The 55,323-nt window shown below is 62.3% G+C and carries 59 protein-coding genes and 1 tRNA gene (2 of these 60 running past the window's edge); 31 read left to right on the forward strand and 29 right to left on the reverse strand.

The window, feature by feature from the left end; translation table 11 throughout:
- From J2858_RS06120 to J2858_RS06145, 6 genes are all read right to left on the reverse strand, one after another.
- Positions 1-661, reverse strand: partial view of a sugar phosphate isomerase/epimerase family protein gene (locus tag J2858_RS06120; protein WP_210103811.1) — the 5' portion only. The gene continues 101 nt to the left of window position 1, outside the view; 661 of the gene's 762 nt are visible here — the first part of the coding sequence; it begins with the start codon at positions 659-661; the stop codon falls past the left edge of the window.
- Between the two features lie 42 nt (positions 662-703).
- The gene (locus J2858_RS06125) at positions 704-3,142 is read right to left on the reverse strand and encodes a beta-mannosidase (protein WP_210103812.1); all 2,439 of its coding nucleotides are present in this window, start codon (positions 3,140-3,142) and stop codon (positions 704-706) included.
- A gap of 241 nt (positions 3,143-3,383) precedes the next feature.
- Entirely contained in the window at positions 3,384-4,472 is a 1,089-nt protein-coding gene (locus J2858_RS06130; protein ID WP_210103813.1) for an ABC transporter ATP-binding protein, read from the reverse strand.
- 5 nt (positions 4,473-4,477) lie between these two features.
- Positions 4,478-5,422, reverse strand: coding sequence for a carbohydrate ABC transporter permease (locus tag J2858_RS06135; protein WP_210103814.1), 945 nt, complete (start codon positions 5,420-5,422; stop codon positions 4,478-4,480).
- Positions 5,415-6,383: a carbohydrate ABC transporter permease gene (locus J2858_RS06140; protein ID WP_245365551.1), complete on the reverse strand. Its 969-nt coding sequence runs from the start codon at positions 6,381-6,383 to the stop codon at positions 5,415-5,417. The genes J2858_RS06135 and J2858_RS06140 overlap by 8 nt, the downstream gene beginning before the upstream one ends.
- Positions 6,384-6,581: 198 nt before the next feature.
- Entirely contained in the window at positions 6,582-7,817 is a 1,236-nt protein-coding gene (locus tag J2858_RS06145; RefSeq protein ID WP_210103815.1) for an ABC transporter substrate-binding protein, read from the reverse strand.
- Positions 7,818-8,230: 413 nt separating this feature from the next.
- Here J2858_RS06145 and J2858_RS06150 point away from each other — a divergent pair, with 413 nt between their 5' ends.
- The gene (locus tag J2858_RS06150; protein ID WP_210103816.1) at positions 8,231-9,277 is read left to right on the forward strand and encodes a LacI family transcriptional regulator; all 1,047 of its coding nucleotides are present in this window, start codon (positions 8,231-8,233) and stop codon (positions 9,275-9,277) included.
- A gap of 44 nt (positions 9,278-9,321) precedes the next feature.
- Here J2858_RS06150 and J2858_RS06155 read toward each other — a convergent pair whose 3' ends face one another.
- The gene (locus J2858_RS06155) at positions 9,322-9,489 is read right to left on the reverse strand and encodes a hypothetical protein (RefSeq protein ID WP_210103817.1); all 168 of its coding nucleotides are present in this window, start codon (positions 9,487-9,489) and stop codon (positions 9,322-9,324) included.
- A 166-nt stretch (positions 9,490-9,655) separates the two neighbouring features.
- Between J2858_RS06155 and J2858_RS06160 the strand changes: the two genes are divergently transcribed.
- From J2858_RS06160 to J2858_RS06175, 4 genes are all read left to right on the forward strand, one after another.
- Positions 9,656-10,006, forward strand: coding sequence for an ArsC family reductase (locus J2858_RS06160; protein ID WP_210103818.1), 351 nt, complete (start codon positions 9,656-9,658; stop codon positions 10,004-10,006).
- A gap of 30 nt (positions 10,007-10,036) precedes the next feature.
- Positions 10,037-10,516, forward strand: coding sequence for a Cys-tRNA(Pro) deacylase (gene ybaK, locus J2858_RS06165; protein WP_210103819.1), 480 nt, complete (start codon positions 10,037-10,039; stop codon positions 10,514-10,516).
- 59 nt (positions 10,517-10,575) lie between these two features.
- Positions 10,576-11,829: an aminopeptidase gene (locus J2858_RS06170; protein WP_210103820.1), complete on the forward strand. Its 1,254-nt coding sequence runs from the start codon at positions 10,576-10,578 to the stop codon at positions 11,827-11,829.
- 499 nt (positions 11,830-12,328) lie between these two features.
- Entirely contained in the window at positions 12,329-12,817 is a 489-nt protein-coding gene (locus J2858_RS06175; RefSeq protein WP_210103821.1) for a hypothetical protein, read from the forward strand.
- Between the two features lie 322 nt (positions 12,818-13,139).
- On the opposite strand, the gene xseA is transcribed toward J2858_RS06175, so the two are convergent.
- Entirely contained in the window at positions 13,140-14,756 is a 1,617-nt protein-coding gene (gene xseA, locus J2858_RS06180; RefSeq protein ID WP_210103822.1) for an exodeoxyribonuclease VII large subunit, read from the reverse strand.
- A gap of 231 nt (positions 14,757-14,987) precedes the next feature.
- Between xseA and J2858_RS06185 the strand changes: the two genes are divergently transcribed.
- Entirely contained in the window at positions 14,988-15,221 is a 234-nt protein-coding gene (locus tag J2858_RS06185) for a hypothetical protein (protein ID WP_210103823.1), read from the forward strand.
- Positions 15,222-15,277: 56 nt separating this feature from the next.
- Here J2858_RS06185 and J2858_RS06190 read toward each other — a convergent pair whose 3' ends face one another.
- Positions 15,278-17,143 (reverse strand): hypothetical protein, encoded by a 1,866-nt coding sequence (locus J2858_RS06190; protein WP_245365552.1) that lies wholly within the window; start codon positions 17,141-17,143, stop codon positions 15,278-15,280.
- 179 nt (positions 17,144-17,322) lie between these two features.
- Here J2858_RS06190 and J2858_RS06195 point away from each other — a divergent pair, with 179 nt between their 5' ends.
- Both J2858_RS06195 and J2858_RS06200 read left to right on the forward strand, forming a co-directional pair.
- Entirely contained in the window at positions 17,323-18,330 is a 1,008-nt protein-coding gene (locus J2858_RS06195; protein WP_210103824.1) for a glycosyltransferase, read from the forward strand.
- Positions 18,327-18,725 (forward strand): GtrA family protein, encoded by a 399-nt coding sequence (locus J2858_RS06200; protein WP_210103825.1) that lies wholly within the window; start codon positions 18,327-18,329, stop codon positions 18,723-18,725. The genes J2858_RS06195 and J2858_RS06200 overlap by 4 nt, the downstream gene beginning before the upstream one ends.
- Positions 18,726-18,878: 153 nt before the next feature.
- On the opposite strand, the gene J2858_RS06205 is transcribed toward J2858_RS06200, so the two are convergent.
- Positions 18,879-19,865, reverse strand: coding sequence for a Gfo/Idh/MocA family protein (locus tag J2858_RS06205; protein WP_210103826.1), 987 nt, complete (start codon positions 19,863-19,865; stop codon positions 18,879-18,881).
- A gap of 261 nt (positions 19,866-20,126) precedes the next feature.
- On the opposite strand from J2858_RS06205, the gene J2858_RS06210 reads away from it, so the two are divergent.
- The 4 genes from J2858_RS06210 to J2858_RS06225 all read left to right on the forward strand — a co-directional run bounded on the left by J2858_RS06210 (position 20,127) and on the right by J2858_RS06225 (position 23,158).
- Positions 20,127-20,681 (forward strand): isochorismatase family protein, encoded by a 555-nt coding sequence (locus tag J2858_RS06210; RefSeq protein WP_210103827.1) that lies wholly within the window; start codon positions 20,127-20,129, stop codon positions 20,679-20,681.
- Positions 20,678-21,664: a GlxA family transcriptional regulator gene (locus tag J2858_RS06215; RefSeq protein ID WP_210103828.1), complete on the forward strand. Its 987-nt coding sequence runs from the start codon at positions 20,678-20,680 to the stop codon at positions 21,662-21,664. The genes J2858_RS06210 and J2858_RS06215 overlap by 4 nt, the downstream gene beginning before the upstream one ends.
- Before the next feature lie 97 nt (positions 21,665-21,761).
- Positions 21,762-22,712 (forward strand): aldo/keto reductase, encoded by a 951-nt coding sequence (locus tag J2858_RS06220; RefSeq protein WP_210103829.1) that lies wholly within the window; start codon positions 21,762-21,764, stop codon positions 22,710-22,712.
- Positions 22,709-23,158, forward strand: coding sequence for a GNAT family N-acetyltransferase (locus J2858_RS06225; protein WP_210103830.1), 450 nt, complete (start codon positions 22,709-22,711; stop codon positions 23,156-23,158). Before J2858_RS06220 ends, J2858_RS06225 begins: the two co-directional genes overlap by 4 nt.
- A gap of 9 nt (positions 23,159-23,167) precedes the next feature.
- On the opposite strand, the gene J2858_RS06230 is transcribed toward J2858_RS06225, so the two are convergent.
- Positions 23,168-24,058, reverse strand: a complete 891-nt coding sequence (locus tag J2858_RS06230) for a LysR family transcriptional regulator (protein WP_210103831.1) — start codon at positions 24,056-24,058, stop codon at positions 23,168-23,170.
- A 131-nt stretch (positions 24,059-24,189) separates the two neighbouring features.
- Here J2858_RS06230 and J2858_RS06235 point away from each other — a divergent pair, with 131 nt between their 5' ends.
- Entirely contained in the window at positions 24,190-25,185 is a 996-nt protein-coding gene (locus J2858_RS06235; RefSeq protein WP_210103832.1) for an aldo/keto reductase, read from the forward strand.
- 407 nt (positions 25,186-25,592) lie between these two features.
- Here the strand turns inward: J2858_RS06235 and J2858_RS06240 are convergent, their stop codons facing one another.
- Both J2858_RS06240 and J2858_RS06245 read right to left on the reverse strand, forming a co-directional pair.
- Complete coding sequence (locus tag J2858_RS06240; protein WP_432443276.1) at positions 25,593-26,159, reverse strand: transglutaminase-like cysteine peptidase; 567 nt, start codon at positions 26,157-26,159, stop codon at positions 25,593-25,595.
- 235 nt (positions 26,160-26,394) lie between these two features.
- A complete protein-coding gene (locus tag J2858_RS06245; RefSeq protein ID WP_210103834.1) occupies positions 26,395-27,192 on the reverse strand; it encodes an alpha/beta hydrolase in 798 nt (265 codons plus the stop codon).
- Positions 27,193-27,375: 183 nt separating this feature from the next.
- Here J2858_RS06245 and infC point away from each other — a divergent pair, with 183 nt between their 5' ends.
- From infC to J2858_RS24230, 8 genes are all read left to right on the forward strand, one after another.
- Entirely contained in the window at positions 27,376-27,912 is a 537-nt protein-coding gene (gene infC, locus J2858_RS06250) for a translation initiation factor IF-3 (RefSeq protein WP_210104159.1), read from the forward strand.
- A 238-nt stretch (positions 27,913-28,150) separates the two neighbouring features.
- On the forward strand, positions 28,151-28,354 hold the full coding sequence (rpmI, locus tag J2858_RS06255) for a 50S ribosomal protein L35 (RefSeq protein ID WP_037079683.1): 204 nt from the start codon (positions 28,151-28,153) through the stop codon (positions 28,352-28,354).
- A 39-nt stretch (positions 28,355-28,393) separates the two neighbouring features.
- Positions 28,394-28,798: a 50S ribosomal protein L20 gene (gene rplT, locus J2858_RS06260; protein WP_210103835.1), complete on the forward strand. Its 405-nt coding sequence runs from the start codon at positions 28,394-28,396 to the stop codon at positions 28,796-28,798.
- Between the two features lie 142 nt (positions 28,799-28,940).
- Positions 28,941-30,026 (forward strand): phenylalanine--tRNA ligase subunit alpha, encoded by a 1,086-nt coding sequence (pheS, locus tag J2858_RS06265; RefSeq protein ID WP_210103836.1) that lies wholly within the window; start codon positions 28,941-28,943, stop codon positions 30,024-30,026.
- 5 nt (positions 30,027-30,031) lie between these two features.
- The gene (locus J2858_RS06270) at positions 30,032-30,274 is read left to right on the forward strand and encodes a DUF4160 domain-containing protein (RefSeq protein WP_210103837.1); all 243 of its coding nucleotides are present in this window, start codon (positions 30,032-30,034) and stop codon (positions 30,272-30,274) included.
- Positions 30,249-30,524: a DUF2442 domain-containing protein gene (locus J2858_RS06275; RefSeq protein ID WP_210103838.1), complete on the forward strand. Its 276-nt coding sequence runs from the start codon at positions 30,249-30,251 to the stop codon at positions 30,522-30,524. Before J2858_RS06270 ends, J2858_RS06275 begins: the two co-directional genes overlap by 26 nt.
- Positions 30,525-30,763: 239 nt before the next feature.
- Positions 30,764-33,190 carry a phenylalanine--tRNA ligase subunit beta gene (gene pheT, locus J2858_RS06280; RefSeq protein ID WP_210103839.1) on the forward strand — a complete coding sequence of 809 codons (2,427 nt, stop codon included), beginning with the start codon at positions 30,764-30,766 and terminating at the stop codon, positions 33,188-33,190.
- A gap of 801 nt (positions 33,191-33,991) precedes the next feature.
- On the forward strand, positions 33,992-34,117 hold the full coding sequence (locus J2858_RS24230; RefSeq protein ID WP_281067715.1) for a hypothetical protein: 126 nt from the start codon (positions 33,992-33,994) through the stop codon (positions 34,115-34,117).
- A gap of 91 nt (positions 34,118-34,208) precedes the next feature.
- Here the strand turns inward: J2858_RS24230 and J2858_RS06285 are convergent, their stop codons facing one another.
- The 5 genes from J2858_RS06285 to mbfA all read right to left on the reverse strand — a co-directional run bounded on the left by J2858_RS06285 (position 34,209) and on the right by mbfA (position 37,760).
- Complete coding sequence (locus J2858_RS06285; RefSeq protein WP_210103840.1) at positions 34,209-34,490, reverse strand: helix-turn-helix domain-containing protein; 282 nt, start codon at positions 34,488-34,490, stop codon at positions 34,209-34,211.
- A complete protein-coding gene (locus tag J2858_RS06290) occupies positions 34,487-34,810 on the reverse strand; it encodes a type II toxin-antitoxin system RelE/ParE family toxin (protein ID WP_210103841.1) in 324 nt (107 codons plus the stop codon). Before J2858_RS06290 ends, J2858_RS06285 begins: the two co-directional genes overlap by 4 nt.
- Positions 34,811-34,973: 163 nt before the next feature.
- Entirely contained in the window at positions 34,974-35,126 is a 153-nt protein-coding gene (locus tag J2858_RS06295; protein ID WP_210103842.1) for a hypothetical protein, read from the reverse strand.
- Between the two features lie 161 nt (positions 35,127-35,287).
- Complete coding sequence (gene rsgA, locus J2858_RS06300; RefSeq protein ID WP_210103843.1) at positions 35,288-36,310, reverse strand: ribosome small subunit-dependent GTPase A; 1,023 nt, start codon at positions 36,308-36,310, stop codon at positions 35,288-35,290.
- 466 nt (positions 36,311-36,776) lie between these two features.
- Complete coding sequence (gene mbfA, locus J2858_RS06305; protein ID WP_210103844.1) at positions 36,777-37,760, reverse strand: iron exporter MbfA; 984 nt, start codon at positions 37,758-37,760, stop codon at positions 36,777-36,779.
- A gap of 229 nt (positions 37,761-37,989) precedes the next feature.
- Between mbfA and J2858_RS06310 the strand changes: the two genes are divergently transcribed.
- Together J2858_RS06310 and J2858_RS06315 are read left to right on the forward strand one after the other, a co-directional pair.
- Positions 37,990-39,087, forward strand: a complete 1,098-nt coding sequence (locus J2858_RS06310) for a TRAP transporter substrate-binding protein (protein WP_210103845.1) — start codon at positions 37,990-37,992, stop codon at positions 39,085-39,087.
- Between the two features lie 175 nt (positions 39,088-39,262).
- Positions 39,263-39,595: a hypothetical protein gene (locus J2858_RS06315; RefSeq protein ID WP_210103846.1), complete on the forward strand. Its 333-nt coding sequence runs from the start codon at positions 39,263-39,265 to the stop codon at positions 39,593-39,595.
- Between the two features lie 42 nt (positions 39,596-39,637).
- Here the strand turns inward: J2858_RS06315 and J2858_RS06320 are convergent, their stop codons facing one another.
- The 3 genes from J2858_RS06320 to J2858_RS06330 all read right to left on the reverse strand — a co-directional run bounded on the left by J2858_RS06320 (position 39,638) and on the right by J2858_RS06330 (position 41,046).
- A complete protein-coding gene (locus J2858_RS06320) occupies positions 39,638-39,811 on the reverse strand; it encodes a hypothetical protein (protein ID WP_210103847.1) in 174 nt (57 codons plus the stop codon).
- 85 nt (positions 39,812-39,896) lie between these two features.
- On the reverse strand, positions 39,897-40,415 hold the full coding sequence (locus J2858_RS06325) for a GNAT family N-acetyltransferase (protein WP_210103848.1): 519 nt from the start codon (positions 40,413-40,415) through the stop codon (positions 39,897-39,899).
- A gap of 43 nt (positions 40,416-40,458) precedes the next feature.
- The gene (locus tag J2858_RS06330; protein WP_210103849.1) at positions 40,459-41,046 is read right to left on the reverse strand and encodes a helix-turn-helix domain-containing protein; all 588 of its coding nucleotides are present in this window, start codon (positions 41,044-41,046) and stop codon (positions 40,459-40,461) included.
- Between the two features lie 202 nt (positions 41,047-41,248).
- Here J2858_RS06330 and J2858_RS06335 point away from each other — a divergent pair, with 202 nt between their 5' ends.
- From J2858_RS06335 to J2858_RS06350, 4 genes are all read left to right on the forward strand, one after another.
- Positions 41,249-42,505 (forward strand): MFS transporter, encoded by a 1,257-nt coding sequence (locus tag J2858_RS06335; RefSeq protein WP_210103850.1) that lies wholly within the window; start codon positions 41,249-41,251, stop codon positions 42,503-42,505.
- 157 nt (positions 42,506-42,662) lie between these two features.
- Entirely contained in the window at positions 42,663-44,483 is a 1,821-nt protein-coding gene (gene lepA, locus J2858_RS06340) for a translation elongation factor 4 (RefSeq protein ID WP_210103851.1), read from the forward strand.
- A 60-nt stretch (positions 44,484-44,543) separates the two neighbouring features.
- Positions 44,544-44,798, forward strand: a complete 255-nt coding sequence (locus J2858_RS06345; RefSeq protein WP_210103852.1) for a type II toxin-antitoxin system CcdA family antitoxin — start codon at positions 44,544-44,546, stop codon at positions 44,796-44,798.
- A gap of 1 nt (position 44,799) precedes the next feature.
- Entirely contained in the window at positions 44,800-45,099 is a 300-nt protein-coding gene (locus J2858_RS06350) for a CcdB family protein (protein ID WP_210103853.1), read from the forward strand.
- 66 nt (positions 45,100-45,165) lie between these two features.
- Here J2858_RS06350 and J2858_RS06355 read toward each other — a convergent pair whose 3' ends face one another.
- Positions 45,166-45,888 carry a PRC-barrel domain-containing protein gene (locus J2858_RS06355; RefSeq protein ID WP_210103854.1) on the reverse strand — a complete coding sequence of 241 codons (723 nt, stop codon included), beginning with the start codon at positions 45,886-45,888 and terminating at the stop codon, positions 45,166-45,168.
- 188 nt (positions 45,889-46,076) lie between these two features.
- On the opposite strand from J2858_RS06355, the gene J2858_RS06360 reads away from it, so the two are divergent.
- The 3 genes from J2858_RS06360 to J2858_RS06370 all read left to right on the forward strand — a co-directional run bounded on the left by J2858_RS06360 (position 46,077) and on the right by J2858_RS06370 (position 47,542).
- Positions 46,077-47,015 carry an NAD(P)-dependent oxidoreductase gene (locus tag J2858_RS06360; RefSeq protein ID WP_281067716.1) on the forward strand — a complete coding sequence of 313 codons (939 nt, stop codon included), beginning with the start codon at positions 46,077-46,079 and terminating at the stop codon, positions 47,013-47,015.
- Between the two features lie 4 nt (positions 47,016-47,019).
- Complete coding sequence (locus J2858_RS06365; RefSeq protein ID WP_210103856.1) at positions 47,020-47,337, forward strand: SelT/SelW/SelH family protein; 318 nt, start codon at positions 47,020-47,022, stop codon at positions 47,335-47,337.
- A 118-nt stretch (positions 47,338-47,455) separates the two neighbouring features.
- Positions 47,456-47,542 (forward strand) — tRNA-Leu (locus tag J2858_RS06370).
- A 410-nt stretch (positions 47,543-47,952) separates the two neighbouring features.
- Here the strand turns inward: J2858_RS06370 and J2858_RS06375 are convergent.
- The 4 genes from J2858_RS06375 to J2858_RS06390 form a co-directional block, all read right to left on the reverse strand.
- Entirely contained in the window at positions 47,953-48,339 is a 387-nt protein-coding gene (locus tag J2858_RS06375; RefSeq protein WP_210103857.1) for a hypothetical protein, read from the reverse strand.
- 112 nt (positions 48,340-48,451) lie between these two features.
- The gene (locus J2858_RS06380) at positions 48,452-49,318 is read right to left on the reverse strand and encodes an NlpC/P60 family protein (RefSeq protein WP_210103858.1); all 867 of its coding nucleotides are present in this window, start codon (positions 49,316-49,318) and stop codon (positions 48,452-48,454) included.
- Positions 49,319-49,330: 12 nt separating this feature from the next.
- Positions 49,331-49,681, reverse strand: coding sequence for a MarR family transcriptional regulator (locus J2858_RS06385; RefSeq protein WP_210103859.1), 351 nt, complete (start codon positions 49,679-49,681; stop codon positions 49,331-49,333).
- 80 nt (positions 49,682-49,761) lie between these two features.
- Positions 49,762-51,165 carry a leucyl aminopeptidase family protein gene (locus J2858_RS06390; RefSeq protein ID WP_210103860.1) on the reverse strand — a complete coding sequence of 468 codons (1,404 nt, stop codon included), beginning with the start codon at positions 51,163-51,165 and terminating at the stop codon, positions 49,762-49,764.
- 139 nt (positions 51,166-51,304) lie between these two features.
- Here J2858_RS06390 and J2858_RS06395 point away from each other — a divergent pair, with 139 nt between their 5' ends.
- Positions 51,305-52,153, forward strand: a complete 849-nt coding sequence (locus tag J2858_RS06395; RefSeq protein ID WP_210103861.1) for a tetratricopeptide repeat protein — start codon at positions 51,305-51,307, stop codon at positions 52,151-52,153.
- 67 nt (positions 52,154-52,220) lie between these two features.
- On the opposite strand, the gene J2858_RS06400 is transcribed toward J2858_RS06395, so the two are convergent.
- The 3 genes from J2858_RS06400 to J2858_RS06410 all read right to left on the reverse strand — a co-directional run.
- Positions 52,221-53,201, reverse strand: a complete 981-nt coding sequence (locus J2858_RS06400) for a type II secretion system F family protein (RefSeq protein WP_210103862.1) — start codon at positions 53,199-53,201, stop codon at positions 52,221-52,223.
- Positions 53,202-53,214: 13 nt separating this feature from the next.
- Entirely contained in the window at positions 53,215-54,228 is a 1,014-nt protein-coding gene (locus J2858_RS06405) for a type II secretion system F family protein (RefSeq protein ID WP_210103863.1), read from the reverse strand.
- A gap of 112 nt (positions 54,229-54,340) precedes the next feature.
- On the reverse strand, positions 54,341-55,323 hold the 3' portion of the coding sequence (locus J2858_RS06410) for a CpaF family protein (RefSeq protein WP_210103864.1). The gene runs 499 nt beyond the window's last position; only the last 983 of its 1,482 coding nucleotides appear in the window; its start codon lies beyond the right edge, outside the window; the stop codon is at positions 54,341-54,343.

Genomic DNA, 55,323 nt, shown 5'->3' on the forward strand with positions numbered 1-55,323 from the left:
GCGCCGCGACCAGATCCTTCCACGCCACCGTGCCATGGCCGACATCGGCCCAGCCGTCCTCGTCGGTGTTCTCGCCGGCCGGCGCGATGTCCTTGACATGAACGGCGCTGATGCGCTTGCCATAGCTTTCGATCCAGGCGAAGGGATCGGCCCCGCCGCGCACCACCCAGGCAATATCGGCCTCCCAGGACAGTTCCGGCCCGCCAGCCAGGATCTGCTCCTGCGGCGTCGAGCCGTCGGACAACGTCTTGAACTCGAAATCGTGGTTATGCCAGCCGAACACATAGCCCGCATCGCGGAAGGGTTTTCCAGCCTCCTGCAGGCGCTGGCCGAAGGCGAACCAGCCGCTGGCATCGGAGGGGCGCAGGTCCGGCAGCAGATAGGGGCAATAGATGGCCTTGATTCCCAGCGTTTCGGCCACTTTCAGCGCCCGCCGTGTTTCCTTTTCCAGCATGTCGAGGCCGAAATGGCCGGTCGGCATGGTAAGCCCCGCCGTATCGAGATCGGCCCGCAGCGCCTTCAGCGCCGCATCGTCCATCGTCGCATAGATGCCGCCATAACCTTCTACATGGGCATAGCCTGCCGCCGAAAGCTTCGAGAGCGTTTCGCTGAGCGGTGGAAAGTTGCGGGCACTATAGAGCTGGAAGCCGAGTTTGGTCATGTCATCCTCCCGGGCCGGACGGCCCTTTTCTTGACGTATGGTTCAGCCTGCGACCGATGAAGAGGCAAGGTCGTAGATGCGAAATTGCGGAGCCTCCGACAGCGGTTCGCCGGCGGCGGGCAGATAGGTGATCCGCCGGCTTTCGCCTGCTGCCAGATCAAAGGCATTGTCGGAAAAGCGCCCGGGCGTATCGGTCTCGATCATCACAAAGAGCGCCAGACCGTCGGACTGCACCAGAATGTCGAACCCACCCGCAGGCGCCGGTGACACGGTGGTGGTGAGCCGCGCCGGTTGAAGATCCAGCCCCTTGTAGGTGCCGGGCACGAAATGTCCCTCGCCGCCCATGCCGTTCGAGGCCGAAAAGTGCCAGGCGAGCAGGCAATCGGGCGGGATGTCCGCCGCCGGAATAGTGATCGCCGTCACCGCCGCATCCGGCGCGACAAGCGAATCGATCGACAGCACGTCGCGCCGTTCACCCGACAGCGTCAGCAGCGACACGGCAAGGCTCACCGTCACGTCCGACAGCGTATCATTGACCAGCGACATCCGGATCTCGGACCCGTCTTCGGAGCGGATGGCGGCCACGGCAACCGGCTGAAAAAACCGCCGCGCGAGATAATGCAGCACTTTCCAGCTGCCGCCGTAATCGAGGCTCGACCAGGACGCCACCGGCCAGGTGTCGTTCAGCTGCCAATAGAGCGTGCCCATGCAATGGGGTTTGAGCGAACGCCAGTAATCGACCGCGGTGCGGATGGCGAGCGCCTGCTGCACCTGGGACAGATAGACGAAATTGGCAAAGCCTTCCGGAAAGCGGAAATACCGGAACATCGTTGCCGCGATCCGCTCATTGCCGCCGGCATTCTTCTGGTGCCATTCCATCACCGGCGAGGCGATGTTCATATCCCGGTCGCCGGCATAGGTCCTGATCACTGGCAGCGAGGTATAGGACTGGAAGCCGAATTCCGAGCAGAAGCGCGGCTTCACCGCACGGTAATCGGCAAACGGCTTGTTCTCGTGCCAGACCGACCAGTAATGCATGTCGCCGGAGCCATCGGCATGCCAGGCATCGCCATAGTCCATGTAGCCGGTGGAAGGGCTCGACGGCCACCAGATCGCCTCCGGCACGGCTTTGCCCAGCGCCTGCTCGATCGTCCGGTTCAGCCGGTCGTAAGAAACGAGATAGCGGTCGCGGTTCTCGACGGATTCCTTGAACCAGGTGAGCGCGCCGACCAGCTCATTGTCGCCGCACCAGAGCACGATGGACGGATGCGAGGAGAGCCGGCGCACCTGGTAATCCACCTCGGCTGTGACACTGTCGAGAAAATCCGGCGTCGAAGGATAGAGGTTGCAGGAAAACTGAAAATCCTGCCAGACCATCAGCCCCAGTTCGTCACAGAGGTCGTAGAACCAGTCGGCCTCGTAGAAACCGCCGCCCCAGACGCGGATCATGTTCATGTTGGCGTCGACCGCCGATTGCAGAAGGTCGCGCGTCTTGTCGCGAGATGTCAACGAAAACAGCGCATCGGCGGGGATCCAGTTCGCGCCCCGGCAAAAGATCTCGCGGCCATTGATGGCGAAGGCAAACCGGCTGCCCGCCTCGTCCGGGTCGGTGATGAGTTTTACTGTGCGAAGACCGATCTGGCGGATGACGGTCTCATCGGGCAGGTCCACCGTCAGCCTGTAGAGCGCCTGCTCGCCGTTGCCGGATGGCCACCAGAGGCGCGGCTGATGAATGCGAAACACATAACTGACGTTTGTCTCGCCGGGCTTTACCCCGCAATCAAGCTTGACGCGCTCCTCGCCCAGTTCCAGCGCAAGCGCCACGTAGCCTTGTGCTTCGGCATGCAGCGTCACCGTCACCGTCACGTCGACACCGGTCTCGTCATGCGCCTGATGGGTGACGACATGCTCGATGCGGGCCGTTTCCAGCTTCTTCAGGGCAATCGTGCCGTAGAGCCCGAGCGGTGCCAGCGCGATATTCCAGTCCCAGCCGAAATGGCATTGCGGCTTGCGCAGCATGTTTCCGTTGGGGATCGGCGAATTGGCGGTGGAATAGGGAATGTAGAAGGGCTGGCGGGCCTGCCGCGCGGCCCCTTCGCGGATGCTGGAGGAAAAGACAATGCGGATGCGGTTGTCGCCCGCCTTCAGCGCCTGTGTCACATCCGGCCGGTAGCGGCGAAAGGCATTGTCGGCGGCAAGCACCACCTGCCCGTTGATCTCGATCGTCGCCACCGTATCGAGATCGGTCACGTCGAGATACCAGTCGCCACCACTATCCTCGAGCCAGAAATCCTGCTCGATCTGCCAGTCGGTCTCGGCCACCCAGCGAAGATCCAGTTCATTGCGCTCGACATAGGGATCGGGGATCAGGCCGGCATTCTTCAGCGCGGTATGCACATCGCCGGGCACCGGCATCAGGGCTGCGGTTTCCTCGTCAAGCGAGGACAGGCGCCAGGTGCCGGCAAGATCGATCATGGTCATGGCGATTTTCCTTCGGCAGCGCTTTGGGGCGTGGCGGACGCGAGGAGAAAAACCCCCTCTGGCCTGCCGGCCATCTCCCCCACAAGGGGGGAGACAGATCCCCGAAAGCGCACCGTTTCCTTCGGCTCATGCCGGCAAAGGGTCATAGAAAGAACTGGGCGGCAGCCCCATCGGTTCTCCCCCCTTGTGGGGGAGATGGCCGGCAGGCCAGAGGGGGCCTTCTGTCTGCACGCCACAGCCATCAGATGCGGTCTTCCGTCTCGGCATCGAACAGCGAGGCCATGCTCATGTCGAAGGCCATGCGCACGCGGCTTCCCGGCGCATAACGGCGCGCCCCGCCGATGCGCACCGACATCAGGTGGCCGGCATGTTTCAGCCACAAAAGATTGTCGGCGCCCATCGGCTCTTCGATGTCGACCACCGCCTCATGCGCCTCACCGCCCATGACATCGCTGTCAATGGCGATGTGTTCCGGGCGTGCGCCGAGCACCACCTTGCGCCCGGCCGAGAGCGGTTCCGATGCCTGATAGCCTGCAAGCGAGAAATTGACGCCATGGGTGGTAAACACCGGGCGGCCGTCCACCTCGCTGATTTCGCCGCGCAAAAAGTTCATCGAGGGTGAACCGATGAAGCCAGCGACGAAGAGGTTTTTCGGGCGGTTGTAAATGACGATCGGATCGTCCAGCTGCTGGATGACGCCGCTTTTCATGATGGCGATGCGGTCGGCGAGCGTCAGCGCCTCGATCTGGTCATGGGTCACGTAGATCATGGTGTTCTTCAACTGCTGGTGCAGCCGCTTGATTTCCACGCGCAGTTCCGAGCGCAGCTTGGCATCGAGGTTGGAGAGCGGCTCGTCGAACAGGAAGACGTCGACATCGCGCACCAGCGCCCGGCCGATGGCCACGCGCTGGCGCTGGCCGCCGGAGAGTTCCGCCGGCTTGCGCTTCAAAAGCGGCCCGATCTGCAGGATTTCGGAGGCGCGGGCGACGCGTTTGTCGATATCCGGCTTCGGCATCTTGGCGACCTGCAGGCCGAAGGAGAGGTTTTTCTCCACCGTCATCTGCGGATAAAGCGCGTAGGACTGGAACACCATGCCGATGCCGCGATCCTTGGGTTCTTCCCAGGTGACGTTGCGGTCCTTGATGTAGATCTGCCCTTCGGTCGGCTCCAGCAGGCCCGCAATGCAGTTCAGAAGTGTCGACTTGCCGCAGCCGGACGAGCCGAGCAGCACGAGGAATTCCCCGTCATGGATGTCGAGGTTCAGGTCCTTCAGCACTGTCACGGCGCCGAAGGAGAGCGAGAGATCGCGGATGGATACGCTGTTGGCCATGAAGTTCAGCCCTTTACTGCGCCGGCGGCAATGCCGCGGACGAACAATCTGCCGGAGACGAAATAGACGATCAGGGGCACGGCGCCGGTCAGAAGCGTGGCGGCCATGTTGACGTTGTATTCCTTCACCCCCTGCACGGAGTTGACGATATTGTTGAGCTGCACGGTCATCGGATAGCTGTCCGGCCGGGTGAACACGACGCCGAACAGGAAGTCGTTCCAGATGCCGGTTACCTGCAGGATCATGGCGACGACGAAGATCGGCAGCGACATGGGCAGCATGATGCGCAGAAAGATCTGCCAGAAACCGGCGCCATCGATACGCGCCGCCTTGAACAGTTCCTCCGGCAGCGAGGTGAAATAGTTGCGGAAGAGCAGCGTCAGGATCGGCATGCCGAAAATCGTATGGACGATGATAAGGCCGGTCAGCGTGCCGTAGATGCCGAGTTCCCGGAGCAGGATGACGATCGGATAGATCATCACCTGATAGGGAATGAAGGCGCCGACGATGAGGATGGAAAAGAACACGTCCGAGCCCTTGAAGCGCCAGTTGGCGAGCGCATAGCCGCTGACGGAGGCAACCGCGATCGATACGACGACGGAGGGAACGAGGATGCGCACGGAATTCCAGAAGCCGCGCGACAGCCCGTCGCAGTTGAGACCGGTGCAGGCGCTCGCCCAGGCCTTCGCCCAGGGCTCGAAGGTAATTTCCATGGGCGGCGAGAAAATGTTGCCAAGCCGGATTTCCGGCATGCCCTTCATCGAGGTGACGATCATCACATAGAGCGGCAGGAGGTAGTAAAGGGCGGCAACGATCAGCAGTCCGTAGAGGATGATATTGCGCTGCGACAGCACCTTGCGGGGCCTTGCGCCGCTCGGCCCGGAACCGAGCCGGCCGGACACGGCATCAAGGCCGGCCGCGGTGGTGTTGAGGGTGGAAATATTAGCCACGCTTCTTTCCTCCGAATTCCAGATAGGCCCAGGGGACGACGATGATGGCGACGGTCAGGAGCATCATGGTGGAGGCGGCAAAGCCCTGGCCGAGATTCTGCGCCTGGAACATGTAGTCGTAGACGTATTTGGCCGGCACTTCCGATGCGATGCCCGGCCCGCCGCTCGTCTGCGCCACGACGAGATCGTAGACCTTGACGATGCCGCTTGCGATGATGACGAGCGTGGTGATGAAGACCGGCCGCATCATCGGAATGACGATGAAGAGATAGGTGCGCCACATCGGGATACCGTCGACGCGCGAGGCCTTCCAGATGTCTTCGTCGATGCCGCGAAGCCCCGCCAGCATCAGGCACATCACGAGCCCCGTTCCCTGCCAGAGGCCGGCAATCAGGACGCCGTAGATGACGATGCTGGAATCATAGAGCGGATCGAAGGTGAAGGTGGACCAGCCGAGGCTGCGCACAATCGACTGCACGCCATATTCCGGGTTGAGGATCCACTGCCAGACGAGGCCGGTGACGATGAAGGAGAGCGCAAAGGGATAAAGAAAGATCGTGCGGAAGGTATTTTCGAAGCGGATCTTCTGGTCCATGAGGGCGGCCAGCAGAAAGCCGATGGCGAGGCTGAAGATCAGCGACAGCACGCCGTAGATGGCGAGATTCTGGATCGAGATCACCCAGCGCGGCGCATCCCACAGGCGGTAATACTGGTCGAGCCCGACAAAACTGGAGCGCGGCAGAAGCTTGGAATTGGTAAACGAATAGACCACCGTCCACAGCGTGCCGCCGAGGAACACGCAGACCGCGACGAGGATCATCGGGATCGAGGCGATCTTGGAATTCAGGTTTCGAAAGAGCTGGTTCGGCCGGCGGGTTGCGGCACGGCTTCCGGAGCTGGAACTTGAACCGGAGCCGGCACCGATGCCGGGCTGGGCGCTGGCGGTCGCGCGGGTGCTCATGCGGGCATCCTCCTCAATGGCTGCCTCGGGCGGCAAACCCTTACCTATGTCAGGCAAGGCTTTGCCGTCAGGCGGTCGCGCAAGCGGCCGCCGGTCAAGGCTGTCTGACGTCTTCGGGATAAGCCTTCCGGGCAACGGATTGGCCCGCGCCCGGAAGAAGTCGTGCCGGCCTCACGCAAAGAACCGGCACGATGCTGATCAGTCGGCCGCGGCAATGATCTCGGCAAACCGCTTCTGGGCGGCATCCGGGGTCATGGCGGGCTTGGCGAAGAATTCCGAGAACAGATCCTCCAGCTGCTTCTGGCTGTCGGCCGACATCAGCTGGTTGGTGGAGCGCACCACATTGCCCTTGGCCAGGATTTCCAGACCCTTCTTCATGCAGTCATTGGCGGCGGCAAGATCGATATCGCCGCGGATTGGCAGCGAGCCCTTCTTCAGGTTGAACGCCACCTGCACGCCGGGGCTGACGATGGTAGACGCCAGCACTTCCTGTGCCTTGGACTTTTCCGCATCCTTCAGAAGCGGGAAGTAGAAGGCATCGCCATCGGTGGAAATGACTTCGTTGACACCGAGGCCCGGCAGGCAGGTGTAATCGACGCCGGCCTTCTGGTTGGCGAGCGCAAATTCGCCCTGCGCCCAGTCACCCATGATCTGGCCGCCGGCCTTGCCGGTGATGACCATGTTGGTGGCCTGGTTCCAGTCCTGGACATTGCTGCCCTTGGACATGCGGCGCGCATCGTCGGCTGCCTTGAAGACCTTGGCGATCTCAGGACCGGCCGCCACCTTGGCGTCCTTGTCGGCAAACACCTTCTGGAACACGTCCTTGCCGCTGATGGCAATCATCAGAACGTTGAAGGCGCCCGTCGATTGCCAGGGCTGTCCGCCGATGGCAAGCGGAATGATGCCGGCCTTTTCGAGCGCCGGCGCGGCTGCGACGAATTCGTTCCAGTTCTTCGGCACGGCGACGCCGGCCGTCTTGAAGGCGGCGTTGGACAGCCACAGCCACTGCCAGGAATGGATGTTGACCGGGGCGCAATAGATCTTGCCGTTGATCGTGCAGCTGTCGAGCAGGCTTGCAGGCTTGATGATGTCCTTCCACTTTTCCTTTTCGGCAACCGCCGTCAGATCGCGCATCAGGCCGGATTGCGCCAGTTCCTCGGCCTGGCGGCCGTGGTTGAACTGAGTGGCGCCCATCGGGTCGCCGCCGGTAATGCGGGAGATCATGATCGGGCGGGCGGTGCCGCCGGATCCGGCGATCGCGCCGTCGATCCATTTGTTGCCGGTGGCGTCAAAGGCCTTGGCCAGCTCCTTGACGGCTGCGGCCTCCCCTCCGGAGGTCCACCAATGAGTCACTTCCAGGTCCGCCGCCCCTGCATAGGTTGCGGGTAACATCGCGCTTGCCACGAGAATGGCCTTCAATGCACGCATATTCATGAGTCTCCTCCCTCACTGAAACGTTGCCGTAAAAAAACCTATGCCAAAGTCAGATCGCATGCAACCGGCCTGAGACGGATTTTTTACCAAGCAGCGCTCCATCAACCTGAACGGGCGAAGATAGCCGTTACGATCGGAACCCATTGTTTGCCTAAACTTTTGATTTTAATTTATAATTTTACGCTTTAAACCGGCTGAAAGAATTCACACCTTCGCAGGTGCAAAATTTATTCCGCGCATGCGTTGTACAACCATCGGGGCATGAATTGCGGAGCAAGGCACATTTAGCCCTCGACATTTCGACTGTAACGTTACAGTTTGTCGATCCGGAAAAATCCGGAAGGCGAGGAGGCATTCGTATTCAGGGACGAAGAAGGCGGCTATAGTGCCGCGCCTGAACCGGATGGATGTGCATGGACGACAGCAGCATTTTAAAGATCCCCGAGCGCACCGGCAGCGCGCGCCCGACCTTGAAGACGATCGCCTATATGACCGGGCTTGGCATCACCACCGTCTCGCGGGCGTTGAAGGATGCACCCGATATCGGTGCCGACACGAAAGAGCGTGTGCGTCTGGTGGCAGCCCAGCTCGGCTACCAGCCGAACCGCGCCGGCGTGCGCCTGAGGACCGGCAAGACCAATGTCATCGCGCTTGTTCTGAGCATCGAAGAAGAGCTGATGGGTTTTACCAGCCAGATGATGTTCGGGATTTCAGAGGTTCTGGCCGGCACGCAATATCATCTCGTGCTGACGCCGCATGCCCATCAGAAGGATCCGATGGCGCCGGTGCGTTACATCTTGGACACCGGCTCGGCCGATGGCGTGATCATCTCGCGCACTTTACCCGACGATCCGCGCGTTGCCCTGATGACGGAGCGCAATTTCCCCTTCGCCACCCATGGCCGCACCGATATGGGCGTCTGCCATCCGTTTCATGATTTTGACAATGAAAGCTTTGCCTATCAGGCGGTGGAAAAGCTGGCATCGCGGGGAAGACGCCGCATCGCGCTTCTCGCCCCGCCGGCCAAGCTGTCCTATTACCTGCACACCCGCATCGGCTTCGAGCGCGGCCTGAAGGCCTTCGGCGCCACGGAAGTTGCGATGGGCCGCCTCACCAGCGAGGCGTCTCTGGATACGATCCGCACCCATATGCAGGGGCTGATGTCCTCTTCGGAGCCGCCGGATGGCATCATCTCGATCAGCGGCAGTTCGGCAATTGCGCTGGTGGCCGGGCTTGAGGCGGCCGGCGCCCGCCTCGGCGACGGCATCGACATGGTGTCGAAGCAATCGGCGGAGTTCCTCAACTGGATCCGCCCGGAGGTTCACGCCATCAACGAGGACGTGCGCCAGGCCGGCCGGGAACTGGCCAAGGCCGTCATCGCCCGCATCGATGGCGTGGCACCGGAGCTCCTGCAAAGCGTCAGCAAACCGGTCTGGTCGGACATGACGCCGAAGGACTAGCGGCCGATTGAGGCTGCCTTGTCCTTGGATAGACCGGCCGCAGATCAGGCGATGGTGTCGAAGGCCTTGGGATCGATACCGAGCGTCACGAGGTCGCGCTTCAAGGGCTTGCGGCCACCTTCAACGGCAGCAGACGCAGCAGCAGCGGCACCGAAAACAGCGATGGCACGACCAATGAAGCCACCGCGCATCCTGCTCAAATTCGTAGACATGTTCATCTCCTTTGTGATGCTTGAGATATGGGAGCGCAGGGCATCGATCGCAACGCACAAGAGAGGATGGGAGCCATGCAGCGCCCGCATGTCGCAGGCCGCAAGGCTTTACCATTTGGCAATTTTATAGACAGTGGCGGGCCGACTGACCCGAAGGGAGACACGCATGATCACGCTTTACGGCATCAAGGCCTGCGACACGATGAAGAAGGCCCGCAGCTTTCTGGACGCGCAGGGCGTTGCCTATCGCTTCCACGACTACAAGACCGATGGCATCGATCGCGCCCATCTGGAGGAATGGACGGACAAGCTCGGCGTCGACACGATCCTCAACCGGGCCGGCACGACGTTTCGCAAGCTCGACGAGGCCGACAAGGCCGTACTCACCCGCGAAAAGGCCATCGAGCTGATGCTGGCGCAGCCCTCGATGATCAAGCGGCCGGTGCTGGAGACCGAAGGCGGCTTGACGGTCGGCTTCAAGCCTGAAACCTATGAGGCCCTGTTCTCCAAATCCTGATCCCGCCTTCTGAAAACCAGCGTTTCCACCATGTCGAAAACCACCCGCGCCACGCAGGCGCTTGCCAAAGCCGGCGTTGCCTTTACCATCCACACCTATGATTACGATCCGAATGCCGAACGCATCGGCCTTCAGGCGGCTGAGGCGATCGGCGAGGAACCGCACCGCGTCTTGAAAACGCTGATGGCGGAAGTGGATGGGAAGCCGGTCTGCGTCGTCGTGCCCTCGGATCGCGAGGTGTCGATGAAGAAGCTCGCCGCAGCCTTTGGCGGCAAGTCGGCGGCGATGATGAAGCCGGCCAATGCCGAAAAGGCAACCGGTTATGTCGTCGGCGGCATCAGCCCGTTTGGCCAGAAGAAGACGGTGCCGACCGCCATCGAGGCGGCCGCCATGGATGAGCCGCTCGTCTACATGAACGGCGGCCAGCGCGGACTTCAGGTGCGCCTTTCGCCATCGGATGCGAAAACGGTGCTGGCGGCGATCGTCGCCAGCGTCGTTGCAGAGGCCTAGCCCACGACCTATCTCCCCGTCACACCCGTTCTGAAACTTTGCAAGGAAGCAGGCCGCCCATGACCCAATCCCACGATCAGACCAGCGCCATCGATCCCGTCAAGCTGGAGAAGCTGGCGGAAGTGGCCGTGAAGGTTGGCCTGCAGCTGCAGAAGAACCAGGACCTCATCATCACCGCGCCGATTGCCGCTTTGCCGCTCGTGCGCTTCATCACGCGCCATGCCTACCGCGCCGGCGCCGGCCTCGTCACCACCTTCTATTCGGACGAGGAAACCACGCTTGCACGCTATGCCGAAGCGCCGGACGAAAGCTTCGACAAAGCCTCCGGCTGGCTCTACGAGGGCATGGCGAAAGCCTATGCCGGCGGTGCGGCCCGCCTTGCCATTTCAGGCGACAATCCGATGATGCTGGCCGCCCAGGATCCGGAAAAGGTAGCGCGCGCCAACAAGGCCAACTCCATCGCCTACAAACCGGCGCTCGAAAAGATCTCCAATTTCGACATCAACTGGCACATCTGCTCCTATCCGAACCCGGCCTGGGCGCGGCAGGTGTTTCCGGATATGGCTGAAGACGATGCCGTGCGGGCGCTTGCCGAAGCGATCTTTTCCGCCTCGCGCATCAATACGCCGGACCCGATTGCCGCCTGGGCAGACCACAATGCCAACCTGAAGAAGCGTTCGAGCTTCCTCAATAGCGAACGCTTTGCCGCGCTGCATTTTTCAGGCCCCGGCACGGACCTGACGGTTGGCCTTGCCGATGGCCACGAATGGCATGGCGGCGCATCGAAAGCAAAGAACGGCGTCACCTGCAACCCGAATATCCCGACGGAAGAAGTCTTCACCACGCCGCATGCGCTGAAAGTGGAAGGCCATGTCTCCTCGACCAAGCCGCTGTCGCACCAGGGAACGCTGATCGACAACATACAGGTGCGGTTCGAGGCGGGCCGTATCGTCGAAGCGAAAGCGTCGAAGGGCGAAGAGGTGCTGAACAAGGTTCTGGATACCGATGAAGGCGCCCGTCGCCTCGGCGAAGTGGCGCTCGTGCCGCATTCCTCGCCGATTTCCGCCTCCGGCGTGCTCTTCTACAACACACTGTTTGATGAAAATGCCTCCTGCCACATCGCACTTGGCCAGTGCTATTCAAAATGCTTCCTCGACGGCGCATCGCTGACGCAAGAGCAGATCAAGGCGCAGGGCGGCAATTCCTCGCTCATCCACATCGACTGGATGATCGGCTCGGACAAGGTCGATATCGATGGTGTCCGCGCCGATGGCACGAAGGTTCCGGTCATGCGGCAGGGCGAGTGGGCGTAAGCCTTGGCTGAAGTACCTCTCTCAGAAAAGAACGCCGGAGCTGTACTCCGACGTTCAGGCACCGCTATAGACGGATTACGCCGTCGAGCAGAAGCATAGGCGATAGGCAGCCTTACAGGCAGCAACGCCAGTGGCCACACACATACTCTCGACGCCCGAAGCGAACGCGAGTGTACGGTGAGACCCAATGACATGCGCGAAGCGACATGCATGGTCCTCTATGGTCTGAGGACTCTTGAATGTCAGACGGACTTGGGGTATAAGCCCCTGCGAGGGAGACTTATCCATAGTATCCATCTTATCCCGCTTGCGAGTCGAGAAATGCTCAGCGGGACCGGAACCGGCCCTACTCTGGCGCTGCAACGCCTTGTAGGGCCGTTTTCATTTCCGGCATTCATGATTTACCTATACAGGCAAAATTCAGGCGCCACAAGCCCACCGCCTTGTATGAATGTGCAAATTCGCATACAGTGGACTCGAAATCCATGGAGGATACAGCATGTCTGACCAAGCCCTACTGAACGCTGAAAACAGGAAAAAACAGCTGCAAAACAGACGCTTATCTTTGAATGCTGAAATTTTACAGCTGGATCGAGAAATAGGCGAAATTGATACATTCATTAAAACATGGCACCTCTTCGCTGATGCTGTATCAACGCCTACCAAAGATGTGGAAGCAGAAACAAAAACGGAACAATCCAGCACTCATAAGAACCAGAATCGGAAAAATTCCACGAAAGAAGAAGTTGCCGCTGCCGCACGTGAAGCGATTCGCCGCGCTCAACGCCCAATGACGAGGCAAGAACTGTATGACACTTTGGTAGGTGATGGCTTAATAATCGAAGGCAAGGAGCCGCTTGCCGTCCTCACAACGATGCTGTGGCGCATGAAAGACGAGATTCGTAAGCTCCCAGAGGGCAGGTATGACATTGCAGGCGGAGATGAAAGTGCTTCTCTGCACGACGATTTTCCCGACCTTCTAGGATAAAATATATTTAAAAACAATACCTTATCGTCAGTATCCTGTTCTACGCGCCATCTGCCTCCTCAAAGACGGGTAAGCCAGCGTGCGTAACCTACAGGTCGAAGCAGGTAGTTTTGTAAGTCTTACGCCACCAATCTCAGGTCTGAACGATAGGACCAAATAGTGCTATGGCTTTTCCGGTAAGATATCGCGCTGCATTCGAAGGGTAGGGATCCGCAAGGCTCAAGATGGCGCCAATGCTGCACACGCGGCCGTTACCCAGCCCTTACGTCCCGTGCAACCGAGCGTCCATTACCAGCGATTTCAACCCTACATATCCTAGGCATCAAAACAGGCTCCCCTGCTCCGTTCCGTCCGGCGCGGGTTTTGGCGCCTTTTTCTTCGGTGCGGGCGAAGCGGCCGGGGGCGGGGATGCGGGGGAGACGGCGGTCGCCGCCGTGTCGCCGGCGGTTGCCGACACCGCACCATCGGCAAACTGGATGGCGAGCGCCTGTCCGCTTGCCACCTCGGCCGCGCGCGTTAACAGTTTGCCCTCGGCCGTCTGGATCACGGCATAACCGCGCTTCAGCACGTTCTTGTAGGAGAGTGATTGCAGCACGCGGTCCTGCGCCATGACGGCCGCCTTGCGCCGTCCCATGGCATTTTGAAGCGCGCTATCGGCATGGCGCATCAGGGAGGCCAGCTGCAGGCGTTCGCGGCCGATATGGGTGAGCAGCCGGCCCGGAAGCCCGGACAGAGCCACCTGTGCCCGTTCGATGCGGCCGCGCTCGCGCAAGACCTGCCGTTCCACGCAGCGGTCTGCGCGCAAACCCTGCTCCACCAGATGGCGGCGGCGCTCGGCAAGTCGCACGGTGAGAAGATCGAGCCTCAGGCCCGCACTTGCCCGCTCCAGGCTGCGGCGCTTGGCAATCGCGGTTTTTTCCAGGCCCCGCCCCAGGCCCGTTGCCGCCTCGTCGAAACGCCGGCGGGGCAGCGCCAGCAGCTGGTCGAGCGACGGCAGTGCCCGCACCAGCGCGCGAAGCCCCTGGCGGCGGTTGTCCATCTGGCGCGATGTCGATCCCTGCAGGCGCGCGCCAAGATTGGCAAGCTGCGCCTGCAGCTCAGCCTTTACGGGCACTGCCATTTCGGCGGCCCCCGTCGGCGTCGGCGCCCGCACATCGGCGGCATAATCAATGAGCGTCCAGTCGGTCTCGTGGCCGACGGCCGAGATCAGCGGGATGTCGCTCGCCGCTGCCGCCCGCACCACCGCCTCGTCGTTGAAACTCCAGAGATCCTCGAGACTGCCGCCACCGCGGGCCACGATCAGCAGGTCCGGGCGCCGGATCGGCCCGCCGGGCAAAAGTGCATTGAAGCCGCGGATGGCGTTCGCCACCTCGTCGCCCGACCCCTCGCCCTGCACCTTCACCGGCCAGACGATGACATGCACCGGAAAGCGGTCGGCAATGCGGTGCAGAATATCGCGGATGACAGCCCCGGTCGGCGATGTGACGACGCCGATCACCTGCGGCAGAAAGGGCAGCAGCTGCTTTGCCGCCGGATCGAACAGGCCCTCGGCGGAAAGCTTTCGCTTACGCTCCTCGATCAGCGCCATCAGCGCGCCGGCACCGGCCGGCTCCAGGTTCTCGATGACGATCTGGTATTTCGATGACCCCGGGAAGGTCGTCACCTTGCCGGTGGCAATCACCTCCATGCCCTCTTCCGGGCGGAAGCGCAGTTTCGAGAACGACCCCTTCCAGATGACGGCGTCGATGCGCGCCTTGTCGTCCTTCAGCGAAAAATAGGCGTGGCCGGAGGAATGCGGGCCGCGATAGCCGGAAATCTCGCCGCGCACCCGCACGTGATCGAATGCGGTTTCCACCGTCCGCTTGATCGAGCCCGAAAGCTCCGAGACAGTTTGCTCTGCAAGATTGGTATGGGGGTCGGAGGAGGACAGCCTGTTCATGCCGGGGTTTTAGCGCAGATCGGGTGCCATTTCACCTGTCTTGGCGCGAAAAACGGCTCTTCTTTGCCGATGCTACAAGAAACCAATGACTACAATTCGAGTTATCCGCTTTAAGGCCCGTTAAAGCTAGGAACGATCATTTAGGGCCAAGGCGGCCTGGAGCCGGACTCTGTTAGCGTTTTTCCGTCTAATCGTGGACGCAACGCCCAGAGAGACAAAAGGAGACCGAGCGTGCTCTTACTGACGGCTACCTGCATCGGCTTTACAACGGGCGCCCTGCGCTCGATGTTTTCCATCGCCTTCGTCGCAGCGATGATTCTGGTCATCTTCGCCGTGGCCGCGTTCGTGTCGCCCGCACCGGTTTCGTTCTGGAATCTGGCCATCGCCATTGCCGGCTACAATCTCGGCATCATCGGCCTGATGGGCGCCATCTTCGTCACCGAAGGCCGCAGCCAGACCGCCTGAGCCAGACCGGCCGATCGCCGCAGGTCCTGTCGGTAAGCGGTCGGCAAATGCATGCGTCAGCGTGGACGCACCACGTAAAGCTGAAAACCCGTCATCGCGGCCGCCACCGGCCGCAGGTAATCCGGCAGATCCCCGCGTGCCAGATGCGCATAGAGCCCGTCCGGCTTCAGCCGGATCAAATCGCGCGTCTGCGGATCCGCCGGGCAGAATGCGATGATCGCCACATTCGCCCCATCGAGGAAGGCCTTGGCCTCCGCAGGCGTCGCAAGCCCGATATGCAGTTCCGTCAGCATGCCCGCCTGGTTGCGATGGTAAGGCGCCGACAGCACCCGGTGATGCGTGAAGCGCAGGATGGCCGCACCGCTGTCGGAGGGGGCCGCCACCGTGCGGGCCGGCAGACGCTTCAACAGCGCCATGTCTGCCTCGCTCCGGCAGCCGTTTTCCGCCTGCATCGGTGTGGCTGCCTGCGTCAGCGCATTCATGCTGAGCGAAGCCTCAAGGCCGCGCGCTCCGACAATACCGGCAAAGAACCACACCACCGGCACCGAGGCGAGCACGGTAACGATATAGGCAAAGCCGGCATTCATGTTTTCCGGCTCGGCATGGGACATCCGGCGCAAATCGTTGATGAGGAGGGACAGCGGCAGGATGGCCAGCGCATTGGAGAAATAGGCGCCTCGCACCTGGATCAGCGCCACGGCAAGAGCTGCCACAAGGAGTGCGCCGAGAAGCATGTGCTGCTCCACGCGGGCGGCATCCTCGCCGCGAAAATCCAGCGCGCGAAAAATGCAGACGGCAATGGCAAACAGGCCGACGGCATAAAAGCCGCCCGCCGCCTCAGGCGCCAGGCGGATCTGCGACAGAACCGGCTGCGCCTCGCTGACCTTGCTCAGCCAGAGCTCCTGCAGCATCGGATCAAGGCCGGCAAGCGGGCTTGCCAGGCAGTCGGGCGCAATCAACATGGCCGTACCGAGAACTATGAGGGCAAGCAGGCCAAGCAGCAGCACGCGGCCGAACACCCCGGCGCGTTCCCCGAAACGGGCCAGAAGAAACAGCCCGCCGCCGCCGACGGCTGCCAGCGCGTAGAAGCCGAGAGACAGGTTATCGCAGGTGACCACCCGATAGGTCGAAGGCGGCACGGTCGCGAAAAAGAAGAGGCTGATCGAGATCGCCAGCGACAGGCCGAACTGCCCGGCCTTTCGGGAAAACGCCGTCCCGTGAACCGCCCATTGTACGGCAACGCAGGCACAGGCGACTGCCACCAGCGGCAGTGTCTCGGCGCCGATGGCCATGGCGAGCGCCGCAAGACAGCCGGCAATCGCATGGCTTGGCCCTTCGCGCCGCTCCACCAGCGAGGCCGTCAGAAACATCATCACCACCATCTGGATATTGTGGTGGTCGATCGCGCCGGGATGGAATTTGAGCGAGGTAAAGACCGAGAGCGCCGCAAGCCCGAAGGCGATATGCATGGTGGCGGCCCCGCCGAGCCTGCGCCCGCCAAGCCCCGCCGCCACCATGAACAGCACAGCCATTAAAAGCGGCCAAACGGCAAGCGCCAGCGCCTCGGCGCGCTCCTGCGTCTCACCCGCGATCTGGAACAGCCGGACAAGGCCCGCAATGGCCAAGTCCACAAGCCGCGACCAGTGCATCAGCGTGCCGCCGTCAAGCCCAAGCCGGTATTGCTTGAGATCGAACCAGCCTTGGCCGGCCAGAAAATCCCGCACCTCGACAAGACGCATCACATCGTCATTGTCCGGCCCGACATAATCGGCGCCGCTGCCCATAACCGCGATGGCGGCAACCACCACCACGGCATAGGCCATCAGCGAGGGAAAGAACTGCTGCCAGGGGCCGGACTGCCCGGTACCGGTGCCGGCATGTTTGCGGGCCTCTGTCATGCCGCCGCGCGTGGTCTTCGTCATCTGTCTCATCCCGCTGGCGGCCGCGCGAGGCCTTTTTGAGCAGAGGCATAACGCCGCCCTGAGGGGCTTTCGCCGGATTGCCCGTTGCGGCGAAACCTAGCCTTAACCTTATCAAGAAATAGTAAAGTCAGGCGTGCCGGCACCGCGCTCAAGGATTGATGTGTCGCCGAGTGACATCCATGGACAGTTTTGCCGCCGGCCATCGCAGGATTGCCGTGCTTCTTCCCTGCTATAACGAGGCGCCGTCGATTGCAGCGGTGGTGCGCGGCTTCCGTTCGGCCCTGCCGGAGGCGCGCATCTACGTCTATGACAACAATTCCACCGATGGCACGGCACTTCTGGCCATGCTTGCCGGCGCCGAGGTGCTGCGCGAACGCCGCCAGGGCAAGGGCCATGTGGTGCGCCGCATGTTTGCCGATATCGATGCCGATATCTACCTGATGGCCGATGGTGACGGCACCTATGGGCCTGACGATGCGGAAGACCTTATCCGCACCCTGATTACCGAACGCGCCGACATGGTCGTCGGCACCCGCCGGGACCTGTCCGACACGGCCGGACGCCACGGCCACGCCCTTGGCAACCGCCTGTTCAACCATCTTTACCGGCGCCTGTTCGCAGACGGTTTCACCGATATCTTTTCCGGCTACCGCGCCTTTTCCCGCCGCTTCGTCAAAAGCTTTCCTGCCGTCTCCGACGGGTTCGAAGTGGAGACGGAAATGTCGGTGCACGCCTTTCGCCTGAAAATGCCGGTCTGCGAACTGCCGCTCGATTATGGACGGCGGCTGGAGGGATCTGCCTCGAAACTATCGACGCTTGGCGATGGCGCGCGCATCCTTCTTATGTTTGCCATGCTGCTCAAGGAAACCCGCCCCTTTGCGCTGTTCGGCGGCCTGGCGCTTCTCCTGATGCTGGCAGGCCTTGCGCTCGCCGTGCCGGTTCTCGCCGATTATCTTCAGACGGGCCTCGTGCCGCGCCTGCCGACCTGGGTTCTGTCGCTTGCGTTTGCCGGCGTCTCGGCCATGTCTCTGACGGCCGGCGTGGTGCTGGACAGCGTGGCGCGTGGACGCAACGAATTGCTGCGCCTGCATTATCTGAGTGCGCCCCACCTTACCTTTGACATGAACCCGCCAGCGGCTGCCGACCTCCCGCCCGCCATCGCGCTCAAACGAAAGCGGCGTGCGTGAAAAGGCCTGTTAGGTTCCTGGTGGCCGGCGGCTTTGGCTTCGTCATCGACGCGGGCCTTACCCATCTGCTGATTGCCGGTGCAGGCTTCAGTCCCTTTGCGGCGCGCATGCCGGCGATTGCCGCCGCCCTCTCCTTCACCTGGGTGTTCAACCGCACCTTCACCTTTGGCCGCTCGCCGCATTCGCTGGCGGCAGAAGGTTTTCGCTACTGGGCCGTCGGCGCAACGTCTGCCGTTCTGAATTACGGGATCTATGCGGCGCTTATCCACCGCCTGCCGATGATCCAGCCCGTGGCGGCGGTGGTGCTGTCGTCCGCCGCCGCCACGCTCTATTCCTTCTTCGGCTATTCCCGCTTCGTCTTTCGCCACCGCAACGGGACCGCGAAAGAGGATTAAGCCTTGAAAGGCTGTTCAAGAATTCTGTCTGGCGCGGCGAAAATGGTGATTTCGAGAATCGGAGCGGAGCGTATTGAAAGGTAGGTGAGTACCGGACAAGCAGAAATTGCCATTTGCAGCCCGCCAGAGAGAATTATGGGATAGACTTTGTCATCAGACGGTTTCCCACCCATCCTTCTCGCTTGCCCGGTAGATGGCATCGATGAAGCGCTGGTTCGCGGCCGAGCTTTCAAGCGACACGACCTCGGCATCCCCGCCCAACGCCTTTTTCGCAAAGGCTTCCGCCTGGCGCCGATACTGGCGGCTGTCGGGAAAGCGGAAGATTTCCGAACGGCCATGCTTCTGGTCGGTAAGTTCCACCTCCTCAGCCCCCCAGCGGTCGGCATTGAACGGCGATTTCACCTCGATAAAGCCATCGGTGCCGTGGAACACCATCAGCTGGCGCGCCGCAAGCTGGGTGGAGATGTAGAAGGTGAGGTCGAAATCGCCGAAATCGGCCTTTACGGTCGAATAGATGTCGGTGCCGAATTCCTTGTCGCGCTCCGTCGTCGCCTGCACCCGGATCGGCTCGCGGCCCGTGGAGAAGCGCGTGGTAATCGTCGGGTAGACGCCGATATCCGGCAGGCCGCCGCCACCAAGTTCTGGAATGTTGCGCATATTGGACGGATCGCGGTTGAAATAGGTGAACGCGCCCTGCACGTGGCGCAGCCGGCCGATGGCGCCGGAGGCCAAAAGCTCGCGCACCTTCAGCCACACCGGTGCATAGGTCACCATGAAGGCTTCGGCAATCAGCACGCCATGGCGGTCGCGCGCCGCGATCAGTTGGTCGATCTCGTCGGCCTTCAGCGAAATCGGCTTTTCGCACAGCACATGCTTGCCGGCCGCGGCCGCCTTCAGCGACCATTCCACATGCTGGCTGGTCGGCAGCGGAATATAGACCGCATCGATCACGTCGGACGCCAGCATCTCCTCGTAGGAGCCAAAGGCATGCGGCACCGAAAACCGATCCGCCATTTCGCGTGCGCGGGAAAAATCGCGGCTGGCAATGGCGCTCACCACGCAGTTTTCCGCATCCTGAATGGCCGGCACCACGGCATCGCGACCGATCTTGGCGGTGGAAAGAATACCAAAACGCAACATGAGTTCCTCCTGATCATTGTGCGGCGGCACCCTAGCGCATGTCCCTTTCGTCTGCGCAGCAAATTTATCGGAGTTTTTGCAGGCGGAGCGTTTTCGACCCCTCAATGCCAGGCGCTTTTCCGGCTCGCGCCATCGCCTCGGCACCAGCACCGGGCGTCACCATGAATGGCCGAAAATGTCCGCTCTTCGTCCGAAGGCTTGCTTTTGCCTTTTGGTCAAACGGCTATCTTCGTGCTATCTTCACAAACCGGAGAACAGAAAATGTCCGATACCGCCCTTCTCGTCATCGACGTGCAGCAATCCTTCCCGCATCGCCCTTACTGGGATGCGGCCGATGTGCCGCGTTATCTGGAGCGCCAGCAGGCGCTGATCGACGGAGCCACGGCCCGCGGCATCCCCGTGCTGCAGATCTTTCACCTTGCAGACAGCGGCGACTTTTCGAAGGAAAGCGGCCATGTGCGCACGCTGGACGGCGTCACCATCGCGCCGACCCGGATCTTTGAAAAGCATCGCCATTCCGCCATGGTCGGCACTGGCCTCGACGTCTGGCTGACAGAACACGGCATCCGCAATCTCATTGTCTCCGGCATCCGCACCGAACAATGCTGCGAAACCACCACCCGCCATGCCTCCGATCTCGGCTTTGCCGTCACCTATGTGGCAGAGGCAACGCTGACCTTCCCGATGACCGATGACGCCGGAAACGTCCATTCGCCGGAGGATATCCGCCGCCACACGGCCATGGTGCTGAAGGACCGCTTTGCCCGCATCGCAACCGTCGAAGAAGCCCTCTTGGGCGACGGGGCCCGCGCATGAGCCTTGCCGGCACTGCCTCGCCCCAAAATGTTCCGGTGGTGATCGTGGTGCCGCCGCAGGCGCTGCTTCTGGATATCGCAGGGCCGATGGAGGTCCTGCGATATGCCAACCAGCACCAGAACGGCATCCGCTTCGACTGCCGCTACGTCTCGGCGAGCCCGCGCCAGACAACCTCGATCGGCCTCATGCTCGATGGTCTGGAACCGCTGCCGCAGACGCTGGAAGCCGATACGCTCCTGGTGGTCTCGGGCGCAACAGAAGGGGAGGAAAAGCTGGCGATGGCGGCGGAGCGCGCAAGACTGGCGCGCTGGATGCGCGATGCCGTGCGCCCCGACACCCGCATTGCCAGCATCTGTTCCGGCGCCCTTCTGGTGGCAGAGGCGGGGCTAATGGAAGGGCGCCACTGCACCACCCATGCCGATTGCATTGCCGAACTTCGCCGCCTGGCACCCACCGCGCAGGTGCTGGAAAACCGGCTTTACGTCGAGGATGGCCGCTGCTTTTCCAGCGCCGGCATTGCAACCGGCATCGATCTGATGCTGCATATCGTGGCGAAGATGACGTCTGCACCGGTGGCACTGGCGGCCGCCCGCAAGATGGTGATCTACCTGCGCCGGAACGGGAGCGATCCGCAGATTTCGCCCTGGCTTTCGGGCCGCAACCATGTCCACCCGGCCATTCATCAGGTGCAGGATGCCATCATGGCCGATCCCGCCGCCGACTGGCCGGTTGCCCGCCTGACGGCTGTCGCGCATCTGAGCGAGCGGCACCTGTCGCGGCTGTTTCGCGAGCATGCCGGCCTGTCGCTGATCGATTACGTCAACCAGATGCGGGTGGCGCTGGCGCGCGATCTCATTTCCCAGACACGGCTCGATCTTGAAAATGTCGCAGCCCGCTGCGGCTTTTCCTCCGCACGGCACCTGCGCCGTGTCTGGCGCCAGCACCATGCCGATCCGCCGAGCCTCCACCGCGCAGCCTGCTGATCGACCCATCACGGAATTTGAATGGCGCAAGCCTTCCCGGGACCCTAGGTTAACCCCATATCGAGGTCACCCATCCCCTTAACCCACGAGGTCTCCCATGCAGTTGCGCCCGCTCGGCCGAACCGGCCTTACCATCGCCCCCGTCGTCTTCGGCGGCAATGTCTTCGGCTGGACGGCGGACGAAAAGACCTCGTTCGACCTGCTCGATGCCTTCTTCGACGCCGGCTACAACACGATCGATACGGCCGACGTTTATTCCGCCTGGGTGGACAGCCATGTCGGCGGCGAAAGCGAAACCATCATCGGCAAGTGGCTGAAACGCGGCAGCGTTTCGCGTGACAAGGCGGTCATCGTCACCAAGGTCGGCTTCGACAACAAGGGCCAGAAGACCGGCCTGTCGAAAGGCTGGATCGCAGAAGCGGTAGAGGCCTCGCTGAAGCGTCTCGACACCGATTACATCGACCTTTACCTCGCCCACAAGCCGGACACGGCAACGCCTGTCGAGGAAACGCTGGAAGCCTTTTCCAAGCTGAAGGATGCCGGAAAGATCCGCGCCATCGGCTGCTCCAACTATGACGCGGGCCAGCTGAAGGCCTCTCTCGATGCCGCCGAAAAATCCGGCCTGCCGCGGTTCGATGTGCTGCAGCCGGAATATAATCTCTACACCCGCCAGAAGTTCGAAGGCCCGATCGCCGATCTCTGCATCGCGGAAAACATCGGCGTCATCAGCTATTATGCGCTGGCCGCCGGCTTCCTCACCGGCAAGTACCGCAAGGTGGAAGATGCCGCCGGCAAAGCGCGCGGCGGGCGCGTCGGCGATTATCTTAATCCGCGCGGGGAAAGCGTGCTTGCAGCACTCGACGAGGTGGCCCGCGAAACCGGCACCAGCATGGCAACCGTTGCCATCGCCTGGGTCGCCGCCCGCCCCGGCATCACCGCCCCGATCGCCTCGGCCACCAGCCTCGAGCAGCTGACGGCGATGACCGCCGCCGGCACGCTTACCCTGTCCGACGCGCAGATGGCCCGCCTCACCGAGGCCGGCGCATGAGCACACCGGTTGTGGTGCGCGACGCAACCGCGCAAGACGAAGCCGCCTGGAGAAAACTCTGGGCGGATTATCTCGCCTTCTACAAGGTGACGCTCGCCGATGACGTGACCGATTACACCTGGTCGCGCATTCTCGATCCCGCCTCGCGTGTTGCCATGCGCGTGGCGGAGGTGGAGGGGCAGCTTGCCGGCTTCGCCATCCACCACTTTCACGATTCCACCTGGGTGAAGGCCCCGGATTGCTATCTCGAAGACCTGTTCCTCGACGCGACATTTCGCGGCCGTGGCATCGGCCGCGCGCTGATGGAGGATCTGGTGGCGATCTGCCGCAAACACGGCTGGGCGCGCCTCTACTGGCACACCGACGAGGGCAATGTCACCGCGCGCAAGCTTTATGACAGCTTCGTCGCCTCCGATGGACATGTGCGTTACCGGATCAAGCTCTGAGCCCGACCATCAGCCCCGAAAGCGGAAGAAATCGATGAAGGCGCGCAGCGACGGGCGCATCTGCCGGCGCGAGGGATAGTAGATGTAGAACCCGTCGAAGGGCGGGCACCACGCTTCAAGCACCCGCACCAGCCGTCCCTCGGCAATATCGGTCTCGACGGCCGGATCAAACAGGAAGGCCAGCCCGACGCCGTCGCAGGCGGCGCGGCGCATCAACCGCTGGTCCGGCAGGATCAGCGGACCATCCACGTTCACCACCACCGGCTTGCCATCCTTTTCCAGCTCCCAGCGATAGACGCGGCCGCTGGCAAACCGGCGCCGGATGCAGCGGTGGTCAACGAGATCGCGCGGATGCTGCGGCACCGGATGCTGTTCGAAATAACCCGGCGACCCGACGATGACGCCCTGCCAGGGGCCGCTTGCGCGCACGGCAATCATGTCTGCCTGCAGATGCTCGCCGAGCCGCAGGCCTGCATCGCATTCCTGCTGGACGATGTCCTCGAAACGGTCGTCGGTGCGTATCTCCAGCTCGATGTCCGGATAAAGCGCCAGAAACGCGCCGATCCGCGGCGCCACGATCTCGTCAGCCGCCAGCATCGGCATGGTGATCTTCAGCGGCCCGGCCGGCCGTTCGCTGCGCTCAGACAGGGCCCGCATCGCCGCATCGATATCCGAAAGCGCCGGCGAAAGGGCTGCGATCAAAAGCCGCCCTTCCTGGGTTGGCGCAACAGACCGTGTCGTGCGCTGCAACAGGCGCACGCCAAGGCTTTCTTCCAGCGCCGAGACCGCATGACTGACGGCGGACGGCGCAATGCCAAGATCGGCCGCCGCCTTGCGAAAGCTCTGGGCTTCGGCAACGGCTGCGAAAACGGCCATTTGAGACAACTGGATACGGTTCATTGTTCTATCCTATAGAACAGCCCGCGCCCAATTGCAGCGGTTTTCACCGATGCCCGAACGCCCTAGATTGATCTCTACGACGGCGCCTTCGCCGCGCCGCGCCTGTCTCAATGACCCCTCAAGGAGATCCCATGCACACCCGCACACTTGGAACGCTCAATGTTTCCGCCCTTGGCCTTGGCTGCATGGGCATGACCCATGCCTATAGCCCGGTGGCCGATGAAACCGGCGCGCTCGCCACGCTTGCCCGCGCCGTCGAACTGGGCGTCACGCTGTTTGATACGGCCGAAGTCTACGGCCCCTATACGAATGAAATTCTCGTCGGCAAGGGGCTGAAATCCTACCGCGACCGGGTGCAGATCGCCACCAAGTTCGGCTTCACCATCGGTGACGACGCCAAGGCCGCCCGCCCCTCCGGCACCGACAGCCGGCCGGAAAATGTCCGCGCCGTTGCCGAAGCCTCCCTGAAACGCCTCGGCGTCGAGGTGATCGATCTCTTCTACCAGCACCGCGTCGATCCCGATGTGGCGATTGAAGAAACCGTCGGCGCCATGGCCGATCTCGTCAAGGCCGGCAAGGTGCGGGCACTCGGCCTGTCTGAAGCCAGCGCCGAAACCCTTCGCCGCGCCCATGCCACCCACCCGATTGCCGCCATCCAGAGCGAATATTCACTGTGGACGCGCGATCCGGAGGAAAACGGCGTGCTGGCCACCTGCCGCGAGCTAGGCATCGGCTTTGTCCCCTTCTCGCCGCTCGGCCGCGGCGCCCTCACCGGGGCGCTGAAAAACCTCGACGGCCTCTCCGATACGGATTTCCGCCGCGGCCTGCCGCGTTTTCAGGCGGAAAACTTTGATGCCAACCTGGCGCTTGTCTCGGCGCTGGAACAGATGGCCGCGGACAAGAACACCACGGCCGGCCAGCTGGCGCTCGCCTGGGTTCTGGCGCAGGGCGATTTCATCGTGCCCATCCCCGGCACCACCAAGATCGCCAATCTCGAAAAGAACGTCGCCGCCGCCGATATCAAGCTCTCGCCGGACGAGGTGAAGCAGCTCGGCGATCTCCTGTCGCCCGACAAGGTCAAAGGCGCGCGCTACCCGGAATCGATGGCGAAAATGGCCAACCGGTAGAATGAGGCGGGAGGACGTGGCCAGTAGGCCGTAGAAGCGGTGCGGCATGTTATGGCCTTCCCTTGTGAGGAGGATCAGACTGCTGACAAGCCTTCCTCACTTTAAGCTTTGGCGTGATGGGTGGCCGCGAAGGCCCTTCGCCCCGTTTCAACGGGGAGAAGGTCGCGGCAGCGGGATGAGGGGCTGATTTGCCCAGCTTTCAATGGTGTATCGACCCTCACCCCAGCCCTCTCCCCGCTTGGCGGGGAGAGGGGGAAAAGGCGAAGAGGATCCTGCTCTTGTCTACGTCTTGACTTTGTGAGCAGCCCGAGCTTTTGCCGCGTTCTCTGCTCCGACAACCCCTTGCAGCCCAACGAAAATGGCCGGCATCACGCCGGCCATGTCGTCTCAGGTATCGGGTGGAAAATTCAGCGGACGGCGCCGACCACGATTTCGCGGCCGTCCTCGATGGTGACCCAGCGGCCCGTGTTGAACGAGGCCTGACGCTTCAGGTAGGTATAGGGCGTCTGGGTCCAGATCTTCACGTCGTCCGTCAGGTTGTCGAGGATGAAGTCGCCTTCGGAGGTGCGCACCGTCAGTACCGCATGACCTTCGCCATCGGGCTTGCGTACGACGGTGATCAGCAGGTCGGCGAGCGAAAAGCCGCGCTCGGACAGTTCCTTGCGCTTCTGCAGGACATAATCCTCGCAGTCGCCGGCATCGACCGGATAGGCCCACACTTCTTCCCGGCCATAGACTTCCATGTCGGTGCGGGCGGTGATGCGGGAATTAACCGAGCTGTTGACCTCGTGGATCATCTGCCAGCCATAGTCGGTGACTTTCGGCGGTGGCGAGGAGGCAAAGCGGATGTTGCACTCGTCCTTGTGCAGCTGACAGAATTCGTAATGGCCGATCGGCTGCGAGGTGATGTTGCCCGTCACCATATGCAAGGTGGGCTGCGGCGCCGGAACGGCTGCGGTCGCCGGCGCAAACATGGCAATGAGCAGCAGCGCAATGTGGCGCGCTTTCAGGGCATTCATCATGGACCCGTCCCTCTAAATCCTAACAAAAGGTTAAGGCCGGGAAGGCGGGGGTGTCAATTATGAACAGAGTCTTAACAGCGGGGCTCTGCGTTTATGGTTAAGATTGCGGCTTTTCAGTCGCAGCTTATGGACGAGCGACGGCGCGGCGAACCGCACCGCCCTCCTCTGCATGTTAAGCTTGAAGGTCTCAGACCAGCGCCTTGATGGCGGCGCGCATCCGCTCGATATCCTGCGGGCGTGACAGGCGGTGGTCGCCGTCGCGCACCAGCGTCAGCACCACGTCGTCGGCAGGCAGGTGTTCAACCAGCGTCAGTGCATGACGATAGGGCACATCCGTATCCTGCATGCCCTGCAAGATGTGAACCGGGCAGCCGGTTTCGATGATGCCGGTCAGCACCCGGTTCTGTCGCCCGTCCTCGATGAGGTCGCGGGTAAAGATGTTCGGTTCCGGGCTGTATTCCGAATGTTCCTCGAAATAGCCGCGCTCTTCCAGAGACCGGCGTTCGGCCTCCCCAAGCGCCGGTTCGATCAGGGCGCTGGTGAAATCGGGAGCCGGTGCGATGAGAACCATGCCGCGAACCTTTGGCGCCGCGGGGCTCCGCTTCAGCTCCGCCACGGCCCTCAGCGCAATCCAGCCCCCCATGGAGGAGCCGACAAGGATGATCTCGCGCGCCGCAAGGGTCGCGATGGCCGCAAGGCTTTCCTCCAGCCAGCGGCTGATCGTGCCCTTGCGGAATTCGCCACCCGACTGGCCATGGCCGGAATAGTCAAGCCGCAGTGCTGCAAGGCCGAGTTCGCCAGCGAGCGCATCCATCTCGACCGCCTTGGTGCCGGTCATGTCGGAGCGGTAGCCGCCAAGCCAGACGAGCACGGGTCCATCCACGCCGTCTGCCGCGGGCCGGATGAGCATGGCAATCGAGCGGCTGTCGCCGTCTACGCCGACCTCGATACGGGAAAGTCCGGCCGGTGGCGTGTCGTCTGTCATGGCATTCTCCTTGAAGGCTTTTCCGCCTTCTATAAAACAGATTCGCGAAAAGGCGACAGCAGGTGATTTCCTGCGCGGATTATGCTATTGACTTCGCCGCAGCGTTGACGACATTGACCCGCAATCGCGCCAGGCGCCGATGTGCGCCGCTGCATTTCGAAATAATTCGAGGAGAATACGACCATTCGCAGACCTTTCAAAGCCGACGCTCCAGTCAAGGACGGGCCGCGCTCCAACCGGGAAATCCGCGTACCTCGCGTTCAGCTGATCAACGCAGAGGGCGAAAACCTCGGCCCCGTGCCGACCGATCAGGCTCTCAGGATGGCGGAAGAGGCCGGTCTCGACCTGGTCGAGATTTCGCCCAACAATGATCCACCGGTGTGCAAGATCCTCGACCTTGGCAAGCTGAAATACGCCAACCAGAAGAAGGCGGCCGAAGCGCGCAAGAAGCAGAAGATCGTCGAAATCAAAGAAATCAAGATGCGCCCGAACATCGACACCCATGACTATGAGGTGAAGATGAAGTCGATCCTGCGTTTCTTCGAAGACGGCGACAAGGTTCGCGTCACGCTGCGTTTCCGCGGCCGCGAAATGGCGCACCAGGAACTGGGCATGAAGCTTCTGCTTCAGGTCAAGGACGACACGGCAACGATTGCCAAGGTGGAAGCCGAGCCGAAGCTCGAAGGCCGCCAGATGATGATGGTGCTGGCCCCTCGCTGAGGCCGGCACTTGCCCTGGCCCGACCGGCAGGGCTTTCGCGGATCACGGTTCGCACGAGGGGTTCCTGCCCTTCGTTCGCTGAACCTTTTATGCCTTATCTTTCCCCATTGCGCTTTTGACCGCCTGCCGGTATAAGCGCGCGTCCGAACGGCCCGGCAGGGCATGCCGTGGCCGTTCCAGAAGAGCTTGAAGCCCGCCTTTCGTCAGCGGGGTTCGATACAAGATATGGAGTAGCAAAATGCCCAAGATGAAGACGAAATCCGCGGCCAAGAAGCGGTTCAAGATCACGGCGACCGGCAAGGTCGTTGCGGCTGCCGCCGGCAAGCGCCACGGCATGATCAAGCGGTCCAACAAGTTCATTCGTGACGCACGCGGCACGATGGTTCTGGCCGAACCGGATGGCAAGAAGGTCATCAAGAACTACCTGCCGAACGGTCTCTGAGACCCTTTCGCTTTTTGGATCAGTTAAGGAGATCATGACATGGCACGCGTAAAACGTGGCGTAACCTCTCGCGCCAAGCACACCAAGACCCTCAAGGCAGCCAAGGGCTTCTACGGCCGCCGCAAGAACACCATCCGCGCCGCAAAGGCGGCCGTGGATCGTTCGCGCCAGTTCGCCACCCGCGACCGCAAGGTCAAGAAGCGCAATTTCCGCGCTCTGTGGATCCAGCGTATCAACGCTGCCGTTCGCGAATTCGGCCTGACCTACGGCCGCTTCATCGACGGCCTGAACAAGGCTGGCATCGAAGTGGACCGCAAGGTTCTCTCCGACCTCGCCATCCATGAGCCGGCCGCTTTCGGCGCGCTGGTCGAAGCCTCCAAGAAGGCTCTCGAATACCTGAAGGAAGCCGGCACCACCAACGAGTTTGAAAGCGCGGTCAAGTAACCAGCGCTTCCCAAGCTTATTGCTTCACTGATTTGGGAAACCCGCGCTGGTCTGGGCTGGCGCGGGTTTTTCACGTTTTATTCGCCGTCGCGCGTCCGGCTGGCTTTGGCCAAACCTACCCGATCTTCACACGGAAACCATCATGTCCGATCTGGAAAACCTGAAGACCTCGCTTCTTGCCGATATCGCCGCTGCCGCCGACGAGCCGGCCATCGAGGCGGTGCGCGTGGCAGCCCTTGGCAAGAAGGGATCCGTATCCGAGCTCCTCAAGACGCTGGGCACCATGACCCCGGACGAGCGCCAGACCCGCGGCGCGGCGATCAATGCGCTGAAGACCGAGGTGACGGAAGCGCTAGCCGCCCGCAAGGCCGTGCTTCGCGATGCCGCGATCAACGCCCGTCTTGCCGCTGAAACGCTCGACGTGACGCTGCCGGTGCGCTCCTCGCCGGCCGAGCGCGGCCGTATCCATCCGATCAGCCAGATCGTCGATGAAATCACCGCGATCTTTGCCGACATGGGCTTTTCCATCGCGGAAGGTCCCGATATCGAGACCGACTATTACAATTTCACCGCGCTCAATTTCCCCGAAGGCCATCCGGCCCGCGAGATGCACGACACCTTCTTTTTCCAGCCGGACGAGAATGGCGAGCGCAAGGTTCTGCGCACCCATACCTCGCCCGTGCAGGTGCGCACCATGGAAACCCAGAAGCCGCCGATCCGCATCGTCATTCCCGGCAAGACCTATCGCCAGGACAGCGACGCCACCCATTCGCCGATGTTCCATCAGGTCGAAGGCCTCGTCATCGACAAAAAGAGCCATGTCGGCAATATCCGCTGGGTTCTCGAAGAATTCTGCAAGGCCTTCTTCGAGGTGGACAACGTCACCATGCGCTTCCGCCCGTCCTTCTTCCCCTTCACTGAGCCGAGCTTCGAGGTGGACATCCAGTGCGACCGCTCGTCCGGCCCGATCGTCAAGTTCGGCGAGGGCACCGACTGGATGGAAATCCTCGGCTGCGGCATGGTACACCCGAACGTGCTGCGCGCCGTCGGCCTCGATCCCGATGAATACCAAGGCTTTGCCTGGGGCATGGGCCTCGACCGCATCGCCATGCTGAAATACGGCATGCCGGACCTGCGCGACTTCTTCAACGCCGACGTGCGCTGGATGAGCCATTACGGTTTCCGCCCGCTCGACATGCCGACGCTGTTCGGCGGTCTGAGCGCTTAAACGAGATGCCGACGGTCCTTCGCAAATACGGTTTCCGTTTCCACTTCTACGGTTTTGACATGAACGAGCCCCGGCACATTCATGTCACCGGTCACGGGGGGACGGCAAAGATCTGGCTCGAGCCGATCGAACTGGTCGAAGCGAAGGGCTTCAACACCGGAGATCTGAAGCGTATCATGGACGTCGTAAATGATCACCACGGGCAATTTGTGGAGGCATGGGATGAATTCGCCAAGTCTGTATCCTGAGAACGAACGTCCGGTGGAAGCATGGTGCGATCTGCATAACGTCCATGTCCGCCTTGCCGATGGACGCGAGGTGGTCACGCCGTTGTGGTGGTATCCGAGCCTTTACGCGGCAACGCCAGCGGAACGCAACAATGTCGAGTTGATGGTGGCAGGTGTTCATTGGCCGGATGTCGATGAGGATCTGTCTGTGCGCGGCATGTTGGCGGGTTGGAAGTACCCCAAGGCCAAGGCTCCGGACAAGGCGGCCTAGGATCCTTCCATGTCACTGCTCAAGCGGGTTTCTCTTCTTGTTTCGACAATACCGCCTGTCAGCCGATCCGGGTTCTGACGCAAGTGCCGAAAACGCCCAAGCTCGAGATGGCGCTGTGTAACGGTTGCTTTGAGCCAAAAAGATCACTGCGGGCAAACTTCGAAAGATGTTGCCTTTCACGTTTTAAATAGCACAGGCGCTGACCGCGAATTGCGCTCTGGTAATGGTGGAAAATACCCATGAAATTCACGCTCTCCTGGCTGAAGGAACATCTGGAAACCGACGCGACGCTCGATGAGGTTTGCGAGCGCCTGACGGCGATCGGTCTCGAAGTCGAGGATGTCGATGACAAGGCGGCCTACTGGCCCTTCGTCATTGCCAAGGTCCTCTCGGCCGAAAAGCATCCGTCCGCCGACCGGCTGAAGGTGTTGATGGTGGATGCCGGCGGTGAAAAGCCAGTGCAGGTTGTCTGCGGTGCGCCGAATGCGCGGGCGGGCCTTGTCGGTGCGCTGGCGCAGCCGGGCACCTATGTGCCGGGTCTCGATGTCACGCTTGCCGTCGGCAATATCCGCGGTGTCGAAAGCCATGGCATGATGTGCTCCGAAAAGGAGCTGAACATGTCGGACAATCATGACGGCATCATCGACCTGCCGGCCGATGCGCCGGTCGGCACGCCTTTTGCCGCTTATGCCGGTCTCGACGACCCGATGATCGAGATCAACCTGACGCCGAACCGTCCGGATTGCACGAGCATTTTCGGGATCGCGCGCGATCTCGCCGCCTCCGGCCTTGGCACGCTGAAGCAGCCGAAGGCGCCCGATTTTTCCGTATCCGGCGAAACACCGGTGGAGGTCGTGATCGATCTTGACGATGAAAAGCTCTGCCCCGGCTTTGCGCTGCGCCTCGTGCGCGGCGTGAAAAACGGCCCGAGCCCGGCCTGGATGCAGCAGCGGCTCAAAGCGATCGGCCTTCGTCCGATCAATGCGCTGGTCGACATCACCAATTACATGACCTTCGACCAGGGCCGGCCGATGCATGTCTTCGATGCCGCCAAGGTTTCGGGCAACCTCACTGTGCGCCGGGCAAAAGACGGCGAGGAGATTCTGGCGCTCGACACCCGCACCTACACGCTGTCACCATCGAATGTGGTGATTGCCGATGATAAGGGCGTCGAATCCATCGGCGGCATCATGGGCGGCGAGCATTCCGGCTGCGACGAGAACACCGTGGACGTGCTGATCGAATCGGCGCTCTGGGACCCGATCAACATCGCCAAATCCGGCCGGGCGCTCGGCATCATCACCGATGCGCGCTACCGTTTCGAACGCGGCGTCGATCCGAACTACATGATGCCGGGGCTGGAGCGCACGACGCAGCTGGTACTGGAGCTTTGCGGCGGCACCGCCGCCAAGGCGAAAGTGGCCGGCTACAAGGGCTATGACGCCCGCCATGTCGAGTTTCCCTTCTCCGAGGTGAAGCGCCTGACGGGGCTTGACGTCTCCGTCGAGGAGAGCCGCACGATCCTGACCGCGCTCGGCTTCGAGATCGTCTCGGGCAATGAGGAACGTGCCACCGTTGCCGTGCCCTCCTGGCGCCCGGATGTGGATGGCAAGGCGGACCTCGTCGAGGAGGTGATGCGCATCCACGGCGTCGACAAGATCCTGCCTGCACCGCTGGAACACCAGGGCGCCGTCAACGGCCGCATCCTGACGACGCTGCAGATCCGCACCCGTACGGCCAAGCGCGCGCTTGCTTCGCGCGGCATGCTGGAAGCCGTCACCTGGTCCTTCATTCCGGAAGACCAGGCAAAGCTGTTCGGCGGCGGCAAGCCTTCGCTGAAACTGGTGAACCCGATTGCCGCCGACATGTCGGACATGCGCCCCTCGCTTCTGCCGGGGCTTTTGACGGCGGCTCAGCGCAATGCCGACAAGGGCTTTGGCGATGTGGCGATCTTCGAGGTCTCCGGCACCTATGAGGGCGACACGCCGGAGGCCCAGCGGCGTGTGGCCGGCGGCATCCGCCGCGGCACGGCCTCGCTTGCCGGTGCCGGCAAATCCTGGTCGAATGCGGCAAAGGGGGGCGGCAAGCCGGTCGATGTCTATGATGCCAAGGCCGATGCGCTCGCCGTGATCGAGGCCTGCGGCCTGCCGATGGCTAATGTGCAGGTGGAGCAGGGCGGCCCTGCCTGGTATCACCCGGGCCGGTCCGGCACGATCAAGATGGGCCCGAAAGTGGTGCTCGGCCATTTCGGGGAGTTCCACCCCAATACGCTGTCGGCGCTGGACGTGACCGGCGCGCTGTGCGGCTTCGAGGTCTATCTCGACGCTATGCCGGAGCCGAAGAAGAAGGCGACCCGCACCAAGCCGGCGCTTGATCTTTCGCCCTTCCAGATGGTGAAGCGCGATTTCGCCTTTGTGGTGGATCGCACCGTGGAGGCCGGCGCCCTCATCAAGGCCGCCACCACCGCCGACCGCAAGCTGGTGACCGGCGTTTCCGTCTTCGACGTGTTCGAGGGGGCTTCGCTCGGCGAAAACAAGAAGTCGATCGCCATCGAAGTGCTGATCCAGCCCGTCGACAAGACGCTGACGGACGAGGATTTTGATGCGCTGACGAAAAAGATCGTCGCAAACGTTGAAAAATCGACCGGCGGCATTTTGCGCGCCTGAGGTTTTCCGCAAAACGAACTGCCGTTCCCGAATGGCGGCTCCGTTCTCTTCGCGCCCCTTTCTTGCCCGCAAGAGAGGGGCGTTTTCATGCGGCACCGCGGCCCGCAATCTGCCCTTCGTTTCAGAAGCTATCAAAGAACGGACATGCGGATCCAAGATTCGTAAAGAGCCATGGGCGAGCGGCCACGCGGCAGCAAAACCCGTGTTTCAACGATAGGCGGACCGGGGGCTGAAGGCTGCCTCGTATGAATTTTATAGAAGTGACACCTTTCAGCGCCCCGTTCAGCGGTTTCTGCTCGCTCGTGGGGTCCCTCTGCCTGACAGGTGATTTCTTAGGCTTTGCCATCGCCGCACTCCCGAAAGCCGGGAGCGGACAGCGGGCGACGAACCCGAAAAACCTCCTGCCCCCCTGTGTGCCGCACAGACACGCCCGGCGCGATTTATCGAACAGGAAACGGCAAGGACCTGTCCGGGGCCTGCCATTTCCCCCGTGTCGCCGGAGGGAGACCAGTTTCCGCGAACCCGGTGCATGAGGTTTTGCGTCTGACCCTCACATCCCGCGCCGGCCCCGCATCGCCAGAACGCCTTCTGGTGTATCCGCTGCGAGACGGAGCCATTGTAAGTAAGGTTGTGGGGGATGAGGAAATTGTGATGGAGATTTTTTAAACGAGCCGTAGCTAGCAGCGCAGTTGCGCGATTACGACCTCGTCTGCGTCAACATGGCTGATGTCTCATCGTACCGTATCGCGGTAAGGGTCCCCTTAAAGTCGACAATGTCAACGAACAGCCCGGAATATAAAAATGTGGGATTGGTTTCCTATCGTCTTCTTCCCGCTCAAGATTCTCGTGCTCGGGATCGGCATGTTCTTCGCCATCAAGTGGCATCGCGATCAGGAAAAGAAGAATAACAAGACCCGCCAGCCGTAGAAGCGGCGGCGAATGCCCCCTCATCCGCCTGCCGGCACCGCCTTGCCTTGGAGCCAGGAGTCAGAGCAGTGCCGTCTGCGCTTTTTTACCCTTACGCTGCGTCCGTGACGCGGATTTCGATACCGAGATGGGCGGCGGCGGCGATGTTGACGAGGGCGTCGAGCGAGAACTTTGAGAGCTTGCCGCGCAACAGGTCATTCGTGCGGGGACGCGTCAGGCCAAGACGTTTGGCGGCCTCTTCCTGAGAGAGGTCCCAGCGCTTCACCGCTTTGCGGATTTCATAAAGCAGTGTGGAGCGGGCCTTGAGGTTTGCAGCTTCCTGCGCTGTGTCGGTCAGGGCATCCCAGACATTTTCATAGGTCTCCGCCGTCATCGTTCTGCCTTCCATCGTTTCAACCGTTGCGTCGCCAGATCGAGGTCTTTCTTCGATGTCGCCTGCGATTTCTTCTGGAAGGCATGAAGGACCAGAACCCGGTCTTCCAGGGCTGCCAGATAGAGGATGCGAAAGGCGCCGGACGGCTCTCGAATTCTGATCTCCTTGACGCCGGGGCCGACCGTTTGCATGGGTTTCCAGTCATCGGGGTCATCCCCGCGCTGGACAAGTTCGAGCTGCCAGCCGGCCTCAAGGCGCGCCTCTTCGGGAAACGCACGAACATCCGCCCGACTGCTTCCAAGCCATTCGATCAGCTTCATGGCTGAATTGTATCAATAACGATACAGCATGACCAGTGAGGAAATTGCATTCGGCATTTCGTCAGGGGTGGGCCAGCGACAGTGGATGCCGTCCCCTCACCGCCTGCATCCGGCGGTCCCTTCTCCTTTCGAGGAGAAGGGGGCACGCGGTTGGTGCCTGCGATCAGAGGCTGACGCGGCGGCCTTCCTTGTCGGCGTTCTTGTGGTCGCTGCCGTGTTTTTCGAGGATGGCCTTGGCATCTTCCAGCGAAATGCGGTGCCGCTTGGCAAAGGCAACGGGTTCATAGGCCTTATCGGCGGTTTTCTGATCGGACATGATCTGTCTCCAAGGGTCGGGGCGCCGGCGGGATGCCGGTGTGCCGTACGGTATCGGTCGAGAGGTTTTGAGGCGCGCGTCCATGAAACCGGACATCCGCGCGCAGAAAAATGGGCCTGACGGCCCCTCGAGGCTTTATATGGGTATTGAGGCGCAAAAGCTCAATATTTGTTCTTGCGCAGTGTCTTGTTGCCCTTTGGGCCGCTGTAGACGGGAGTGCGATCGCGGTTTTCGGCAGTCAGCGTGCGCCAGCGCTCCAGCCGGTCGGCATCGAGCGTGCCGGCTTTCACGGCCGCCTGCACGGCGCAGCCGGGCTCGTGCGCATGGGTGCAATCGCGAAATCGGCAGTGGGGGGCAAGCTCGGTGATTTCGGCAAAGAGTGTGTCGATGCCGCCGGTGATGTCGCTCACATAGAGCGTGCGGATGCCGGGCGTATCGATGACCCAGCCGCCGCCGGCCATTTCATGCAGGGAGCGGGCCGTCGTGGTGTGGCGGCCCTTGGCATCGTGTTCGCGGATGGCACCGGTCTTTTGCGGGGTCTCTGTGGACGGGCCGGCAAGCGTATTGACCAGCGTCGACTTGCCGACACCGGACGAGCCGACGAGCGCCACCGTCTGGCCTTGCGCACACCAGGGCTTTAAGGGTTCGACGGCATCGGCAGCGCGCGCATTGACGACGACGACGGGCAGATCGCGCTGCAGGGCGGCGGCCTGTGTCGCATAGGTTTCGGCATCTGCCACCAGATCGGCCTTAGTGAGCACGATGACCGGGCGCGTGCCGGCCTCGTTTGCCATGATGAGATAGCGTTCCAGCCGCGACAGGTTGAAATCGGCATTGCAGGAGGTGACGATGAACAGCGTATCGACATTGGCAGCCGCCAGCTGCTGGCCGATGGCGCCTTCCGTGCGCCTTTGCAGCAGGGTGCGGCGCTCGAGGCGGCGCGTGAGAAGGCCGCTCTGCGGCTCCGCCAGCACCCAGTCACCCACGGCATAATCGGCAGTGTTGGCGTTCGGGGCAAGTTCGAGGTGAGCGGGGCCGTCGGCATCGATCGCCTCAAGCCGCGCCCGGTGCACGGACGAAATGCGCCGCACCAGACAGATCTCCTCGCCGGGCCTTATCTGCCCGGCAAAAAAATCCGACCAGCCCAGCCGCTGAAGTGCGGCGGTGCCGCGAGGAGCCGTCAAGAACGGGCCCGATGGGTAAGAGAAGAGGCCATGTGTGTTCGCTTTCCGTCGCCTGATCGCGGTCTTTGCCTGTCTCTTAGCGCAGAAACGGTCCGCTGACGCGGGAAATGTTTTGGGGGAACGGGATTTCGTGCCGGGGGTTGGTCGAGAAGGCCATGACCGGACGTTGACGGCCTTGCCGTCGCTCCGGGTTGTGCCCCCGGCCCTTCGCTTGGGCTCCGGGCTTTCGTCGCTGCTATCGATCCGCTGGATCGATGGCTTGGCCTTTGGCCGTCGCTCCGGGTTGCCCCCCGGCCCTTCGCTTAGGGCTCAGGGCGTTCGTCGCTGCTATCGATCCACTGGATCGATAGCTTGGCCTTCGGCCGTCGCTCCGGGTTGCACCCCCCGGCCCTTCGCTTGAGCTCAGGGCGTTCGTCGCTGCTATCGATCCACTGGATCGATAGCTTGGCCTTCGGCCAACCGCTCCTCACCCCTGCCCAATCAGGATGCCGGCGGCGAGGACGAGGGAGCCGCCGAAGACCACCTGGAAGACGGCCCGCAGGAAGGGCGTTTCCATGAAACGGTTCTGGATGAAGGCGATCGCCCACAGCTCGACGAAGACGACGATGGCCGCGACAATGGTCGCCGTCCAGAAATGCGGAATAAGATAGGGCAGCGCGTGGCCGAGGCCGCCGATGGCGGTCATGATGCCGGAGGCAAGGCCCCGCTTCAGCGGCGAGCCGCGGCCCGACAGCTTGCCATCGTCATGGGCGGCCTCCGTAAAGCCCATGGAAATGCCGGCACCGACCGAGGCCGACAGGCCGATGAGGAAGGTCGACCAGGTATCGCCGGTGGCAAAGGCCGCCGCAAAGATCGGCGCTAGCGTCGATACCGACCCGTCCATCAGGCCGGCAAGACCCGGTTGCACATAGGTCAGGATGAACTGGCGACGTTCGCCGGCCGTTTCCGCCTCGCGAACCTCTTCCGGCGTATGCTTGTCGCCCAACATATGGGCAATTTCGCCATGCCCCTGCTCGGCGAGCGCCAGATCGCCCAGCAACTGACGGGTCGAGGCGTCGCTTACGCGCTTCATGGCTTCCGTGTAGAAGCGGAAGGCCTGCGCTTCCATGATCTCGGCCTGGGCGCGGATGGTGTCCAGCGACAGGTTGGTCATCAGCCAGTCGGGCCGGCGCTGATAGAAGCCACGCACATGCTCGCGGCGGATGAGCGGAATGGTTTCGCCGAACCGCTGCCGGAACTGGCCGATCAGCATGTTGCGGTGGGATTGCTCCACCTCCGCCATGTCGCGAAACACCTTAGCCGAATCCGGCGCACGATCGGCAAGGGATGCGGCATAGGACTGATAGATCCGCGCATCCTCTTCTTCCGAGGAAATGGCAAGCGCCAGGATTTCAGCCTCGCTCAGCGTTTCGAAGGCGCGGCGTCCGCCGGCGCGAAACAATTCAAACATGGCGATGACCTCTTTTAGAATTATTCTAATTTTAACGCGAGACGGGGGAAATTCAAGCCCGATGCGGTGCAAAAATCGCAAAGGGAAAGCGGAAGCGCTGTCGCAAGGATGCGACGCCAGAGGTTGCCGATGCGCAATCTTCCGCCATTTTGGCTTGCAGGCACAGCAACAAAATGATTTAGGGCTAAAACGCATGCCGCATCATGATGAAATTAAAGGCGTAAGTTCCATGAACCGCAGATCCTTCTTTCGCCAGGCCGGTGCAGCCGGTGTTGGCGCCGCAGCCCTTGCCGCCCCCGCCATCGCGCAGGAAAGCCCGGATATTACCTGGCGCCTGACCTCGTCCTTCCCGAAGAGCCTTGATGTTCTGTTCAATTCCTCGACGGAAATCGCCAAGAGCGTCTCGGAAGCAACCGACGGCAAGTTCAGGATCCAGACCTATGCGGCCGGCGAAATCGTGCCGCCGCTGCAGGCTGCCGACGCGGTGGCCGCCGGCACGGTGGAAATGGCCCATACCTGCGCCTATTACTATGTGGGCAAGGATCCGACCTTTGCACTGGGCACGGCCATTCCCTTCGGCCTCAATGCCCGGCTTGCCAATTCCTGGTTCTCGGTTGGCGGCGGCACCGAACTGCTCAACGAATTCTTTGCCGGCCACAATCTTTATGCGCTGCCGGCCGGCAATACCGGCGCCCAGATGGGCGGCTGGTTTCGCAAGGAAATCAAGACCGTCGATGATCTGAAGGGTCTGAAGATGCGCATCGCGGGCTTGGCCGGCCAGGTGATGACCAAGGTGGGCGTGACGCCGCAGCAGATTGCCGGCGGTGACGTTTATGCGGCGCTCGAAAAGGGTACGATCGATGCCACCGAATTCGTCGGTCCCTATGACGATCACAAGCTCGGCTTCTACAAGGTTGCCAAATATTACTACTACCCGGCCTGGTGGGAAGGGGGCCCGACGGTGCATGCCTTCTTCAACCTGGAAAAGTTCAAGGCGCTTCCCAAGCGTTATCAGCGCGTGCTGACCGATGCCTGCGCGCGGGCAAATGCGCTGATGCTGGAAAGCTATGATGCGCTGAACGCCAAGGCGCTGCGCCAGCTGGTGGCCGAAGGCGCCGTGCTGAAGCCGTTCAGCCAGGATATCCTGGAGGTCTGCTACAAGGCGGCCCAGGAAACCTACGCGGAAATCTCCGCCAAGAACCCGGCCTTCAAGAAGATCTACGACAGCCAGCAGGCCTTCAAAAAGGATGGTTACCTGTGGCTGCAGATTGCCGACTACAGCTTCGACACGTTCATGATGATCCAGCAGCGCAACGGCAATCTTTGAGACGCCGAAGAGCCCTGATCGACACGGCGGCCACGCAAGTGAGCCGCCGTTTTTTGTTGCGCCCCGGCAAGAGGTTTGGCGGCAGCCGACGCAAGCTGCGATCGCGCGCTATAACATTTGATATTGCGCGACAGTCTTCGATGCCTATGGTGGCGGGCGTCAACCGGAGAGAACCATGCCTCATTCGGACGTGCGGTTTTACCCGAACATTCTGGTGCCCAGCGATTTTGCGGTGATCGACGCGGTCATCCGCTCCATCGTGTTTACCGGCAGCGGCAAGCCCAACAAGCTTGACCAGGAGAAGCTGGCGCGCATCGTGCTGCGCCTCTACCGCATGGGCCTGACCGATCCGGCAAAGCTCTCGATGTTTGCTGCAAGGCTTGCAGACCACGCGCGGATCACCGGCAGTGCCGCCGACCGCTTTTCCGCAAGCCGCTCCGGCAAAGCCGCAGGCGCGAGCCCCGAAAGCACCGGCGGGACGCGATCATCGACCGGGCCCCGCCGCTGAATATCGTCCGCCTCGGCCAGTCCGGCCGACGCCCTTTGACCGTCAGTTGCGGCCGTTGTTCGGGCGCGCCTTGGAGCCGACGCGGTCATTGCCGCTGATCGTCTTGCCGTCCGGCTCCTGGCCGTAATAGGTGCCGCCGAGATGGCCGCCGGCGCTGGTATTGTCCACCTGTGCCTTGGCCCGATCCTGCTGCGCCTTGATATCGGTCTTGGTCATGTTCGCCTCCGTTTTCATGTCGGTCGAACAGGACTAACAGCCTGAGAGCGGTGAGGTTCCTGACTTTTTCACTCCGGATGCGCGTTCAGCCGACCCGTTTGTAGAACAGCGTGGTGTCGCAGAACCCGCCCTGCGGCCAGAGCGCATAATCGGGGATGACGCCGACCCGCTGCCAGCCAAAGCGGGGATAGATCGCCTCCGCATCGCTGCCGGTTGCCGTGTCCAGCACCAGGAGCGTGCGCCCGCGCCGGGCGGCCTCCTGCTCCACCAGATCCATCAGCTTGCGCGACAGGCCGAGACCGCGCGCATCGCGATGCACCAGAAGCTTCATCAGATCGCCGCGATGCGGCTGGTTCGGTTTCTGGGCAAGCCCGACCTGCACCGTGGCCACCACCCGGCCCTCGATCTCAGCCACCGCCAGGATCGTCTGACCAAGGCGCACCGCTTCAGCCACGCCGCGCCAGTAAGCCTGCGCATCGCCAGGGGTGAACGGCAGCATGAAGCCCAGAGAGGCGCCGCCATTGATACAATCGCTCAGCACATCGCAAAGGTCATCGATCGCCTGTTCGGCAGCCTGCGCGTCAAGAATGTGAAAACTGGTCATCGGAAAATCTCGTTCAGTTTTTTGGAGGAATGCTCGGACGGGATCATCGTCCGGGAACTTGTCCGCGATCCAGAATGACGCCGTAGCGGGCGAGCTGGTCGGACGGATTGAAGAAGGCAAAGGCGTCGCCGATATCCATGAACAGGCAATCGCCGGGGTGAAGCCGGTGGGTTTCGCCGGCAAGCTCCATGTCGAGCACGCCGGCAAACAGCCAGACATGCTGCGTCATGAACCGGCTTTCCGGCCGCGGCGGAAAGGAGACGCGCGCACCCGGCGGAAACTCCACCTCGACGATATCGACCCTTGACGGCATGCCGGGCGGCGAGACCGAGCGGCGCAGATAGCCGGTCGTCGGATCGCGCCAGAGGCGCTGCGTCTCGCGACGCGACACGGGCGACGTTCCGGGATCATCAGGGGCAAAGAAGGCCGAGAGCGACAGGCCGAGCGCCTCGCAGAGCCGTGCCAAAAGGGCCGCCGTCGGGCTTGCCTCCCCTCGCTCGATGCGCGAAATCATCGCGCGGCTGACACGCGCATCGGCCGCCAGACGGTCCAGCGTGAACTTCTGCGCAAGCCGCAGCGCCTTCAGCCGGTCACCGATCGCGATTTCGAAATCCTGATCTGTCTTTTCCATGAAAAGAGTTTGCATTTCTCTTATAATGGAGTCAATCGCTCTCATAGTGGATTTTTGAGACGCGCCTGACGGGGACGAACGGGATGTCGGCGTTTTCGCGATAGCCACGCACACCGTCCGTTCGCTAGGATGAACCAAAGCTCCCGCATCCGCGCGCTCAACCGCGCCGGCCTCGTCGTGTGCCTGCCTTCATGGAGTTTCGATGCACGACAAGCCCTTATCCGGCGCATCCCCGCTGTCGATTGCCAGCATCGTCCTGTCGATGTCGACGGCGGCTGTCGGCAGCGGCCTGATGTTTGCCTACAGCCCCTACATGCTGGCCCGCTCGGAGGCGGCCAGCTGGGCGCCGGGAGCAGCCGTCACGGCCGTTGCCTTCGGCGGGCTGGTGGGCTGCGTCGTCACCGGCCCGCTGATCCGCCGGGTCGGCCATGCGCGGCTTTTTGCCTGCTCGATGGCCATCGTCATCATCGCCGCCGTCATCATCGCCTCGGGACTTCCGGCCGGCTGGTGGATTCTGGCCCGCGGGCTTTATGGCGCTGCAGCCAACTGCAATTTCATCATCGCGCAGAGCTGGCTGAATCATGCCGCCTCCAATGCCTGGCGCGGACGGGCGATGTCCTTCTTCTATATGGCCTATGTGCTGGCGCTCGGCTGCGGGGCCTGGCTGTTTGGCCAGATCTCCACCGCCGGCAACGTGACACCGCTGCTGACCGTGCTGTTTACGGCACTTGCGATCCTGCCGATCGGGCTCACCCGCCTGCCCAACCCGCCCGCGCCGGCGCGCGTCAACGTCGACCTGCGCATGGCCTGGCGCATTTCGCCGGTCGGCCTGATCGGCGTGCTGGCCTCCGGCGGGCTTTCCATGGTGGTGCAGGGTTTCGTGCCGATCTATGCCGCCGTCAACAACGTGTCGCAGAGCCAGGTGGCGCTGTTGATGTTCGTGATGCAGACCGGCCTGCTCTTCGTGCAATATCCGCTCGGCATCCTGTCGGACCGCATCGACCGGCGCCGGGTGCTGCTCATCACCTGCGTCCTCATCACCTGCGCTGCGGGCGCAGCACTGTTCACCTCCTTTTCCCAGATGATCGTCCTGATGATCGTCTTCCTGGTGTTCGGCGGCGCCATCGAGACGATCTATTCCATCGCCAATGCCCATTCCAACGACCGCGCCGATCCGGATGACTATGTACCGCTGTCGAGCACGCTGCTGGTGGCCTGGTCGGCGGCGGCAACCGTGGTGCCTCTGGGCGTGACTGCACTCACGCCGGTGCTCGGCCAGAAGACCTTTATCGGCGCCGCCATGCTGGTGGCGATCGCCTATGGCATATTCGTGCTGTGGCGGCTCAACGAGCGCAACCCGGTGCCCTCGCAGGCGCGCGAGACGTTCGAACTGCGCAGCGCCCAGGTGCCGAATGCCGCCACTCTGACCGATCCCGATGCCGGGCTGCCGGACCCCTGAGACGCAAGCCAGGGAGGCCCGACCGCTGCCGACGGCAAGCCGTGGGCGGAAAGACGGCACCAGAAGACCGGATTTTGCCCGCGCGCAGGCTGTTTTCGCCCTCTCTTGCTTATTTTCCCGCTAGGCGTTGAAACGGGCCGCTGCTATATGCGCGACCATGAGCACCGATCGCACGCCCCTCGACCATATCCGCAACTTTTCCATCGTCGCCCATATCGACCATGGCAAGTCCACCCTCGCCGACCGTCTGATCCAGATGACCGGGGGCCTTGCCGAGCGCGAGATGTCCGAGCAGGTGCTGGACTCGATGGATATCGAGAAGGAACGCGGCATCACCATCAAGGCCCAGACGGTGCGCCTGCACTACAAGGCCAACAATGGCGAAACCTATGTGCTGAACCTGATCGACACGCCCGGCCATGTCGACTTCGCCTATGAAGTGTCGCGCTCGCTGTCTGCCTGCGAAGGCTCGCTGCTGGTCGTCGATGCGTCGCAGGGCGTGGAAGCGCAGACGCTGGCCAACGTCTATCAGGCGATCGACAACAATCATGAGCTGGTGACGGTCCTCAACAAGGTGGATCTGCCGGCCGCCGAGCCCGAGCGTATCAAGGAACAGATCGAGGAAGTGATCGGCATCGATGCTTCCGAAGCCGTGCTGATTTCGGCAAAGACGGGCCTCGGCATCCCCGACGTTCTGGAAGCCATCGTGCACAAGCTGCCGGCGCCGAAGAGCGAAGGCGGCGAGAAGGCTCCACTGAAGGCGCTGCTCGTCGACAGCTGGTACGATACCTATCTCGGCGTCATGGTTCTCGTGCGCGTGCTGGACGGCGTCCTGTCCAAGGGCCAGGTCATCCGCATGATGGGTACGGATGCCAAATACAATGTCGAGCGCGTTGGCGTGCTGACCCCGAAAATGGTGTCCGTCGATTCACTGGGGCCCGGCGAAATCGGCTTCTTCACCGGTTCGATCAAGGAAGTGGCCGATACCCGCGTCGGTGATACGATCACCGAAGACAAGCGCCCGACCGACAAGATGCTGCCGGGCTTCAAGCCGGCGCAGCCGGTCGTGTTCTGCGGCCTCTTCCCGGTCGATGCGGCAGACTTCGAAGACCTGCGCGCTGCCATGGGGAAGCTGCGCCTCAACGACGCCTCCTTCTCCTTCGAAATGGAATCATCCGCGGCCCTCGGCTTCGGCTTCCGCTGCGGCTTCCTCGGCCTGCTCCACCTCGAAATCATCCAGGAGCGCCTCGAGCGTGAATTCGATCTCGACCTGATCGCGACCGCGCCCTCCGTCGTCTACAAGCTCTACATGACCGACGGCACCGAGCGCGAGCTGCACAATCCCGCCGACATGCCCGACGTCGTGCGGATCGACGAAATCCACGAGCCGTGGATCAAGGCGACGATCCTCACCCCCGACGATTATCTCGGCGGGATCCTCAAGCTCTGCCAGGACCGGCGCGGCATCCAGACCGAGCTTACCTATGTGGGCAAGCGCGCGATGATCACCTATGAGCTCCCGCTCAACGAAGTGGTCTTCGATTTCTACGATCGCCTGAAGTCGATCTCGAAGGGCTATGCCTCCTTCGACTACCATCTCGATACCTATCGCGAGGGCAACCTCGTGAAAATGTCGATCATGGTGAATGGCGAGCCGGTCGATGCGCTCTCCATGCTGGTCCACCGTTCGGCGGCGGAAAAGCGCGGCCGCGACATGTGCGAAAAGCTGAAGGACCTCATTCCGCGCCACATGTTCAAGATCCCGATCCAGGCTGCCATCGGCGGCAACGTGATCGCGCGCGAAACCATATCGGCCATGCGCAAGGACGTGACGGCAAAGTGCTACGGCGGCGACGCATCGCGCAAGCGCAAGCTTCTCGACAAGCAGAAGGCCGGCAAGAAGCGCATGCGCCAGTTCGGCAAGGTGGAAATCCCGCAGGAAGCGTTTATCGCCGCGCTGAAGATGAGCGACGAATAGGCTTCTCAAGCGAGACTATCTGCCTCATAATCCGGCCTCTCACGGGAGGCCGCAAAGCGCATGGCACAGACATCGCGAAAGCCGAATGGCAGCACGGACGGCATCACCAATGCCATCCATGTGGACGAGCGGCTTCTTCTGGAAGCGCGCGACCTGAAGCTAGACGTCTCGCAGGCCGCAACGGACGGCATTGCGCGTGCCGTGAAGGCCGAAAAAGAGCGCCTTTGGAAGATCGAAAACGCCGAGGCGATCAAGGCGGAAAACGACGACATCGAGAAACACGGTTTGCCACTGGCCAAATACCGGCTGTGGTAGCATGGCGCGGTTTTCAGTCTACCGTTCAACTGAAGAGGCAATACTGATCCTTGACCTTCAGGCCGATGTTCTTGACGCGCTTCGCACGCGTGTCGTTGTGCCCTTATACCCGGTGGAAATGATGTCCTGGTCAATCGGCCGCATGAATCCTCGATTTGACATCGAGGGGATCCGTTACACGATGGCAACTCAACGGATTGCCGCCATCAACATCGCGCTTTTCGGCCCCTTCGTCGCCGATCTCTCCGCACGCGCGGATGACATCACGGCGGCAACCGATTTCCTGTTTCAGGGATTTTGAGACCTTAAAACGGAAAATCCCGCAGGCATGACCTGCGGGATCCGGGGAAACTCGGCGATAAAACCCTTAGCGGGCGGGCGTCATGCCTTCGAAGGCCGGTGCATCCTGCAGCTGTTCGCGCGTCACGTTGAGCACGATGCGCTGCGGCAGGCCGTCGTCGCCGATCTGGGCGGCGTCGGCATTGGCCAGCTGACCGTTGCTTTCGCTATTGGAGGTGGCAGCACCCGGGGCGCCCGTGCGGTTGCTGGCGGCACCCATGCCGGTTCCGGCCGGATCGGTGGTGGTGCGGGCGGCGCCGGCGGCGGGCGGAGTCGTCGTGCCGGGCTGGGTTGCGGCGGTGGTTTCCGGCGAGACCGCGCTGGACTGGGCGGCTGCGGCATTGGCCTCTTCCTGGCTCATGCCCGGGCCGAGCTGCAGGGCGCTCATATCCACAGCGACATCCTTTTCGCCGATACCGAGAAAGCCACCGACCCCGATGATCACGGCATTGACACTGCCGTTTTGGCTGACGAGGACGTCATTGATCTGGCCGATATTCTCACCGTCGGCCCCATAAACAGCCTTGCCTTCCAGATCGCTGAAGCGCCAGGCGCCTTCACCCGGCACCGTGACGAACGGCCCGGCGGTCGTTGCCTCCGTGCTGCGATGGCTATCGGCCATGCCGCCATGCGCATTGTTCTGGTTTGTCGTCTGGCCGGGAGTAACGGGCGCCGTCGTCGTGGTCTGCGCCAGGGCTGCAAACGGCAGAACGGTGGATAGAGCAAGGGCAGCGATGAGCTTGCGTGACATGTGTTTTCTCCAGTCATTGATTGTACACTGATCGACAAACCCCGCCCGACCCGGTCTGGTTCCGATGTTTCTCGTCGCGATGACAGAACGAGGGCCCTGCACGCGCAGGAGAAACCGACCCCGGCGGCGGTTTTATGATCCCCCTTCGGAAAAGCCTCTATCGTCGCCTTGCGCTATGGCGCTAGTCTTTGCGTCCGCGCTCCCGCTATGCGGGCGGTGCCCGGGACGATGAGAGAAAAGAAGGGGATGGCATGACGCGTGAAACGATCGGCATCATCGGGCTTGGCCGCATGGGCTCTGCCATGGCCCGGCGCCTCGCAGCGGCGGGGTTTTCGGTAACCGGCTGGAGCCGGAGCGGCATCGATCCCGCACGCGCAGACGAGCTCGGCATTGCCGGCGCAGACACTCTGGGAAAGCTCGCGGCCTCCTCCCGCATCCTCATTCTGTCCCTGATGGATGATGCTGCCGTGTCCTCCGTTCTCTCTGTCCTTGCCCAGACCGGCGCGCTTGACGGGCGCCTGATTGTCGACACGAGCACGGTTGGCCCGCAGACACCGAGTGCCCATGCAGGCGCCCTGGAAGCTGCCGGCGCGCGCGCCATCGACGCGCCGATTTCCGGCGGGCCGGACCAGGTTCTGCAGGGCCGCATCGGGCTCTATATCGGCGGCGCGAAGGAGGATGTGGAGCGGTTCCTGCCGGTTGCCGAGGTGCTGTCCGACCGCATCCACCATATCGGGCCGCTTGGCCATGGTGCGGCGGCAAAGCTCGTCAACAACATGATGCTGCTCGGGCTCTGGCAGACGCTGAAGGAAGCGCTGCTTCTCGGCCAAGCCGCCGGCCTCACCCGCGAAACCATGCTCAATTTTCTCGAAGGCAGTCCGGCCGCAAGCCCGGCGCTCAAATCCCGCCTGCCGGTTATCCTTGGAACGAGCGATGCGGTCGGCTTTTCGCTGTCGGGCGTGGTGAAGGATGCCCGCGTCGTGGCAGATCTTGCCCAGCAGCTGGACGTGGACCTGCCGACGATGGGGGCGGCCTTGGAAAGTTTCCGACAAGCGCAGGACAACGGCCATGGCGAGGCGGATCTTGCCACCATGGTGCGTGCTGCGACCGACACGATGAAGGAGTAAGGCGATGAGCGGGAAGGCCCGGATTACCATTCACTACTGCACCCAGTGCAACTGGCTGCTGCGCTCCGCCTGGATGGCGCAGGAGCTGCTGCACACCTTCGGCGACAGCCTTGGCGAGGTGGCGCTGATCCCCGGAACCGGTGGCATTTTCGAAATCCGCATCAACGACGCACTCGTCTGGGAGCGGGTGCGCGACGGTGGTTTTCCAGGCCCGAAGGACCTCAAGCAGCGCGTGCGCGACGTGATCGCACCCGATCGCGATCTGGGACACCTTGACCGTTCTTCCAAGGAAAACAAGGCAGATAGCGGCGAAAGCGTTTGATCCCAAGGCTTGCGCGCACCTGCTAATACACATCACCTCGAGAAAAATCGCAGCTGACACAGAAACTTCAAAAAGGCCGTTGACAGGGGCGGCAGCTACCAGTACATCGCTCCTCGTCGCCCAGATGGCGGAATTGGTAGACGCGCCAGCTTCAGGTGCTGGTACTCGAAAGGGTGTGGAGGTTCGAGTCCTCTTCTGGGCACCAAATTCCAGTTTCAGACTGTGTCACACGGTCGGGAAACACAAAAGAAAGCTCGGTTCGCCGGGCTTTTTTTGTGCCTTGCATTTCGTCCGGCATCGCCGTTCCGGCAGATGTTTTGAGGACAGACCTTTCGGCCGGAATGGTGTAAGGAGGGCCGTAGTCGGGCCTTCAGGGACAGGGGGCCGGACCGCCTGCCCCGCGTTTTCCGCGGCACGCCTGCCTAAAGACCGTCAGGCGCGCGCCACAGATCGCAGGCTGCCCTTGTTCAGGAGACCATCCGTGCCCAAAGCCGTCTTCATCGCCTTCGTCATCCTGCTCGTGCTGTCCATCGTGTTCAGCTTCATCGGCGTGCTTTCGGTGTGGGGGCCGTTCGCGCATCCGCAAGCCTGAAGGCGTTATCAGGCGGCGGCTGGTCAATCCCGCGGCAGGTCGTAGGGGTTCAGGCCCGGCACCCAGGGGCGGTCCGGCAGTTCGGTGCCGGAATAGGTGAACCCGCCCTGTTCGCAGCGGTAGACCTGCACCGGCAGGCTGTCGGAGCTCAAGATGCTGTCCCGGCGCCAGCGGCGATATTCCACCCCGGTGGTGCAGTTGGGACTGTCGGCTGCTTCCTTGCGCACGCGGGCCTCTTCCGGCACGACACCCGGCAGGTCCTTGAAGGCCGGCGCCGGGGCGGGATTGGACCAGTTCGGCTGCGGCTTGGCGTCAGACGCCTGCGCCGGCAGTGCCTGGATGAGGCCGAGCGCGACAAGCCCGAGGACACTGAGCGCAACCCTTGCCGTCCGTTGCGATCTTCCAGCCATGGCGTCTGCTCCGATCCTTGTCATCTGGTCTTCATGTAGTCAATCGGACGCGTGACTGCCATCTCCGGTAAATACATTTGCGTGATCGGCACCGCCGCAAGACCGGCAGGCATCAGGCAGGCGGTCGGCGAAACGCCGTGGGTTGCTCGTAGAGCCAGCCGATCCGGTCGATTGCCGCATCGAGATTTTCACGCGCCACCGTCATCGTGTGGCCGTTGGCGTGGAGGAGGGTCTTCTCATCTTCCATGATGCCGACATGGCCCTTCCAAAAGACGAGGTCGCCGCGCACAAGGTCCTGGCGGGCAATCGGCGTGCCTGAGCCCGCCTGCATATCGGAATCGCGCAGGATCTTTCTACCGGCCATCATCATGGCAAGCTGAACGAGGCCCGAACAATCAATGCCGAAGCCGGAACGGCCGCCCCAGAGATAGGGGGTTTCCAGAAAGCTTTCGGCGATCGTGACGTAATCGGAAGACAGAACGGCAGTCTCCTCGATGCAGTGGCGGGCAATCACCGCACCGCCCGAGGCCAGCAGGAAATAGCGCGTGCCGCGCGTTTCGGCCTCACCGATCACCGTGATTCGGCTTCCCATCGAAAGCGCCTGAAGCGGCACCATGCGCAGCTCCGCCTGCGGATAGACGAAGGTGCGCGGCACTGAGATGCGGTGCGTCGGCACGGTTTCCGAGGTCAGCTGCGCCTCCGGCAGATAGCCGACATAGCCATCCTCCAGCGCCTGCACCCAGGCAAAGCCATCGCGCCGATCAAAGACGCGCAACGGCTCGCCGAACAGCAATTGCGTATCGATGCCCCGCGATAAATCCGGGGCGGGGCGAAGATCGGCCACCGGCACGGCAACGAATGCCGGTTCGCCCCGCGCGAAAGCGGCCGCCTCCACTTTGCCGCGCAAGGTTTCGTCCGCGAGATCCGCGCGGAAGGCGTTGAGGCGACGATCAAGTGCCGGAACTGAGGTCTCTGTCATGGCGGCCCCTCCTCAGGGCATGGGTCGGCGGGCCTCGTTGCGCACGAGGTCGCCCAGTCTTTCGAGATAAAGCGCTCCGGTCACCGTGCGCTTAATGATGACATTGCGCCGGTCGCGCTCGTCGCGCGCCCGGTCCACGAGTTGCATGGCGCCCATCGTATCGAGCGCGCGGGTGATCACCGGCTTGGTGACGCCAAGCGCGGCCGCAAGCCCGCGCACCGTATGCGGCGGCGGCACGAGATAGATATGCAGGAGAAGGGCGAGCTGGCGCAGGCTGAGGTCAGGTCCATCCTGGCGCACCTGTTCCAGCGTCACGCGGTGGAAAAGCCCCAGCGCTTCGGTGGCCGAAAGATCAGCGGGCATTGCAACTCCCTGGCATGGGCTTTTTGTCTATCCTCAACCGAACACCGATCCGCCGCAAGCCCTTCAGAAAGGCCAAACCGTCAGCACAGCGAGGCGATGTGGCGATAGAGAGCGCGGATCGCCTGCGCCTCCCCGCCCGCCGGCGCATGCGGCTTTTCCGCCGGAACCCAGGCAAAAACATCGAAATGCACCCAGCTTCGGCTGTGTTCGACGAAGCGTTTGAGGAACAAGGCCGCGGTGATCGCGCCCGCCATGCCGCCGGCCGGCGCATTGGTAAGATCGGCCACCTTGGCGCGCACATCCTTTTCATAGCCCTTGTAGAGCGGCAGGCGCCAGATCGGGTCGTCCTCGGCAAGGCTTGCGGCAGACAGGCTTGCCGCCAGCGCCTCGTCATCGGTGAAGAAGGGCGGCAGATCCGGGCCAAGCGCGACACGGGCAGCCCCGGTCAGCGTTGCCATGTCCACCATCAGGTCCGGCGCCTCCTCATCGGCATAGGCCAGCGCATCGGCAAGGATCAGGCGGCCTTCGGCATCAGTATTGTCGATCTGGACGGAAAGCCCCTTGCGGCTGCGATAGATGTCACCCGGCCGGAAGGCATTGGCGGAAATGGAATTCTCCACCGCCGGCACGAGAACGCGCAGATCGATGTCGAGGCCGGCATCCATGATCATCAGGGCAAGCGCCAGAACATTGGCCGCGCCGCCCATGTCCTTCTTCATGAGCAGCATCGAGGCCGGCGGCTTGATGTCGAGGCCGCCCGTATCGAAGCAGACGCCCTTGCCGACGAGCGTCACCTTGCGGGCGCCCTTGCGGCCAAAGCGCATCTCCAGGAGCCTCGGCGCCTCGGCGCTGGCGCGCCCGACGGTGTGGATGAGCGGAAAGTTCTCTGCCAGCAGATCCTCGCCGACGATGGACGAGGCCTCTGCGCCATAATGGCTGGCGAGCGAAAAAAACACCCGTTCCAGCGTTTCCGGACCCATGTCATTGGTCGGCGTGTTGACGAGGTCGCGGGCAAGGAAGACGGCGGCAAGCGTGCGGTCAAGCTTGGCGCCATCGAGATCCTGCGGCACGGACAGAAACACCTCCGAAGGCTTTGCTGTGCGATAGCTGTCGAAACTGTAGCTGCCAAGGCCGAAGCCCAGCGCCAGGCGCTCCGGCGCAAGCGCAGAGGCGGAGATCGTCCAGGTGCCGGCGGGAAGCAGGCGGGCGAGCTTGCCGGCAAGGAAGGGCTGGTCGGTGGGCTCCTTGCCCAGGCCGAACAGCGCACCGGCAAGCGCACCCTCCTGTCCCGGCAGGAGAAGCAGACTTCCCGCATCGGCAGTAAAGCCTGCGGCGCTTGCAAAGGCCTTTACCTCCGGCGCAAGACTTGCGGACTGAAACTCGTCCGGCGTCAGCGCGTGAACGGTCAGCGCATCCGCATCATGAGGGCGAAAGGGGGAGGCTCTTTCGATGAACTGGTAGGGAGAACGCGGTGCGGGGGCCATGGCTTAATGCTTTCAGAATCGGGCACTTAACGGGTTGTTAGGGTTAACAGACTATTGCTTGAGGCAAGAGAGCGCCACCCATGATCTGCATGTCCCGCGTCAGAAAAATGGCCGGCAAGGATACTTGCGAGAGACCACGATGACGGTACACCCTTTTTTGCTCAGATCGCACCGGCGCCTGCGTCTTTCGGCGTGCTGCGCGATCCTGTCGCTTGCCCTTGGCTCCTGCGCCACCGAGCGGCACGACAGGATGACGACGGGCTCGATCCCCGCCAGCGGCTCCGGCCCTTCCCTCTCCAAGCCGCTGGACGCGATGACCGGCCCTGAACTTGCCATGGCCGAACGCAGCATGGGCAGCGCCTACGAGCGTAACCCGAAAGAGCGCGCCACCGGCCTTGCCTATGCCAATGTCCTGCGCATGAACGGCAAGAACGCCCAGGCGCTTGCGGTGATGCAGCAGGTGGTGATCGCCTATCCCTCCGACCGCGCGGTGCTTGCCGCCTACGGCAAGGCCCAGGCCGGCGCCGGGCAGCTGGAACAGGCGCTTGCCACCATTTCCCGCGCCCAGACGCCGGACCGGCCCGACTGGCGGCTCTATTCGGCTGAAGGCGCGGTGCTGGACCAGCTTGGCAGGACGGACGAGGCGCGGCGCAAATACCGCATGGCGCTGGAGGTCGAGCCGAACGAACCGAGCGTGCTGTCGAACCTTGGCATGTCTTACGTGTTGTCCGGCGACCTGCGCACCGCCGAAACCCATCTGCGCACGGCAAGCCAGCAGCCGATGGCCGACAGCCGCGTGCGCCAGAATCTGGCGCTCGTCGTCGGCCTGCAGGGACGCTTTGCCGAGGCCGAGCAGATTGCAAGCCGCGAGCTTTCGCCGGTGCAGGCAGAGGCTAACGTGACTTATCTTCGCGACATGCTGGCCCAACAGAATGCCTGGGCGAAACTCGCCGGCAAGGACGCCAAGTCAAAGCAGGCGACCCGCTGACGGTTTTCTCTGCCGTGGTGGCGGACCGCCGGCGGACAAATTCGCCGGCCGGGTGACGGGTGAGGCCTTAAAAGCGGTCGGCGATCTGGATGGCGGCAGGCCCCAAAATGACGGCGATCAGCACCGGCAGGAAAAACAGGATCATCGGCACCGTCAGTTTCGGCGGCAGGGCGGCCGCCTTCTTTTCCGCCTCGTTCATCCGCTCGTCGCGGCTTTCCTGCGCAAGCACCCGCAGCGCCTGGGCAATCGGCGTGCCGTAGCGATCGGCCTGGATGAGGGCTGCGGTGACGGATTTCACCATATCGAGCTGCGTGCGGGCGGCGAGATTCTCCAGCGCCATACGCCGCTCCGGCAGGAAGGAGAGCTCGGCCGTCGTCAGCACCATTTCCTCCGCCAGCGCCGGCGATTGCACCGCGATCTCGTCGGCCACCCGGCGCATGGCCGCCTCCAGCGAAATGCCGGCCTCGATGCAGATCAGCATGAGGTCGAGCGCATCCGGCCAGGCCCGCGTGATGGAGGCCTGCCGCTTGCCGACCCGATTGCTCACATAGACATTGGGGGCATAGAACCCGGCATAGGCCGCCACCACCGCCGCCAGCAGCCGGATGCCGATCGGTCGCCCGGCAAGATTGTCGAAGCCGAAGATCCAGATGACGGCCAGCCCCAGGCACACGAAGGGCAGCACGAAGCGGCAGACGAGAAAGATGTTGAGGGCGTTTTGCGAGCGAAGCCCCGCCGCCTTCAGCCGGTTGACGGTGTTGTCATCCACCAGCGCCTTGCGCAGGTTGAAGCGCTCGACGATCTGGCGCATCGACTTGTTGTTCTGGGCGCGAAGCGTGGCCTTCGAATGCTCGGCCGTCATGCGCGCCCGTTCGCGTGCGCGCAGCTGCTCGCGCTCGGTGGAGACAGCCTTCATGCGCTTCTTGAGATCATCGCCCTCAAACAACGGCAGGGCAACCGTATAGAGCGTCGCCGCCACGGCAATGGCGACCAGGATGGCCAGCAGCACGGCCGGATCGGCAAGGGCATTGATCAGCTGCGTCGGCATGGTCTTTGCCCCCTCAGATGTCGAACTTGATCATGGTGCGCATGACGACAATGCCGAGCGACATCCAGACGGCGGAAAAGATCAGGATCATGTGGCCGCGCGGATCGGAAAACAGCACCTCCAGATAATGCGGCGAGGTAAGATAGACGAGCAGGGCAACGACAAAGGGAAGCGAGCCTATGATGGCGCCGGACGCCTTCGCCTCCATCGACAGCGCCTTCACCTTGGCCTTCATCTTGCGCCGCTCGCGCAGCACCTTGGAAAGGTTGCCGAGCGCCTCCGACAGGTTGCCACCCGCCTGGCCCTGGATGGTGATGACGATCGAGAAGAAATTCACCTCCGGCAGCGGCATGGTGACCACCATGCGCGCGCAGGCCTCCGCAACGCTGAAGCCGACCTGCTGGCTTTCCACCACGCGGCGAAATTCGCTCTTCACCGGCTCCTGTCCATCGCTTGCGATCAACCGCATGGCATCGTGCAGCGGCAGGCCCGAGCGGATGGAGCGCGTGATGACATCGAGCGCATTGGGAAATTCTTCCAGAAAACGGTTCTGGCGCCGGCTGATCAGCGATCCGATGATCCAGCGCGGAAGGCCGGCGCCTGCGGCAAAACCCGCGCCAGCGGCCGCCCAGAGCGGCAGGCCGCAGAAGAGGAAAAGCATGGCGACGAAAAGGCCAAGCGCGAAAGAGAGGAGATGGAACCGGCGGGGCGAAAGCGACAGGCCGGCGCGCGACAGCCTGGCCCTCGTCGTGCGGTCCCCGACCTTCTTCGATTGCTCCAGCTGTTTCCGTTCCAGCTCCTTCAGCTGGTCCTGGACGGATTTGCGGCGCTTCGACAGTTCCTGCACGCGATCACGTGCCGCCTTCACCTGCCCGCGATCGGCTTCACTGGCGGTAAGCCGGGTGACACGGCTGGCAATCGCGCGATTTTTTTCGAAATACGGAAAGAGAAGCGCGGTGGCGAACGCCACCACGGCAATGGCGACCAGAGCCGCAAGCGCGAGGACCGTCCCATCCAACCCGAACATCGCCTACTCCCCCCAAGCATTTCCAGCCGAAGCGTGCGCGCTTCGGCGTCGGAAAATGCGTTTAAATAATTGCTGGAGCATTGCGGGTAATCACGGGATCACCGGCAATGCGCTAGCTGCTCAGCTTTTCCATCTGGTCGAGCGCGGCCGCCAGCCGCCGTTCCTCGTTGTAATAGCGCGCCCGCTCCCAGAAATGCGGCTTGACGATGCCGGTCGATACATGGCGGCCGATGAGCCGGCCGGCGGCATCCTCGCCCTCGATCTCGTAGCGCATCAGGTCCTGGGTGATGATCACGTCGCCTTCCATGCCGATCACCTCGGTGATCTGGGTGATGCGGCGCGAACCGTCGCGCAGCCGGGCGGCCTGGATGATGACATCGACGGAGCCGGACATGATTTCGCGCACCGTTTTCGCCGGCAGCGAAAAGCCGCCCATGGCAATCATCGATTCCATGCGGCTCAGGCATTCGCGCGGCGTATTGGCATGGATCGTGCCCATGGAGCCGTCATGGCCGGTGTTCATCGCCTGCAGGAGGTCAAAGACCTCTGCTCCGCGCACTTCGCCGACGATGATGCGCTCGGGCCGCATGCGCAGGCAGTTCTTGACGAGATCGCGCATGGTGATCTCGCCTTCGCCCTCGATATTGGGCGGACGGGTTTCGAGCCGCACCACATGCGGCTGCTGCAATTGCAGTTCGGCCGTATCCTCGCAGGTGATGACGCGCTCATCGAGATCGATGTAGCGGGTGAGACAGTTGAGAAGCGTCGTCTTGCCGGATCCTGTGCCGCCGGAAATGACGACATTGCAGCGCACGCGCCCGATGATCTGCAGGAGGGTTGCTCCTTCCGGGCTGATCGCGCCGAATTTGACCAGCTGCTCGAGCGTCAGCTTGTCCTTCTTGAACTTGCGGATGGTCAGCGCCGGGCCATCGAGCGCCAGCGGCGGGGCAATGACATTGACGCGCGATCCGTCCGGCAGGCGGGCATCGCAGATCGGGCTCGATTCGTCGACGCGCCGCCCGACCTGGCTGACGATGCGCTGGCAGATGGAGAGAAGCTGGGCATTGTCGCGAAAACGGATTTCCGATTCGATTG

The organism is Neorhizobium galegae (assembly GCF_017877135.1).
GTDB lineage: Bacteria > Pseudomonadota > Alphaproteobacteria > Rhizobiales > Rhizobiaceae > Neorhizobium > Neorhizobium galegae_A.

Bases quoted from the DNA above. Each gene is read 5' to 3' on its own strand.
- J2858_RS06365 (WP_210103856.1), top strand. From the start codon at position 47,020: ATGAGCGGGAAGGCCCGGATTACCATTCACTACTGCACCCAGTGCAAC.
- J2858_RS06290 (WP_210103841.1), bottom strand. From the start codon at position 34,810: ATGAAGCTGATCGAATGGCTTGGAAGCAGTCGGGCGGATGTTCGTGCG.
- rpmI (WP_037079683.1), top strand. From the start codon at position 28,151: ATGCCCAAGATGAAGACGAAATCCGCGGCCAAGAAGCGGTTCAAGATC.
- J2858_RS06155 (WP_210103817.1), bottom strand. From the start codon at position 9,489: ATGTCTACGAATTTGAGCAGGATGCGCGGTGGCTTCATTGGTCGTGCC.
- J2858_RS06350 (WP_210103853.1), top strand. From the start codon at position 44,800: ATGGCGCGGTTTTCAGTCTACCGTTCAACTGAAGAGGCAATACTGATC.
- J2858_RS06230 (WP_210103831.1), bottom strand. From the start codon at position 24,058: ATGAACCGTATCCAGTTGTCTCAAATGGCCGTTTTCGCAGCCGTTGCC.
- J2858_RS06160 (WP_210103818.1), top strand. From the start codon at position 9,656: ATGATCACGCTTTACGGCATCAAGGCCTGCGACACGATGAAGAAGGCC.
- J2858_RS06285 (WP_210103840.1), bottom strand. From the start codon at position 34,490: ATGACGGCGGAGACCTATGAAAATGTCTGGGATGCCCTGACCGACACA.
- J2858_RS24230 (WP_281067715.1), top strand. From the start codon at position 33,992: ATGTGGGATTGGTTTCCTATCGTCTTCTTCCCGCTCAAGATTCTCGTG.
- J2858_RS06140 (WP_245365551.1), bottom strand. From the start codon at position 6,383: ATGAGCACCCGCGCGACCGCCAGCGCCCAGCCCGGCATCGGTGCCGGC.
- J2858_RS06355 (WP_210103854.1), bottom strand. From the start codon at position 45,888: ATGTCACGCAAGCTCATCGCTGCCCTTGCTCTATCCACCGTTCTGCCG.
- J2858_RS06330 (WP_210103849.1), bottom strand. From the start codon at position 41,046: ATGGAAAAGACAGATCAGGATTTCGAAATCGCGATCGGTGACCGGCTG.
- J2858_RS06245 (WP_210103834.1), bottom strand. From the start codon at position 27,192: ATGACAGACGACACGCCACCGGCCGGACTTTCCCGTATCGAGGTCGGC.
- ybaK (WP_210103819.1), top strand. From the start codon at position 10,037: ATGTCGAAAACCACCCGCGCCACGCAGGCGCTTGCCAAAGCCGGCGTT.
- pheS (WP_210103836.1), top strand. From the start codon at position 28,941: ATGTCCGATCTGGAAAACCTGAAGACCTCGCTTCTTGCCGATATCGCC.
- mbfA (WP_210103844.1), bottom strand. From the start codon at position 37,760: ATGTTTGAATTGTTTCGCGCCGGCGGACGCCGCGCCTTCGAAACGCTG.
- J2858_RS06235 (WP_210103832.1), top strand. From the start codon at position 24,190: ATGCACACCCGCACACTTGGAACGCTCAATGTTTCCGCCCTTGGCCTT.
- J2858_RS06175 (WP_210103821.1), top strand. From the start codon at position 12,329: ATGTCTGACCAAGCCCTACTGAACGCTGAAAACAGGAAAAAACAGCTG.
- J2858_RS06335 (WP_210103850.1), top strand. From the start codon at position 41,249: ATGCACGACAAGCCCTTATCCGGCGCATCCCCGCTGTCGATTGCCAGC.
- J2858_RS06125 (WP_210103812.1), bottom strand. From the start codon at position 3,142: ATGACCATGATCGATCTTGCCGGCACCTGGCGCCTGTCCTCGCTTGAC.
- J2858_RS06295 (WP_210103842.1), bottom strand. From the start codon at position 35,126: ATGTCCGATCAGAAAACCGCCGATAAGGCCTATGAACCCGTTGCCTTT.
- rplT (WP_210103835.1), top strand. From the start codon at position 28,394: ATGGCACGCGTAAAACGTGGCGTAACCTCTCGCGCCAAGCACACCAAG.
- J2858_RS06390 (WP_210103860.1), bottom strand. From the start codon at position 51,165: ATGGCCCCCGCACCGCGTTCTCCCTACCAGTTCATCGAAAGAGCCTCC.
- J2858_RS06145 (WP_210103815.1), bottom strand. From the start codon at position 7,817: ATGAATATGCGTGCATTGAAGGCCATTCTCGTGGCAAGCGCGATGTTA.
- J2858_RS06150 (WP_210103816.1), top strand. From the start codon at position 8,231: ATGGACGACAGCAGCATTTTAAAGATCCCCGAGCGCACCGGCAGCGCG.
- J2858_RS06205 (WP_210103826.1), bottom strand. From the start codon at position 19,865: ATGTTGCGTTTTGGTATTCTTTCCACCGCCAAGATCGGTCGCGATGCC.
- J2858_RS06405 (WP_210103863.1), bottom strand. From the start codon at position 54,228: ATGTTCGGGTTGGATGGGACGGTCCTCGCGCTTGCGGCTCTGGTCGCC.
- J2858_RS06320 (WP_210103847.1), bottom strand. From the start codon at position 39,811: ATGACCAAGACCGATATCAAGGCGCAGCAGGATCGGGCCAAGGCACAG.
- pheT (WP_210103839.1), top strand. From the start codon at position 30,764: ATGAAATTCACGCTCTCCTGGCTGAAGGAACATCTGGAAACCGACGCG.
- J2858_RS06395 (WP_210103861.1), top strand. From the start codon at position 51,305: ATGACGGTACACCCTTTTTTGCTCAGATCGCACCGGCGCCTGCGTCTT.
- J2858_RS06385 (WP_210103859.1), bottom strand. From the start codon at position 49,681: ATGCCCGCTGATCTTTCGGCCACCGAAGCGCTGGGGCTTTTCCACCGC.
- J2858_RS06170 (WP_210103820.1), top strand. From the start codon at position 10,576: ATGACCCAATCCCACGATCAGACCAGCGCCATCGATCCCGTCAAGCTG.
- J2858_RS06270 (WP_210103837.1), top strand. From the start codon at position 30,032: ATGCCGACGGTCCTTCGCAAATACGGTTTCCGTTTCCACTTCTACGGT.
- J2858_RS06310 (WP_210103845.1), top strand. From the start codon at position 37,990: ATGAACCGCAGATCCTTCTTTCGCCAGGCCGGTGCAGCCGGTGTTGGC.
- J2858_RS06215 (WP_210103828.1), top strand. From the start codon at position 20,678: ATGAGCCTTGCCGGCACTGCCTCGCCCCAAAATGTTCCGGTGGTGATC.
- J2858_RS06210 (WP_210103827.1), top strand. From the start codon at position 20,127: ATGTCCGATACCGCCCTTCTCGTCATCGACGTGCAGCAATCCTTCCCG.
- J2858_RS06325 (WP_210103848.1), bottom strand. From the start codon at position 40,415: ATGACCAGTTTTCACATTCTTGACGCGCAGGCTGCCGAACAGGCGATC.
- J2858_RS06240 (WP_432443276.1), bottom strand. From the start codon at position 26,159: ATGTTTGCGCCGGCGACCGCAGCCGTTCCGGCGCCGCAGCCCACCTTG.
- J2858_RS06225 (WP_210103830.1), top strand. From the start codon at position 22,709: ATGAGCACACCGGTTGTGGTGCGCGACGCAACCGCGCAAGACGAAGCC.
- J2858_RS06380 (WP_210103858.1), bottom strand. From the start codon at position 49,318: ATGACAGAGACCTCAGTTCCGGCACTTGATCGTCGCCTCAACGCCTTC.
- J2858_RS06130 (WP_210103813.1), bottom strand. From the start codon at position 4,472: ATGGCCAACAGCGTATCCATCCGCGATCTCTCGCTCTCCTTCGGCGCC.
- J2858_RS06275 (WP_210103838.1), top strand. From the start codon at position 30,249: ATGAATTCGCCAAGTCTGTATCCTGAGAACGAACGTCCGGTGGAAGCA.
- xseA (WP_210103822.1), bottom strand. From the start codon at position 14,756: ATGAACAGGCTGTCCTCCTCCGACCCCCATACCAATCTTGCAGAGCAA.
- J2858_RS06345 (WP_210103852.1), top strand. From the start codon at position 44,544: ATGGCACAGACATCGCGAAAGCCGAATGGCAGCACGGACGGCATCACC.
- J2858_RS06190 (WP_245365552.1), bottom strand. From the start codon at position 17,143: ATGACGAAGACCACGCGCGGCGGCATGACAGAGGCCCGCAAACATGCC.
- lepA (WP_210103851.1), top strand. From the start codon at position 42,663: ATGAGCACCGATCGCACGCCCCTCGACCATATCCGCAACTTTTCCATC.
- J2858_RS06195 (WP_210103824.1), top strand. From the start codon at position 17,323: ATGGACAGTTTTGCCGCCGGCCATCGCAGGATTGCCGTGCTTCTTCCC.
- J2858_RS06375 (WP_210103857.1), bottom strand. From the start codon at position 48,339: ATGGCTGGAAGATCGCAACGGACGGCAAGGGTTGCGCTCAGTGTCCTC.
- J2858_RS06315 (WP_210103846.1), top strand. From the start codon at position 39,263: ATGCCTCATTCGGACGTGCGGTTTTACCCGAACATTCTGGTGCCCAGC.
- J2858_RS06400 (WP_210103862.1), bottom strand. From the start codon at position 53,201: ATGCCGACGCAGCTGATCAATGCCCTTGCCGATCCGGCCGTGCTGCTG.
- J2858_RS06220 (WP_210103829.1), top strand. From the start codon at position 21,762: ATGCAGTTGCGCCCGCTCGGCCGAACCGGCCTTACCATCGCCCCCGTC.